Origin of the sequence: Psychrobacter sp. 1Y11 (assembly GCF_052259045.1) — a bacterium.
In the GTDB taxonomy this organism is placed as follows: domain Bacteria; phylum Pseudomonadota; class Gammaproteobacteria; order Pseudomonadales; family Moraxellaceae; genus Psychrobacter.
Genome location: NZ_JBQQER010000014.1, coordinates 1 through 57,671 on the forward strand (window position 1 = coordinate 1; position 57,671 = coordinate 57,671).

Below are 57,671 nucleotides of genomic sequence, written 5' to 3' on the forward strand. Positions count from 1 at the left end.
ATTGAATAAGTCATCGTTTATTTCATTAAATGCAATTGTTAATAGGATTGTATCGGTTTTATTTGGATTAGACTATAGATTGTTATAAGGTTCAGAAAGTTAACTAAGTTGCTTATAAAGATGGTTTAACTTTTTTGAAGATAAATGGACGTGGTGCAGATGGTGAGCAAATGTACGACTTCTTTGAAATGATAAGTCCGCTTTCCCATAATTATAGTCCTATAAGTAAATACTGGTCTCCAGCTGAAGCTTATGCAGTCTTAAAAAGACGTGGTGATTTCTCTCACATTAAAAGAGAAGGCATTAATAGAGAAAATAATAATCTATTTGAATAAACTGTCCTTTGAAGGAATATTAAAGTATTGATGTTCAGCGGATAGCTTATGTCGTATTGTAAATTTACTAGATAAATTACTCAAGATTCATCATTAATCCAAACATCATTTTTTTATAAAAATCTCGAAATAACTTACCAACTTTAGCCACATTTTCAAATTTAAACCCCAGTCGTTTTGCTTTAAGTAGTCTTATCTGTACAATACGATGCTTACATCCTGCAATTAGCTTTATTATTCTACGATTTTGTTCAGTGTTTATATAATGTCATAATTGACACTTAGAACTACTCCGCTAACAACCAAAGCAGTATTTTCCCCATAAAAAAGCCCGTATTAGCGAACTAATACGGGCTTTAATATTCAATAAATTATCTAACAAACTAGCCTAACCACTAAGCCCCTTCACCAAATTTACCACTTTGAAAATCATTAACCGCTTGCATGATTTCTTGCTGACTGTTCATCACAAAGGGACCGTATTGCACAATCGGCTCACGTAGTGGGCGACCAGTGATTAAAATTACTTTGGTATCCTCACTACTATCCGCGGTAATGGTAACGCCATCAGCACTGTCGTTGTTTTCCAGAATAGCCATAGTCTTAGTCGGCACTTCTCTACCTTCAATATCCACTTTACCGCGATACACAAAGGCAAAGGCATTGTGATCGGCTGGAATGGCCTGACTAAAACTAGACCCTGCTGGTAGATGGATATCCAAATACGTCGGCTCAGTGATGTCACGTGTGACTGCACCTTCTACGCCGTGCGATGTACCTGCAATGACAGTGACATCAACGCCATCTTCAGTCGTGTATTTAGGCAAGTCCTCACTTTGGAAGTCTTTATACCAAGGGTCATTCATTTTATCTTTGGCCGGTAGATTGAGCCAAAGCTGGAAGCCTTCCATCGCGCCGTCTTCTTGTTCAGGCAGTTCTGAATGGATAACACCTCTAGCCGCCGTCATCCACTGTACGCCACCGTTTTGTAATAACCCCTCGTTACCCGCGCTGTCACGATGGCGCATACGGCCAGTAATCATATAGGTAATGGTTTCAAAACCGCGATGTGGGTGGTTGGGGAACCCAGCGACATAATCATCTGGATTGTCGCTTTTGAAGTTGTCTAGCATCAGATAAGGGTCGAGGCGCTGTTGCAGCTGCTGCGTGAGCACGCGAGTGAGTTTGACCCCAGCACCATCTTGGGTATCTACCCCAGCAAAGAGCTGTTCGATTTGGCGAGATTGGGTGACGGTATCTTTTACATTATTCACTATAATATTACTCATTATTCTCTCCTGCTTTTTTAATAACCGTTGATAATCATTAAGTTTTACCAATCTATAGGTATATATTTGAGGTCGAGGGGAGAAATTTCAATAGGATTATGTAGTTGATATTAATTTATAATATTAATAGTTAAGTATTAATTAAATAAATGTCGGTATAGAAAGTGATTACTCCTAGATGATAGTCAATAATAAAAATCTTACGTACGTATTGAGGTTTAATTGCTAAACTAAATGCCAATTATAAATCACCATACCTATGATAGAGAATGAGTAAAATGGCAGTCGATTTAACGAATACTTTAATAGTGGCTATATCAGCAACCGCATTATTTGATTTAACAGAGTCTGAGAACCATCTTTTGCAGCTGCTACAGCAGCGCCCTGATCAAGCGGTAAAGGAGTTTCGCGATTATATGGCGAAGCGTGAAGATCAGCCACTCGATAGTGGTGCAGGGTATCCGTTAATTAAAGCGCTGCTAAATCTTAATAATTACTGTAACGACTGCTTATCAGCGGATTCAACGACTGAGTCACCACTCGTTGAAGTGGTCATTGTCTCAAAGAGCAGTCCTGATACGGGTATTCAAGTGCTTAACGCTATTCGTGAGAATGGATTGAATATTTCACGCTCCGCATTCGTATCTGGAAGCCCGGTCGCTCCATATATCGAAGACTTTAACGTAGATCTGTTTTTGACGACCAATCGAGAGGATGCACAACAAGTAGCCGATGCTAATAGTTGCGCTTGTGCGATATTGGACGCTACTCCCGTCAACACTTATGAGCTTGATACCGATCAGCTACGTATTGCCTTCGACGGGGATGCGGTATTGTTCGATGATTCAGGAGAGCTGCTATATAAACAAAAGGGCCTACAAGCTTTTCATGATAGAGAGGCTGAGATGATCGATTTACCGATCGAAAAGGGCCCTTATGCGGAGTTATTAATTAAGCTGTCGAAATTGCAGCAGCGCTTACCTGCCAAGGTGCATCATTGTCCGATAAAGATTGCCTTAGTGACTGCCCGCAATGCTCCTGCAGACCTACGAGCGATAAAAACCTTGCGAGCTTGGGGCGTAGATGTAGATATGGCTTTCTTTTTGGGAGGGCTTGAAAAAACATCGGTGCTCAAAACTTTTGCCCCGCATATCTTCTTTGACGATTCTATCAAGCACATAGATGCCGCGCGTCGCTTTATGCCGACCGCTCTAGTCCCTTATCATTCTACATCGCTGCTATATGATAATAGTTATCTGAACAGCAATGAGCTCCTCGATTCATCTTTGACCTTTGAGCCGACCGTGCAGCCAGTTTTTGCGCCTAAGGTTTGAGTTGATTTCAGATGAAAAAGATATAAGGTATTCTTACTGACGTTAGCACTGTTTTGAGGGGTTATGAGTCAAATAATAAGAGGCAATCGATGAATGGACAAGCCATACTATCCTTGACTATGAGGCGCTTAAAGCAAGTCATAGGCTTATACGCATTCGTATTAATACCTATGTGGGGCATGTTTATTATTAATAATACTGTTATGTTTGGCTTGTGGAATATCTTTGGTATTGCTCCGCGTACGCTTGACTTGCGCAGTCTGATTGGCGTCTTTGCGTCATGGACGATGCACGGTAATCTCTCGCACATTATAGGTAATACGTTAGTATTATTGCAGATACTGTTCTTGTTTGGCTTATTTGAAAACAATGCTTATCGCACGACTTTGCAGCTTATTATTGCCTCTGGAATAATGACTTGGCTGATAGGCTCACCACTCTCTATCCACATTGGCGCTTCAGGACTTTGTTTTGCTATGCTCGGATTTATGATAGGCGGGGCTGTATTTGGAAGGCGCTGGGGCTATTTGCTTGCTTGTATTATTATGGGAGCAGGGTATTGGCTGACCATTAAACAAGGTCTAATGCCACAGCCAGGCGTTTCTTTTGCAGCGCATTTTGGTGGTCTATGCGCCGGATTGTTGATAGGGGCAAATTCAAAGCACGCTTATAAAATGGCTAAGTAGCCCTAAGCGAACTGGTTTGAAACAGCTAATTCTGCTTTTACTGATTAGCCTCTTATCTCTGATCTGTGCAGACATTTATATATAACGGGTCCTCTTTTTCTAACTCGCGCCACTTAGTCGTCTGCTTGACATGTTCCTCTATATTCAGCTCACTTCCTTTGTCTTGTAAGACATAATCTGCACGTGCAGGTGCTGCACAATCAATGACTTGTGGTATCTGCTGAACACTCAAACGTCTCTCAAATAGATATAAATTAACCAAATGAATATTCGGATTGTCTATTTGTGTACGAGCACCAACACTATCTACTGCTATAAAACGAAAAGTCTGTGGCTTAACATAAGACCACGGACGAAACCAAGTGCTACTCTGAGCCGTCTTAACAACGTTCACTCCCTCTGGTAGTTCAGCGACTTGTTGAGGGTACCAGTTGTATTCTTGATGAATTTGAAAGCCAAAAATACCAATAGCAGCAAACAAGGGAATAAGCCATCTTGGGGCGCGCTTACCTGCCAGTTTAGTGAGGTGAGTTATAACAAGGGCTAAACCTGCCATGCCAAAAGCCGCGGCTATGGTAGCAATAAACTCAAAAAGCATAAAACTTTCCTTAATGCGATCAGCACCGATTCTGACAGAACCAACTTATACAATTGAAGATTATGTCAGTGCTAGTATAGTTATGAGCGAATAAAAAATCACTCACAAGCAGTTTTTGCCTGTGAGTGATAAATGGAATGAACAGAACAATACACGTAAACCTATTAATCTATAGCTTAGTGATCGATAGCACCGCCAGCTCCACGTGGAGAGCGTACGCTTTCAACTAACTCTTGGATATGTGGTGGTGGTGGTGCAGTAGCATAAGAAACCACAAACGCTACAACAAAGTTGATTAAAGCACCAACGGCACCAAATGACAATGGTGAGATGCCGAATAACCAGTACTCTTCAGTATCAGGGAAGTTCGCCGTACCACTGATAAAGAACCAACCTTTGAACACAAAGATGTATACCAAGATAACGATCAAGCCTGAGAGCATACCGCAGATAGCGCCTAAGTTGTTAATACGCTTAGAGAAGATACCCATCATTAGTACTGGGAATAGCGAAGCTCCCGCAATACCAAAGGCTAATGCTACTACCTGTGCGGCAAACCCTGGTGGATTAATACCTAAGTATGTAGCGATGACGATAGCGATACCCATAGTGATACGAGCATATTTCAACTCTTGCTTATCAGTAATATTTGGATTCAGGTTACGTTTGATCAAGTCATGGCTGATCGCTGATGAGATAGCCAGTAGTAGACCGGCTGCTGTAGATAGAGCAGCAGCTAGACCACCTGCAGCGATAAGACCGATAACCCAAGGTGGAAGCTGGGCAATCTCTGGGTTTGCTAGTACCATGATATCAGCGTTAACGTCTAACTCATTACCAGCCCAACCACGAGCAGCAAGTTCGCCATCTAATACTTCACTGTTTTTGACACGGGCTTCATCGACAGCTGCAGTTGCTGCTGCGACATCGCCGCCATCAGTGGTAGCAGTAGCTAGAGCGGCTTCAGCGGCACCTAGACCACCGTCGTTATAGAACTGAATACGACCATCGTTATTTAAATCGTTGTACTTAATAAGACCTGTATCTTCCCATGTTCTCATCCAGTCTGGACGCTGATCGTAGTTGATCGGCTCAGCCTCAACACCTTGTGGATAGACAGTATCAATTAAGTTTAAACGTGCCATAGCGCCGACTGCAGGAGCCGTAAAGTACAATAGTGAGATAAACACTAGTGTCCAACCCGCTGTCCAACGTGCATCAGCCACTTTAGGTACGGTGAAGAAGCGAATAATAACGTGTGGTAAGCCTGCTGTACCTATCATTAGAGATAAAGTAAACAGTACCATATTGAGCTTATTAGGAACATCAGCGGTATAAGAGGCAAAGCCAAGATCAGTAACGACTTGGTTAAGCTTAGTCAAAATAGGTACACCTGATTCAACGTGGTTCGAGAACAAGCCTAAACCTGGAATTGGGTTACCTGTTAGCTCAAGTGAGATAAAGACTGCTGGGATAGTATAAGCAATCATTAGTACCACATACTGTGCAACCTGGGTGTAGGTAATCCCTTTCATACCACCTAGCACGGCGTAGAAGAAGACGACAATAGCAGCAATGATAAGACCTGTAGTATTTTCAACCTCTAAAAAGCGTGAGAAAGCAACACCAGCACCTGTCATCTGACCGATAACATAAGTGGTAGAGGCGACAATCAAACACACCACCGCAATCATAGCAGCAGTCTTAGAGTAAAAACGGTCACCGATGAAATCAGGGACCGTGAATTTACCGAACTTGCGTAAGTATGGGGCTAGTAGCATCGCTAGTAGGACGTAACCACCCGTCCAACCCATTAGATAAGTAGAAGCGCCATAACCACTAGCTGCAATCAAGCCTGCCATAGAGATAAAGGACGCCGCACTCATCCAGTCAGCTGCAGTTGCCATACCGTTGACTACGGGATGGACACCACCACCTGCGACATAAAATTCACTAGTAGAACCAGCACGAGCCCAAATGGCAATGCCGAAATAGAGCGCAAAGGAGGCCCCTACAAAAATAATATTAATTATAAATTGACTCATAGGTCTATTCCTCGTCTACGCCATATTGTTTATCTAACTTATTCATACGCCAAGCGTAGAAAAAAATTAAGATGATAAATACGCCAATGGACCCTTGCTGAGCGAACCAAAAGCCTAAATCGGTACCACCAATTTTGATACCTGCTAATAATGGACGTAATAGAATTGCAAACCCATATGAGCATAATGCCCAAATGATAAGGCTACCTATAATAAGACGAATATTGGCGCGCCAATAGCCGGATGGATCGTTGTGGTTCTCCATAGGACAACTCCTTTTGCCTAACAATAAAACAAGATGGTTGAGCCGTTGCTAATGAGTCATATTTACTTAACGATTAAGAGTTAACAATCGTGGCTTAACGTCTATCGCATCACAACTCAGTGCTATCTATATATAGCTGCAATCATATCGGCTCTAAAGACTTATATAGATGGTTCAAGCATAACGGCTAATTGCTTACTTAACCAGTTTTATCAAACATTAATTGATATGTGACAGTGTCATCATATATAACTAACGTCAAATCGAAATAAAATCTGCAAATTTAAGTATTCGTTATTGTCTTGCCTGTCGATGACTATACTGCACAGTCATAAACTTATTAGGAATATATACAAAATTGAGTCAATTAACAATAAGTAATTTAAAATTACTTTGTGGTAACGGAGCGTCTAAACTGTAAATAAATACATTTTATGAGCTGAGTTAAGGGCGCAAAGACAGGTATACTGTACCATTGACAAGACGGGTTTGAACGATAACTCAAAAAAGGCAATAAAAATCAAAGTAATCAGGAATCATTTATTTAGTGAATACTTATATAAAAGCTATCTTCTGGCGTGATTATTATAGCCAACTTTTATTCACTAAAGCTGTTCCAAGTGTCTAGACATTAAATGATTTTTATGGTAAAGAAAATTTGATACATAGTAGTTTTATGAATAAGTAGTAGTATCGATAATAAAGAGAAGAGGTAACACCATGGGTGAGAATATTGCAGAGTGGTTCAACAGTATCGTGAACTACGGTGTGAGTATTATTTGGGGTAATAATGATTGGTTGATCGCTAGCAATCCATGGTATGGCTTGTTGATGTTTGTACTGATTGGTGCGGGTCTCTATTTTACGGTCGTGACGCGCTTTATGCAGTTTCGGCACTTTGGGCATATGTGGAAACTGTTATGGGTGTCTAACCAAGGGCGCAAAGATGGTGGTATCAGCTCTTTTGAAGCCTTGATGACCTCTTTGGCCGCGCGCGTCGGCACAGGTAACTTGGCAGGGGTGGCGATTGCTATCTATTTGGGCGGTCCTGGTGCTATATTCTGGATGTGGATGACTGCAATAGTCGGCATGTCGACTAGCTTTATCGAATCGACTTTGGCGCAGGCTTACAAAGTACCACACACCGATAATGTCTATCGTGGCGGTCCTGCTTATTACATCGAAAAAGGTCTGGGCAAGCGCTGGATGGCGGTGTTTTTCTCCGTTTGTCTGCTAGTCGCTTTTGGCTTGGCATTCAATGGCGTACAGTCTAATACGATCGCGCAAGCGACGAATGAAGCCTTTGGAATTCCTACCTGGATGACTGGCTTGATTTTGGTAGTGTTAGTCGCACCAGTGGTATTTGGAGGTCTGCGCTCAGTGGCGCGTATAGCGGGTAAAATCGTACCGATAATGGCGATTTTATATATCTTATTAGCATTGTTTATTATCATAACCAACTTTAGCCAATTTCCAGCCGCCATTGCCTTAATTGTCAAATCAGCTTTTGGTTTTGAGCAAGCCGCGGGTGGGGTACTAGGTTACGGTATCGCCCAAGCTATCATTAATGGGGTTAAGCGCGGTCTCTTCTCTAACGAAGCCGGTATGGGGTCAGCACCAAATGCGGCTGCTACCGCCAAAACCAATCCTAATCATCCAGCGGTGCAAGGATTTATGCAGATGCTTGGGGTATTTATGGATACGCTAGTCATCTGTACGGCAACTGCTTCGATTATTATCTTATCAGGTGTGGTTGACCCGAATGTTGAGCAAGAGGGTATTCAGCTCACGCAGTTGGCTTTATCCCAATATGTCGGCGATTGGGGCGTTATCTTCGTTGCCATTGCGATTTTCTTCTTCTCCTTTACTTCTATCATCGCCAATTATAGCTATGGTGAGTCTAACCTTGAGTTTATCTCTGGTAGTAAGAATGCCAAAGTGATGATTATGATCTTTCGCTTTATGGTATTAGCGATGGTGTTTGTCGGTGCCATTGCCAGCTTGCCGGCGATATGGAACTTTGCTGATCTATCAATGGGACTCATGGCATTGACCAACTTAATCGCTATTATGTTGTTATCGCCAGTGGCACTCAGAATACTTCGTGACTATGAGCGTCAGATAAAAGCGGGTAAGACCGGGGATCAAATCAAATTTAATCCGGATGATTTTGTTAAATTAAGAGACGAGGCCAATCGTGATGCTTGGATTGATTAAACCTGATCAAACTAAGCTGATGAGCTAAAAGCTCATAAAGTATAAAAAAACCGCCCTTATTTTAGAGCGGTTTTTTAGTATCGTTTAGCTTAAAGCTACTGCTTACAGGTTTAGCTAGCGCTTACATGTTTGGATAGTTAGGACCACCGCCGCCCTCTGGCGTCACCCAAGTGATGTTTTGCGAAGGATCTTTGATATCGCAAGTTTTGCAATGGACACAGTTTTGCGCATTGATAACGAACTTAGCCCCTTCTGCATCTTTAACTACTTCATAAACACCGGCTGGGCAGTATAAACGTGCAGGCTCGGCATATAAGGGTAAGTTAATAGCGATAGGTACCGTTGGATCGGTTAGCTTTAAGTGTACCGGTTGATCTTCTGCATGGTTAGTATTTGAGATAAACACTGAAGAGAGTTTATCAAAAATAAGCTTGCCATCCGGCTTAGGATAAGTAGGCTGATAAGCATGAGCCGCACGCTCTAAGTGGTGATAGTCATGCGAGTTATCATGAATAGTCAAAGGCATCTTACCGCCAAGCAAGTTTTGCTCGATGAAGTTGAACGCGCCGCCCATCCATTGGCCCATGCGGTGCATAGCCGGCGAAAAGTTACGAGCTTCATAGTTATCTTGATATAACCAAGATTCTTTATACATAGTACTATAAGCGACTACTTCATCGTGCTGACGCCCGGCTTGTAGCGCCTCAAAGATAGCTTCTGCGGCAAGCATACCGGACTTCATAGAAGTATGCGTCCCTTTGATTTTGGCTGGGTTTAAGAAACCAGCGTCATCACCTGCTAGCACGCCACCTGGGAAGGTGAATTTAGGTAAAGAGTTGAGGCCACCTTTGGTCAGTGCTCGTGCTCCATACGAGATACGCTCGCCGCCTTCTAAGATATTGCGAATAAGTGGATGCAGCTTTAAGCGCTGCATCTCATCGAACGGTGACATATAAGGGTTGGAATAAGATAAGTCGATGACCATACCGAAGCTGACTTGATTGTTTTCAGCATGATACAACCACCAACCACCAGAAGATCCGGTATCACTCAACGGCCAACCAGAGCCATGCAGTACTACGCCTTCTTCATGCTTAGCAGGATCGATATCCCAAAGCTCTTTTAGGCCTATACCATAATGTTGTGGGTCAGAGTCGTTATCGAGACCAAAACGGCTAATCAAGCGTTTGCCAAGATGGCCACGGCTGCCCTCTGCAAAGATAGTGTACTTAGCGAGGAGCTCATAGCCAGGTTCAAAGCTTGGTTTTTCCTCACCGGTTGCCGCAACCCCCATATCTCCAGTCAAGATACCTTTGACCGAACCATCATCATTATAGAGAATATCAGCGGCAGGGAAGCCTGGGAACATCATCACTTCCAGCTCTTCAGCTTGCTCAGCGAGCCAACGTACCACGTTAGCCAACGAGACGATATAATTCCCATCGTTATGCATGAGGGCCGGAACCACTGAATCCATAAGCTTCGTGGATTTGGTCGCAGAACCAAGCATATAGACGCGATCTTCAATCGCCGGTACATTTAGCGGTGCGCCTTTCTCTTTCCAATCTGGAATCAGCTCATCTAGGGCGCGCGGCTCGATAACCGCGCCTGATAAGATATGAGCGCCAAACTCAGAACCTTTTTCGACCACACAAACCATAAACTCATCGTTACCTGCGGCGATAGCCTGTTGACGCAGACGGATAGCAGCAGATAGACCAGCAGGTCCACCACCGACGACAATAACGTCAAACTCCATCGATTCGCGTTCAACCTCTGGTTCTGGTTCAGGCGCCTCTATAACCGCTTCTTCGATAACTGGCTCTTCTTCGACCACTGGTTCTTCAGCAACGGGTTCTTCTTCGACAACTGGCTCTTCAGCAATGGGCTCTTCTACAACCGCTTCTTCGGTGACTGGCTCTTCGGCTACTATAGGTTCCTCAACAACCACTTCTTCAGCGACTGGCTCTTCCACTACTTCTGCTTTATCCACCGAATTCGCTTCTACTTCAGTAGCTTCTGTCGTTACCACCTCATTAGTGATATCAGATTCTGCATCTAAAACTGGCGCTTGCTTGTCTTGCTCTTGCATACCTACTCCTAAATTCTTAGTGGCTTATCTCAGGACAGTATTCGCATCGTCACTTAATAAGGCTTGCTCTATTCACTGCCTAAGATATTGGGCTACTCGATAAAGCTGTCTTTGTGATCGTAATTGAATGGACGCTCACACAACCGGTTCAAAAAAATCGTTACTCATTATAAAAGAAAAACACCACAAACACGATACGCATTTATGGACATCAATGTTAAGGTGAGGCTTAAACCCTATCATGAATATAAAGACGTTAAGTTGCTTGACCTAAAACTAAAATGAATCACTCAATTATACACAGCAAACTTTAACTAATAATATATCGCTAACAAGGAAACTGCCTTATGGATAGTCGTCATAAATCCGATGAAAAAAATGCTATCGATACCGCTAAGGCTATGCAGGATATGCCATCAGACTTAAGTAATATGGAGGCGCTTAGCCACTATTTAAAGTCATCAGCAGGAACACGTCAAGGTCGTAGCATACCGCCGTTAGAAAAATGGCATCCTGAACAAGTCATGGATATGGATCTTGTCATAAAAGCTAATGGTGAATGGTGGCACGAGGGGACACATATGACGCGTGAGTCATTAGTCAGTCTATTCGCAACCATTTTATGGAAAGAAGACCAAGACGGCAAGACGGAGTATTTTTTAAAAACACCAGTACAGAAATTGCGTATTGCAGTCGAAGATGCGCCGCTGCTCATCAACGATGTCGGTATCGTCAACGAGGAAGGGGTAAGCTGGCTTGAATTTAGTACCTTAACCGGTGATATCGTTCGACTAGATCCGCAGCATCCTATAGCGCTCCGGGCTTTTCACGCTGATAGCAAAGACAACTCTCACACCCATAATAATGCCGATGGACAAGTTCGGCCTTATATGATGGTCCGTAATGGTTTAGAGGCGCTTATCGGTCGCAATGCTTTTTATCATTTAACCGAAATTGGTACGCTGAGCGAGCAAGCAGGAATGACTATTTTGACATTACAAAGTGGCGGCCAAGAGTATCAGCTCTCCATGCCTGATAATGAATAGTTAAGTAGATAGCTTCTGTATATAGCTCCTAAACTATAGCCCCTAAACTATAGCGGCTAATTTTAGTTCATTTCCAGCTTTCAAAGTTTTTTAGTGATATTTGCCAGACCTAAAAATCATTTCATCCTCTATTAGCTATATTTTGTCGAGATTGAACATAAAGTATTGGCATCTAGTATATACTCATAAACTTATCAGTGTATTCACGCGTTATAGTCAATTCGAAAGAAAATCGATACGCTACTATTGTCGTGCTACTGGTACAAATTTTCCTTGCTTGTTGTGCGCTTCGCACTGTTCGATGCTGAGCAAAATCCACTGCAGTAGCACTGTATAGGTTTTGAAGTGAATCAGCTATAAGATACAGATAAGCGATGGCAGTTAAGCTATGAGTCAACTTGAGCCTATAAATGGCGAGCTATAGCTATCGGTCTAAAGCTCATTATCAATGATACTATTTATAAAAATGATATGTCCAAAAATAACCACCAATCAGTAGTTGATAGCGAGCAGAGCGATGTTTGCACTATAGACAATGCGCCAAACGCGACCTTAAATCACGCGCCAGATCGCACCTTAAGTCATGATCTAAGTGAAGCACCAATAGGCGTCTTTGATTCAGGCATAGGTGGCTTGTCAGTGTATCTACACTTAGCTCAGCAGCTACCTGCCGAGCGTTATTTGTATTATGCAGATACCAAGCACGTCCCGTACGGCAATCGCGACAGCCAAGATATCAAAGATTTGACGCTAACGGCAGTGCAGTGGCTATATGAGCAAGGCTGCAAACTTATCGTCATCGCTTGCAACAGCGCTTCTGCGCACGCGCTAACGATAGCCCGCGAATGCTATCCGCAGATACCTATCGTAGGGTTAGTACCAGCGCTCAAGCCTGCGGTATTAGGCAGTCGTAGCGGCCGAGTCGCTGTTATGGCAACCAAAGCGACCCTTGAGGGCACTTTACTCAATCAAGTCATCGCTGAGATAGCCGAGCCTAACCATATAGCAGTGAGTAAATATTTCAATCCAGAATTAGTACCATGGGTAGAGGCAGGGATGCCAATTATCTCGCCAACGGCTATTCGCTTGCGGCAAAAGCTCCAGCAGTTGGCCGATGACGATATCGACTATTTAGTACTGGGCTGTACGCATTATCCTTTTTTTAAGGAATTTTTGTTGCAAGAGATTCGTGAGCAAAAGCTGCCAATAACGGTTGTAGACTCAGGGCAAGCAATCGCTGCTCGAGTGCGCTCTTTATTAATAGAAAAGCGCATGCTGGCGGCATCAGACAAGACAGGGATGGATAATCCATTGCGGCTTTATACTAGTAAATATGACGATAATTTGGGTCAGGTTATTGAGCGGCTGCTGGGTAAGCAGGTCAATATTCAATACGTCGCTTAACGCTAGAGCCATTATCTGCAAACCCGCTTCAGTATTTTAAAAACGCTTAACAGTATTGTGTTAGGATAAATCAATAATAATAACAAAGCCATGTTTTAGACAAAATACGAGCATGAGCATAGCCAGATACTGTAGAGGTCACTTTGCCAAACCGTCGATATCACATTCATGTTATCTGCGTTGCCCATAGTCAGCCACTGATTTTGGACAGTTTGGCGGTATTTTTTCAATCGCGCGCGTTTTTGACTTACGATCTCTCAACCCATTTATCACAATCGGCTTTATACGGTCGACAATGCGTTGATGCTTGTGATTATGTGCTGATGGTGATTGGCGATAGTTACGGAGCAGTGCAGAATACGGGGTTTAGTCAAATGCATCTGAGTTATTTCAATGCTAAGGCTCGAGTCAAGCCTATGATGACGCTCATAAAAAGACATTACGATCCTGACGAGCTCAGTGAGTCGCTCAAAGCCTTTATTCGTATAGTAGAACAAAAAAAGAATGAAGTGCACTATTATGATGATAATACTGATATTAAGCAGCTATTAAGCAGCATGCACGCTAATATGATAGAAAAGTCGAATTTAGCGGCAGAGTGGATAAATGCTAGAGACCTTGTCAGCAAAACGGCGGTGAACACCCACGGAAATTTAAATCCTCAAGCGAGTCGTCTAGCAAATGCTCGCCATCAGACTAATAACAGTTATGAAGCTAGCGATAGTGTCACTACAACGATTGATCTAAACGAGTCCCTTGATATCGAGTACAGTGCTCAGGCCTACGAGGATGGTAACTTAACGGATGTGATAATGACTATGTCAATCACTTGGCAAAACGTTTTATTTGCTTTAGGAGGGATGCCAGATTTTTTTTCAAGTTATGGTCTGCAAAGTCAATTCAACCGGTTGATTGCGCCTAAGGCTGAGGGTGATATCAAACAGCTCATGCCTAAAGTTCATGCTGTTGCTCGCTGTCAAATTATAAAAAGTGATTTAGATAAGCTACAAAGACTACTGATAGCCGCCAACTGGATTCAGATAAAGAGCTCTGGTTCTGAGATACGCTCTACCAAAGAGCTTTGGAGTTTGACTTTTTATGCCAAAAAATTACTAGTAGAAAATAAAACTAGCAACAACAATGGACAGCAATCCTCTGCTCAAGATTAGTACGCGCAGTTTATAGGCGTAAGCTTAAAACCCTACTTTCTATTAAAAACCTCTATCCCTATAAAAAAACCCTTTAGCTTTTAAGGAGTCGAGCAGGACTACGTTTCGTAATACAAAGCATACGTGTCAACGCTTGTTAAACTTGCTTATATTCATAATAATAGAAAGTACTAGCAGACGAAATAACTACTATTAACCAATGACTGTTAATACATGACTACCATGAATGAATAAGAAAAATAAAATTAGGTCTGATTGCTGTTTAATGGAACTTAGTCTTATAGAGCATATTTTGTAAATTATTCACTCGATTAAGGAGAGCGTAATGAGTAACTCTAAAAATGATGAACTAAAACATGAAATTGATGGGTTAGAAAAAGCCATGTATGATGCCGATCAGTTTCGCACCCTAGAAGAGCAAGTGGCTGATATGAAGCGCCGCGGTATCGATCCAAGCCAAGCCTATAAAGATCTAGATAGAAAAGAAGAAGACGAGGATTGGGGCGATGACACCTGGAAAGAAAACGGCAAGTGGGAGCCAAAAACGCCCGCTGATCTCGATGACAAAGCCCGCGAAAACTGGAATGGTGATAATGGTGAACCTAATCCACCGCCTATTGTATAAACCAAAATATGTATAAAGCAAAATAACTAATAGCTAAAACAAAAACCACATCAACTTGATGTGGTTTTTTGATGTAATTTCTAAAGTCTAGTATGACTTAGTTGATGCGCTCAAGGCGTACGCTACCATCGCTATTGGTCACTCGGCGATAGCGGATATTTCCAGAATCGGCCGGTTGAATAGAGCGCTGCACAGAGGGCTGCGAAGAATAAACATTAGGCGTGGCCGTTTGCTGTTGAATCAGTTGCCCCATACGATCGGCAGGTGCCGGATTTAGAGGCTGGCTATTGTTTGACTGATTATTTACTGGCTGGCTGTATTGGTTGCTATACTGATTTTGGTTAGGGGCAGCATTACCAATAATGGTACGATAAAACTTCTGACCGGCGCGGCCATCGGCAGGAAAGACACCGCGGCTGGTTTGATACTGCTGAATGGCGGTGCGGGTATTGTCGCCGATAATGCCGTCAACTCCGCCAATATCAAAGCCTGCGTCTAATAAGGCTTGCTGAATATCTTTTGCTTGCTGACGGCTGATACCCGGATCATCGGTCGGCCAAGCGGTGATAAAGTCAGTTTTGTTACTGTCCTCACGGGTAATCAAATCAGATAAATGCGCAATTGCTAAGGCATAGTTTTCTGAAGCATTGTACGAGTAGAAAGTATCGAAATTTTTACCGACTAAAAAAGCAGGACCGTCGATGCCTGCGGGTAATAATAAGCCGGCGCTATCTAAATCATAAGGTAGCGGGCTGCCGTTTGCGAGCGTCAGCCCTTGATTACGCCAATGGCTTATCGATTTTTTATTTTTACGGTCTGATGCTGCCCAGTAACCATCAGGAAGTTTGACTTCATAACCCCAAGGCTCGCCTGTGCGATAACCACGGTTGTCTAAAAAGTTAGCTGTTGAAGCTAGCGCATCGGGGACACTATTGACGAGGTCGCGACGACCATCACCGTCAAAATCGACCGCCAATTCTAAAAAGGTGCTCGGCATAAACTGCGTCTGCCCAAACGCCCCCGCCCATGAGCCCGTCATATCACTTGGTGCGATATCACCGCGTTGGACGATTTTGAGCGCATTGGCAAACTCACCTTGGAAGTAGCTTTGGCGACGATCAAAACAGGATAGCGTCGCTAAAGACTCAAACAAAGGCTTTTTGCCTAAAGTCTGGCCAAAGTTGGACTCAACACCCCATACCCCCAATACATGCTCAGGCTTGACGCCATAACGCGACTCGATTTGGCGCAAGGTGTCGCCCCATTGGCGCTTGGCGCGAATACCGTCCTCGACCCGCTCACGATCCACTAGCGCGGATAAATAATCCCAAACATCTTTTTGAAATTCAGGCTGATAGTTCAGCGATTGAATCACACTCGGATCAGGCTGAGTCGGACGATAGTTATTAAAGGTGAAGCTGTCTACACTGCGAAATTTACTAGAGTTTTTGAGACCATCTAGGCACTGCTGAAATTCGCTATTAGATAGGTCGGGAGCCGGTGGCTTAGCGGCTTGCGCGGTGCTGGCAAGACTGAGGCTGATAGCAGCGGTCAACAGGGAGAGGGTAGAGAGCTTATTCAAACGCATGGAGATATCCTGTAAAGGTGAAAAGCAGAGCATAAAATCAAAGATTCAGTTAGAGTAACTAATATCGATAATAAAGAAAAGCACTAGCATGGCCTGGTTACGATAAGCTGACAGGAGGGTGAGGATGCAGGAGAGGTTGGCATTGAATTCGGCTAAGAATAATGGTCATTCGTATGACGCTAATGGTTAGCATAATCGCTTTATTACCATTACAAACCTATATTCGCTATGACTAAAGTTAACCGACCTACTACTGACTCAAAACGATATCCAATTCCTGAATAAAGTTGCCAATACGCTCGGCATTCTTACCCAAATCACTTTTGCCCATTCTTGATTTACTGCGAATATCGACTAAGCGCTCATCACCAGTATCTTGCACACGCACCACGATATCATCCTTGAACCCAAACCATAATGTCGCATCGGTCGCTTCAATCAGCCCGTCTTTTTCATCACTATTGACTAAATTCCAGCCTAGATTATTAGAGGCCTGCTCAACAGCGGCTACTAGCTCTGCTTTGGACTGTGAATACTGCAAAGTTTGCAGCTCAGGATAAGCTTCGCGTTGTTTTTTGGCAGTCTCAATACCCGCATATGCTGCTGGATTAGGAGCATCAGCACGTAGCGGCGCAATCGCTACAAACTCAGGTGGCGTCGTTATGTCGGTTGAAATATCGTGGATAGCAGGCACATTATTGGCCGTACTCATCATCCACAAAGGCATAATGATAGCGACTAGAGAGAAGATTATCGCGACCGCCGCACTAGTAAAAGTCACCGTTTTTCGCTTAAATAGCATCTGCATGATAAGTAATACCAACGCCGCTATACCAGCGATAACTGCATACTTAAAACCCGCAAAAGCAGTCCCCAACTCAACAATGCCAGATTTATAAAGGGGGCCAGGTAGCGTCACTAGTAAAAATGCCGCCAAGCTCATTAGTAACACGATGATTTTCATATCACGACTCTATTTTAAGGCCTATTATCCATTAACGGTAGGCGTTAATAACCAAACATGCTCAGTGACGCTCAGTGCGGCATTAGCATTTAAGGTTGAAGGGTTATGCTCAAGCTCAGTGAGCTGATAAGTATCGCTATAGTAGTGCTGCAATTGCTCAGCGCTAATTGAGAACGGTGGACCGTCCCTTTGACTTTGATCATAATTAAGCGTAATAAGTAATTGTGGGGCGTTTTTATTATCAACACTGACGCTCAGTTTACGTATCTGCTCGCTATATTTTGGGCGCATATCTGGCGGTAGGGCAATCAGGGCGGCTCTATCATACACTGCATCAACTTGACCTATGTTGTCAGCCGTTAGTGCGAAGATATCTGCTACCCATAGCTCAATCGTCCGCCCTGATAGCTGACCTTGATAGCATTTAATAGTGTCATTATCGGTAGGCCGGCTAATTTTCGGAGTCATACCTTGCTCAGCGAAAAACTCTTCTACTGCAGATTCGACCAGCTCAATACCAATGACATCATACCCTTGCTGTGCCAGCCAAGCCATGTCTATCGATTTACCACTTAACGGTACGAGTAGGCGACTGGCTTTTGCGAGATTTAGAGCCGGAAAGTGCTTGAGCAACAAGGGGTTGACCTCAGACTTATGAAAGCCAATACGACCCTCGATCCAGCGCGATTGCCAAAAATCAGCTTGCATATTCTATTTCCTTAACCTGTTTACTAATATGATGGGGTTAGAGGTCGTTATCATTGTCATTATGATAACGCTAAATAGCACAAAAAAGCCAAGCGTAATCACACTTGGCTTTAGCACCTACAAAAATAACGTCGACTGTCTAAGCGACCATGTACTCTTTAAACTCTTGACGTAGCTTAGCAAGCTTTGGGGGGATAGCAAAGTTACAATAAGCTTGACTAGGGTTTCTATTAAAGAAGTCTTGATGATCTTCTTCTGCACGATAGAATTCAACCGCAGGATGTACTTCGGTGACGACGTTGACGCCCATATCACGCAGTTTGTTAATCGTACGATCAACGGTTGGTTTTTGTGCTTCATCCGTATAGTAGACTATGCTGCGATACTGGCTACCGACATCATTGCCTTGACGGTCTTTAGTCGTTGGATCGTGAGTCGCGAAAAACACATCGAGCAGCACTTCTAGCGGCAATACTGAGTCATCAAACTCTATTTTTATGACTTCCACATGACCACTATTACCGCCGCAGACGGCTCCGTAGTTGGCAGTTGCCGCCTCACCGCCCATATAGCCTGAAACCACAGACTGGACGCCTTTTACGGATAAAAATACCGATTCGGTGCACCAAAAGCAGCCACCACCTAAGATAATTGTTTGCATAATATTTCCTATTATTAATGATTTAAACTAAGCCTATTTTGCGACTTTCACTATGTGCTTACAAAGCTTAGTTTTACCTATTTAGGATAACAAGCAGGCTTTGAGCTATGAGTAACAAACAGTAATGTTATAATGGGCTTTTGCTAAATGTCTTACTATACAAACTGTTTGCTAAATGAGCCGTTCCATGAGTCAATCTAATCCCTCTCCAAAAACTGATATCGAAGCTAATGTTAAGCCTGATACCTTATTTGATAGGCCCTTTACCACGCCACTAGATAAAGTCGCACGCTTCTCCTTTGATGAGCAAGTGGTCGCCTGTTTCCCTGACATGATTCGCCGTAGTGTGCCCGGTTATGGTCAAGTACTCGCTATGCTGCCACTCTTTGCGCGGCGTCATTGCAAGTATCGTCAGCAGAACAGTGACGGTCAAAAGGTGAGCCGTATTTATGATTTGGGCTGCTCGCTTGGCGGGGCAACGATGGCGCTAGCGGGCGGGTTTGAGTCACAAGACCTACAGATTAAAGCGATTGATATCTCACCGGCGATGACGACTGAAGCGACCACCTTACTGAGTGATAATTATCCAGAGCATGATATTGAAGTTATTACTGCGGATATTCGCGATGTGGAGCTAGAATCGTGTGATATGGTAATTTTGAACTTAACGTTACAGTTTTTACCTGCTGCCGATAGAGTTGCAGTATTAGAGAAAATTTATGCCGCATTAAGTGAAGGTGGCATACTAGTACTAACTGAGAAAACCCATGCGTTTGATGAGCAGTATGATGCATGGTTGGTTGAGCGTTATTATGACTTTAAACGCGCTAATGGTTATAGCGAGATGGAGATCAGCGGTAAGCGTAACGCGCTGGAAAATGTGCTGATTACCGATACTCTAGATCAGCACCATCAGCGTTTAAGCGAAGTAGGGTTTGCAAGGCATTTGACTTGGTTTCAGTTTTTGAACTTTGTGTCGATTGTGGCGTTTAAGTAGTTTTTGAATAAACCCTTAAAAATAAATCACCCATGCCCCGCAGATTTCACGACTATGAAAGAACGCTAAGCTTGAGGCCAATCTTTTTATCTTTGTTCTTCCTTTTATAACTATTATCTAGCCACTTATAATCTAACGAAAACTGAAATTTCTATGACCAACAACACTATTGTCAACGCTGAACGTGAACTGTATTTAACCTTGTTGACCATCGCTGAGACGCAGCCGGTGGCTTACGAATGGTTGGCGCTACTGCCTAAGTGGCTAACGGCTATCAAGGATAAGCGTAGTTACGCGCATGCGCCAGCTTATCAGTCTTCCGTGACGCGTTTGCCGACTATTGATGCTGATAGCGTTGATTTGAATAGTTCAGCTATTACGGTGAATAGCGAGCTTAGTGACTCCGAACATAAACAAATTACCGCGTTACTCAAGCAATTGATGCCTTGGCGAAAAGGGCCTTTTTATATTGGCGGTCAAATTGGTAACGATGAAGCAGGCATTCGGATAGATACCGAATGGCATAGCGATTGGAAATGGGATCGGGTAGCTCCGCATTTGAGTCCTTTGAAAGGCAGGCGTGTCCTTGATGTCGGTGGCGGCTCTGGTTATCACGGTTGGCGTATGGCAGGGGCGGGCGCAGAGACGGTTATCATCGTCGATCCATCGTGTTTGTTTTATCATCAGTTTATGGCGATTCGGCATTTTGTGGGGAATGCTGACAATTACCGAACTCATTATATTCCAGTGCCACTAGAGGCGTTGCCTGCCAGTGGCGACCAAGGCAGTCAACTGTTTGATACCGTGTTCAGCATGGGGGTGCTTTATCATCGCCAGTCACCGTTTGAGCATTTGCAGCAGTTGCGCGGACAGTTGGTGAAAGGTGGCGAGTTAGTACTTGAGACTTTAGTGATCGATGGTGATGCCAATACGGTACTAGTGCCACATGATCGTTATGCACAGATGAATAATGTTTACTTTCTGCCGTCGGTTGAAGCGCTAATAGGCTGGCTAGAAAAGGTTGGCTTTAATGAAGTGCGCTGCGTGGATGTCGATGTGACTACAATAGAGGAACAGCGAGCAACCGAGTGGATGACTTATCAATCGCTCACGGATTTCCTTGACCCCAATGATCCTAGCAAAACGGTTGAAGGTTATCCGGCGCCGAAGCGCGCGACGATCATAGCTAGAAGGTAATCTTATCATTTTGCAAAGGCTCGAAGCGTAGGGTGCTTTTTAAATACCAGTCAAACTATGAGGACGCATGCAATGCAGCCTACAAAGATAGGGGTGATATATTGTGAAAATAGCGATAGCTGTGATGACGGCCAGTTTTTTCTCCTTTCCCGCTCTAGCTGCAGACGCTTATGGCGACCCATTCCATGGCAGCGGTTTTGTAAGTGATGACTGGCATGTGGTCTGTGACAATACTTTGACTTGCCGTGCTGCCGGCTATACTGATGAGAGTGCTGAATGGCGCGGTAGTATTTTGATGACCGTAGCGGCAGGTGATAAAATACCAAGTACACAAGTGGTATTAAACTATTTGGAGTCATCAGACGAGATAATCGCTCAAATTGAAGGTAAGAATAATTCTATTGAGCTATGGCTAAATGATAAGTTTTATGGAGCCATTAAGCCGCCAGTAGATGGGAGTAGCGCTAGGGGGTTGACCGATGCGCAAACGGCCCAACTTATCAAACAGGCGCGAAAAAATAGCAAAGTAGTATTTAAAAAAGGCGCGTATCAATGGCAAATATCTGATCAGGGTATGGCGGCTGTGTTATTAAAACTAGATGATGTTCAGGGCCGGGTAGGAACGTCTTCAGCTTTAGTCAGTAAAACTAATCCCAATCGGCAAATTCCTAAATCTGCTAAAGCAAAACCTATTATCAGAAAAGCATTTGCTTATTCTGACGAAGATAACAAACCACTTACCCCATCAACACTGAGCTATTTTCAAGAGAATATTGATAAGTGGGCAATAGCGACTCTTGATAACGAAGCGCGCACCGATTGTAACGTGCTGACCTCAGATCAAAGCTGGTTCGATAAAAACAATAAAGTTTGGCAGTTTATAGCTATTGATAGGAATTACACCTTGGCTCGCCACCCATGCTGGACGGGCGCTTACAACTTTGGTCATGGTTATTGGTTGCTAGATAACGACAAACCGAGTAAACCTGAATTAATTACTCTATCTGGTTCAGAGTATAGTGAAGGTGAGATATTTTCCGCGCATAAAGGTCGTGGATTAGGCGACTGTTGGTCAATGTCTAACTGGGTTTGGGATGGCAAAAGTTTTGTGCTGTCTAGTGAATTGACTACTGGTATGTGTCGCTTAATAGAAGCTGGTGGGGCTTGGAGCATGCCCACTTATGTCAGTGAAGTGGTTGAGCCTAACCAATAAACCATTTTTCAAAAGCAACTTCGACTAAAACTTTGATAATAAACCCTATAAAACCTGCGCCTAAAGCTAAAAACATCCAAAAGGTTCCCGCGCGCCCTGCGTCAGATTTTTTAGAAAGGTCCCAAATAATAAAAAATAAGAAAGCGATAAATACAGGCAATAATATATACAGTCCCCAGTTGGTAACCGTACTAGCAGCAATGGCGAACATACTTTTTTCCTTAAGTGCAATTTAAGTGCAATAAAAATAAAAGCCATATTATAACGTGGAACGGTTTTGATATGAACTTTTGCGGTTGGCAATATGACAGTATTACTACATTCAACACGCCCTAGTCCTTAGATGCCATAAATTGTGGCTGTTTAGCGCTATTTTTATCAATAATGATGCAATAACCTGCAAAGATTGTTATATTTACGGGTTATCACTTTTTCGTCATATTTATCTGAGTTTATACCCTTATGTCACAAGCCCAAATTGATACTTTAGCAGCCCTGTTTGAGGATGCTGTCCAAACTCTAAAAGAAGGCGGCGTATTGCCTGCTGATTGGCAGAATAATAGCCAAATTACCCGTACTAAAGACCTTAGTCACGGCGATTTTGCCAGCAACATTGCGATGACCGCTGCCAAGGCCGCTAGAAGTAATCCGCGCGCTTTAGCAGAGCAAATCGTTAACGCGCTACCCGAAAACCAAGATATCCGCCAAGTCGATATCGCCGGGCCTGGCTTCATTAATGTATTTCTAAATAGCGATGCTAAGTTTGCAGTTTTAGAAGATATTTTTACGCTGCAAGATCGTTTTGGTCTCAGTGATCAGTTTGCAGGGCAAAAGGTGCAAGTGGAGTTTGTCTCCGCTAACCCAACCTCAAGCTTACACGTTGGTCATGGTCGCGGTGCGGCCTTTGGCATGAGTGTTTCGAATTTGCTCGAAGCAGTGGGTTATGACGTCACCCGTGAATACTATGTCAATGACGCCGGTCGGCAGATGGATATCTTGGCGACGAGTACTTATTTGCGCTATCTAGAAGCGAACGGCGAGAGTGTGGCTTTCCCGTCTAACGCTTATAAAGGCGACTATGTCCGTGATATCGCCGAAACTGTAAAGACGCAGCACGGCGCTAGTTACGTGCATTCTTTTGCAGAGGTCGCTAAAGACGTTACTGCAGATGCTAAGTACGATATCAATGCTACCGGTGAAAAAGAGCTGATCTCAGGCGACAAAGAGGCGCATATTGATGGGCTGATTGCTAATAGCAAACGCTTATTGGGTGAGAATTATGAGCTGTTTCTTAATGCCGCGCTGACTGGCATTTTGGCTGATATCAAAGACGATTTGAACGATTTTGGCGTGCGTTATGAGCGCTGGTTTAGCGAGAGATCGATCACTGATGAGATCGAGCCGGCACTGCAAGTGTTACAGGAAAAAGGCCATCTATTTGAGCAAGACGGCAATATCTGGTTTAGGTCGACAGACTTTGGCGATGAAAAAGATAGAGTCGTGCGCCGTGCTAATGGCCAAACCACCTATTTTGCCTCTGATATCGCCTATCATAAGAATAAATTCGATCGCGGTTTTGATAAAGTGATTGATGTATTGGGCGCGGATCATCATGGCTACGTACCGCGAGTACGAGCCGCACTATTAGCGCTTGGTATAGATGCTGAGCGCTTGGATGTAGTATTAGTACAGTTTGTTGCCCTATGGCGTGGCAGTGAAAAAGTGCAGATGTCTTCGCGCTCTGGTGAGTTTGTGACGCTGCGTGAGCTACGCGAAGAGGTTGGCAATGATGCGGCGCGTTTTTATTATGTGGCGCGTAAGCCTGAGGTGCACGTAGATTTTGATTTAGAGCTGGCCAAATCACAAAGCAAAGACAACCAAGTGTATTACATTCAGTATGCGCACGCTCGCGTTTGCCGCGTATTAGAAAAACTACAGACTAGCGGGCTGAGCGTCGATGACAGCGTTGGCGCAGCACAGCAAAACTTGCTTAGCGCGCCAAGTGAAGAAGCGCTTATTAAGCTATTAGCCGCTTATCCTGCGACTTTATTACGTGCAGCGACGGGTTATGAGCCGCACATCTTGACCAACTACTTAAAAGAATTAGCAGCGCTGTTCCACGGCTGGTATGACACCAATCGTATCTTGCCTATGAGCCTGACTTCAGGGGCGACACCAAGTGCCGATGAGCTAAATATGATGCAGGCACGCCTGCGCTTGTCTAAAGCAGTTCGGCAAGTACTGGCTAATGGCCTAAATCTTTTAGGGCTGACTGCACCTTCTAGCATGTAAGCGAATACGTTATACTGATATCAATGTAGTCTTATATCAACTCAGTAGGGAGAAACCAATCCATGTTAGCCAAAAAACCTAGAGGCGCCACTGAAAAACGTAAGTCAAGTAGCGTATCAGGCTTATTGTGGATGTTCGTTGGCGCGATATTGACGCTTATGATAGGGGTGTTTTTGTACCTCTCGCCATTGTTTAATTTTAGTCCTGCCGAGAGTGAAACCGCGGCTGATTCTGATCGGCAGATACAGCAGCGAGTGGAGACGGACACTGACAATGCAGATTATGAGTTTTATGACATTCTGCCTAACCAAGAGATGGCGACCATTCCTGATGAAGATATCGGCGGAGTAGAGAATGATCGTTTAGGTGCTACGGATGACTTCGAGGCTGACGTTGTAGTGACTCAGCCTGAGGCTAGTGCTGATAATAATAGCAATTTGGGTATCTCTGAAAACACAACGATTGAACCGAGTGGCAGCTCAGCAGCTAATAACAGCGATGCCGATAATGAGATTACGATAGTAGAAGAAAATGCGACTTACGACGGTACCGCGCCTACATCTCCTAATAGCAACAGAGCAAACAATGCGAATATAGCGGCTGGCAGTGGCACAGCGACAGTACAAAAAGCGCCAGCCTCCACTTACATTCTACAAATCAATAGCTTTGGCGATGCTGATGAGGCGGATCGCCGCCGCGCGCAAGTGTTGATGGCAGGGGTGGATGCTAGAGTCGTCAAAAACACGACCGGCAATGGCTTACCTATTTATCAGGTGATTTCACGTCCAATGAATAATCGTCAGGCGGTCACTAGTGCACAGCAGCGCTTACAAAACAACGGTATCGACTCTATTATCGTTGAGCAGCGTCGATAGTTGCGAGAATTCTTTATTATTAAGGAAAAGCGTCACATTGACGCTTTTTTTGTGCTATTTTTTTGAGGAATGAACTAAGCAAGAGGTATTTTGCAAGAAATATTTTAGTCATGGATTATCTGAGCTGATGGCAATCAGCAAGACTACCTCCCTTTATCAATTGACAGTGAGAGCTTAACAATGAATTCAGCTGAGACGACGACAGCGTCAAATGGCATGATCAAATCATTCTTTCAAAAATACTTTATCGATGCTTTTACTGGTATGGCCTTGGGGCTGTTTGTTACCTTAATCGCTGGACTTATCATCTCGCAAATCGGCGGCTGGTTACAGATTCCAGCACTGATGGCTATCGGCAAACTCGCCTCTGTGTTGATGGGCGCAGGGATAGGCGTAGGTATTGCTTACTATCTCAAAGCGCCGACGCTAGTAATGCTCAGCTGCTTAGTCGCCGGTATGCTTGGCGCGCATACCGAAGCCTTTATGTCAGGGACGTTGTTTACCGCACAAGAGTCAGGTCCCGCGACCTTTTTAGCTCTACCCGGCAATCCTATTGGTGCTTATTTGGCCTCAGTGTTTGCATATCGAGCGGGTACTTGGGTCTCTGGTAAGACTAAACTAGATATCTTGCTTGTACCCTTAGCGGTCTGTACTGTTGCTTGGGCAGTTTGCGCTTTTTTAAATCCGCCAGTAGTTGTCGCGGTGAATGCGGTCGGTCAAGGCATACAGGCTGCGACTGAGCTTCAACCCTTTTTAATGGGTATCGTCATTGCGGTCATTGTCGGTATTTTGCTGACGCTACCAACCTCTAGCGCGGCGATCTGTATCGCGATTGGTCTTGGCGGGCTCGCCGGCGGCGCGGCAGTGGTCGGCTGTGCGGCGCATATGATTGGCTTTGCGGTCGCAAGCTTTAAGGACAATGGCTTTAGCGGTGTCATCTCGCAAGGCCTTGGTACTAGTATGCTGCAAATTCCAAATGTATTGAAAAAACCCATTATTCTATTGCCGGCCATCGTGGCTAGTGCCGTTGTTGGTCCTATCGCCACTGTGGTGTTTGAGCTGGCTTGTACGGCGACGGGCGCGGGTATGGGCACGGCAGGACTGGTTGGGGTGTTTGGCGTGATTGAGGCTTCACAGGCGCTGATGAGCACCACACAGTTATGGACAGCGATTATCTTATTGATGTTTGTATTACCCGCTATTATTGCAGGACTAGTGGCTTGGCTGATGAGAAAGTCAGGCTGGCTAGTCGCGGGTGACATGAGGTTGCCTTAAGCTCAAATATCATAAGTAGCGTTTATACACAAACCTCTCACCTACAAAAAACGCCTAAGCTTTAAAGTTTAGGCGTTTTTTTGACTCTGTGATAAATGGAGGACTAAACAAACAAGCGGACTAAGAACTGCTGGATTTTAATGAGTTACGTTTTTTCATCTTACGACTCACCTTATTAACGTCATTAAGTATCTTGCTATAACGATTTGGGAATACCCGCTGCACGGCATCTATCATTTTAGCATCGTTACCAATCAAGCGGCGTGGCTGATTGGTGGCGGCTGCTTCCAGAATAACCCAAGCCGCGGCGTTGGCATCAAATTTTAGGAATTTGTTAAAGCTTCTAATAGCGCTTGGACCAGAGCGCATCCCAAGCTCGCTGATGCTATCGTTACCGCGCGCGCTATTGGCGATATTAGTACGGATACCGCCCGGATGAATGCAAGTAGCCGAGACACCGCAGCGCTGAATATCTAGCTCTTGACGCAAGCTCTCGGTGAAGCCGCGTACCGCAAATTTGCTGGCGTTATAAGCGGACTGTGAAGGCTGAGCGGTAAGGCCAAATAGGCTTGAGATATTAATGATATGACCGTGTTCATTGAATTGGCGTAATTTATTATCATCCTTTTTAGTACTAGCTTCGGTTTCGCTAAGCTTGACGCTGTTTTTAATTAGTGGCAAAAAAGCCTTAGTACCATAAACCACGCCCCAAAAGTTGATATCCATCACCCATTCTAGCTCCTCTAAACTACTACCTTCTACGGTAGAGTAGAGCGCTACGCCAGCATTATTAAAGACAAAATTTACTTTACCATGGTCTGCTACGACGCTATCCGCCCAGTCATAAACGGCATCTTTGTCAGCGACATCAAGGACGGCAATAGTGCTTTTGACATCAAAACCTTCGAGCAATTTTTGCGTTTCAGCTAGCGGCTCTGCGCCGATATCTGAGAGCGCCACCTCACAGCCCATTTTGGCCAAGTGGATGGCAAGCGCTCGGCCCATACCCGATCCTGCACCAGTAATAGCGGCGACATGACCTTTATAGAAGTCGCTAATATCTTCACTTTGAGCGCTATTTGATGCATGCGGTTTTAACGAATCGGGTAAATGCTGACGTAGAGCAGAGGTCATAGCAGTCATGGAATTCAACATGATTAACAATCCTTTGTAATAATGAGAGTGATGATAAGGTATAAAGCACGAGTGTTAAATGAATAAAATAATACGGTAAACATAATAATTTATTATATGAGCTTATCACGGCTTAGGCTTACAGCCGAAACACATTGGTATACGCAGCTGTCATTTTTTAGCATAAAAAAAGGTGTCTAGCATACATAATGCCAGACACCTTTAGGATAACCGATGACCAATTAAGCAATTTTGGGGATTTTGCCTTCATTGATGACGGTATCATCTACAGTGACCGATTTAGCATTTTCCATCGATGGTAGCTCGTACATAGTCTCAAGTAAGGCATTTTCGACGATAGAGCGTAGACCGCGTGCCCCTGTCTTGCGCTCCATGGCTTTTTTGGCAATGGCATCAAGCGCCTTTTGGGTAAAGGTAATTTTAGCGCCTTCCATATCGAATAGATACTCGTACTGCTTAACTAAAGCGTTCTTAGGCTCAGTCAATATCTGTATGAGCGCTTTTTCGTCTAGCTCTTCTAAAGCTGCCAAAACCGGCAAACGACCGATCAGCTCTGGGATAAGGCCGAACTTGATTAAATCCTCCGGTTCTACTAGCTGTAATAGATCTGAGCTACGGCGGCTATCGTCTTTTGAGCTGACATCAGCATTAAAGCCAATACCCCCTTTTTCAGTACGCTGCTGAATGACTTTATCAAGTCCAGCAAAAGCGCCACCAACGATAATTAAGATATTACTAGTATCGACTTGGATCAGCTCTTGTTGTGGGTGCTTGCGACCACCGTGCGGTGGAATAGCGGCAACCGTGCCCTCGATCAGTTTGAGCAGCGCTTGTTGAACGCCTTCGCCTGAGACGTCACGAGTGATCGATAGGTTCTCGCCTTTTTTGCTGATTTTATCGATCTCATCGATATAGATGATGCCTTGTTCCGCTTTACTAACGTCATAGTCAGAAGCTTGCAGAAGCTTTTGGACGATGTTTTCGACGTCTTCACCGACATAACCGGCTTCAGTTAGCGTTGTCGCATCCGCCATAGCGAAAGGGACATCTAATAACCGCGCTAAAGTCTGCGCTAACAAGGTTTTACCTGAACCGGTTGGACCGATTAGCAAGATATTACTCTTCGCCAATTCAACCATCGCATCATCCGCGCCGATCTTAGCTTTTTTCTTATCGCTAGCTAAGGTTTGGCTCACTTTGAGACGTTTATAGTGGTTATAAACCGCGACTGCCAGAGCTTTTTTGGCCGCGTCTTGACCGATAACATAATCATCAAGCTTCGCGCGCAGCTCCTTAGGAGTCGGTAGCTTTTTATTGACCCATGAGGTATCTAGCTCGCCATCTGTTTCTTCTTCGTCAACGCTGTCTACGATAAGGTCTGTACAAAGCTCGATACATTCATTACAGATATTGGCATCATCAGCGGCAATTAACTGTTTCACTTCATTTTTGGCTTTACCGCAAAATGAACACTGCGGGGTCTTGTCTTTTGCCATGTAGAGGCACTCCTAAAATCTTACTTTTCTGGTTTAAAACTTAGCGATAAACGAAGTTTGGCGATTTCTTTGGTTTAATAGCTGTCTAGACAACAGACTATTTTTTTAGGTCCGCTGGGCGACGCTCTAATACTTCATCGACTAAGCCATATTCTTTGGCTTCCTTGGCATCTAACCAGTAGTCACGCTCAACGTCTTTCTCGATTTTCTCTACAGGCTGGCCCGTACGTTCAGCCAAAATCTCGTTTAGACGCGCACGCGTTTTGATGATTTCACGCGCATTAATCTCGATATCAGTCGCCTGACCTTGAGCGCCGCCTGATGGTTGATGAATCATCACCCGTGAATTGGCTAGGGCGTAGCGTTTGCCGCGTTCGCCCGCTGCCAGTAAGAATGAGCCCATGCTATAAGCGCCGCCCATACAGATAGTGGAGACTTCCGGCTTGATGAAGTTCATGGTATCAAAAATAGCGAGACCTGCGCTCACAGAACCGCCTGGAGAGTTGATATATAAGTGGATATCTTTATCCGGGTTTTCCGCTTCTAGAAATAGCAACTGGGCGACGATAAGGTTGGCCATGTGATCTTCGACTTGACCAGTCAAAAAGATAACGCGCTCACGTAATAGACGCGAGAAAATATCGAACGAACGCTCGCCGCGAGCGGACTGCTCAACCACCATAGGAACGAGTGCGCCTTGTGCCGCTTGGCCTGCACTTTGTACCTGATCGTGGGCGCTCATCAGCATATCGAAATGAGGATTGGCTGTAATGCGATCATAATCTGTCATAGGGAAGTCCTAGTATTGGAATATAAGTATTAAAAGGTAGAGACAAAATAACTGTTTTTATAAAAAGAGCTGTTTTTAGAATAGAGTGAATATAGTCAGTTCAAAATAAAGTTGTTATAAATTTGAACGCGCTACTGGTATAAATTTTACTTGCGTGCTGTTATCACAGAGGCTGCGTAAAATTCATCCCAGCAGCGCTATGACACTTTTAAAGTAATTCGACTATAGTCTATAAAGTGTTTAGTCTATAAAGCAACTGGGCTATTCAGTAAAAAGTGCAGCAATAGTAACTTTTTTAGTGAGTAATAGTAAATGCCTAGCGTCACAAATGATAAATTGTCCCCTATTAATAAGGCGTCAGTAGTCATTTATCAAGGGCAGCGCGGCAAAGATAGTAAAAAACTAGCTATTCATCACTGTCTAAAACAAACGGTACTGACAAAAATGCCCCAACAGAGGTGTTGAGGCAGTTTATATTATCCCGTTATCAGTCAATGCCATAATGATAAATCATTGATACGCAAAGACCGCAATTCTCACTCATTACATTGCTTGCTGCTGTTGTTGCTGAGCAGCTAGCAAGTCTTGATAGCTGACTTCTTTATCAGTGACTTTACCTTGCTCGATGAGATAATCAACGACTTGATCTTCTAAGACTACTGATTCGATATTAGCGCGTTGCTGCTTATCGTTAGTGTAGTATTCGATAACTTCCGCTGGATCTTCGTAGTTTTCAGCCGCTTCTTTGATGAAAGTCTCGACGCGATCTTGATCGACTTCGATGTTTTTGGTATCGATGACGCGAGCGACGATGATACCAAGGCGAGCGGCACGTAGCGCTTGCTCTTCAAACAGCTCATTTGGCAGCATATCTTTATCGAAGCTATCAGCGCTAGAGCCGAACTGCTGAGCGAAACGCTGCATCATCATGCTACGCTGACGGTCGATTTCTTGCTCAAGCATCGCGTTTGGTACATCAAACTCGTTCTTCTCTAGTAGTGCATCAAAAGTCGCTTGCTTGACTTGGCTACGAGCCGCGTTCTTGATTTCGCGTTCCATATTTTTGCGCACGTCTTCTTTTAACTTATCGATGCCACCCTCTTTTACGCCAAATAGCTCAAGGAACTCATCGTCAATCTCAGGTAGCTTAGGTTTTTCAACCAGTTTGACGTTGATTTTGAACTGAGCTTCTTTACCCGCTAAATTTTCAGCTTGATAATCTTCTGGGAAAGTCACATCGATGACTTTTTCTTCGCCAGCTTTCATGCCTTTGATGCCATCTTCAAAGCCTGGAATCATCTGGTTACTACCGATAACTAATTTGAAATCTTCAGCACTACCGCCTTCAAATTTCTCGCCGTCGATGGAGCCTTCAAAGTCAAAAGTGACCTGAGTATCTTTGGTCGCTTTGCCTTTTTTCTCAACGAACTCTTGGCGCTGCTTTTGTAGGTTTTCGATCATGGTATCGACATCGGCATCATCTACAGAGGCGGTATGACGCTCTACTTCGATCTCATCGATACCTTGTACTTCCACTTCTGGGAAGATCTCAACGGTCGCTTGATAGACTAAGAAGTCATCTTCAAGTTTGACGTCATCGATATTTGGCATACCAACCGCGCGGATGTCCTCTTCTTTGATCGCTTCAAAGACAGTATCGCGAATAACGTCATTGATAACTTCTTGCTGAATGCCCGCGCCATACTGTGAGCGGATATGCGACATTGGCACATTGCCTTTACGGAAACCGTCAATTTTGGCGGTTTTCGCCACTTGGCGAATACGACCTTCGACTTTATTTTGGATTTTTTCAACAGGAACTTTAACGGTCAGTTGTGTTTCTTTGTTAGACAGCTTATTGGTTGTGACTTGTAAATCTGTAGCCATGTTAATTACACCTTAGATGATTTAAATAATAGTCAATCGCGCTTATATATGGATGAAGATAAACGAATTATCGATTGTCGTTAGAATGAATAGGGTATCGCAGATATCAGCTTAAAATACTAAGCTTTAAATACTTAGCGCTGATAACCATTATCGCTGTCCGTAAACCCTGATTACTTTTTTAATCAGTCAGTTATCAAACAAAAGGGGCCAAAGTCGAGCAGCAATAAAATTTAAAAGTAGAACAGTATAATCTATCTGCTAATTAAAGTAAAAGCTATCTGTTACCTGATAGTATATTTGCTCTAAATTCCTTCCTAAAAGCAATAAATGAATGTCAAAAACCTCATAATTGCTGCAATAATTGCTTAATCGCTTGCCCACGATGACTGATTTGGTTTTTATGAGCGCTGTCCAAACTCGCCGCCGTTGCTTCTAGTTCAGGTAACCAAAACAGCGGATCATAACCAAAACCACCCTGACCGTGAGGCGCTTCCAATATCTCGCCTTGCCATAGACCTTGAGCGATAATAGGTAGCGGATCATCAGAGTGACGGACCAGCGCTAGGACACAGACAAACAGTCCTTTGATCGGCGTGTCTTTATTATTAGTGCGATTTTGCGCACGAATAGGCTGCAAGTCAGTGATGAGCTTGGCGTTGTTCTTAGCTTCATTGCCATGCTCGCCTGCATAGCGGGCAGAGTAGATGCCGGGTGCGTTGCCCAATACTGGCACACATAAGCCTGAGTCATCAGCAATCGCCGGCAAACCGCTAATGCGGCTAGCGTGACGCGCTTTGATAATCGCGTTTTCAATGAAGCTTAAACCGTCCTCTATCGCATCTTCTATCTCTAGCCGACCCTGCGGAATAATAGTGACATCTAAATTCGCTGCTGTAAATAAGCGCTCAAACTCTGCTAATTTACCTTTATTATTACTGGCAAGCACCCATTGATTCTGTGCTGAAAATTCGCTGAACTGATCCTTTGCTAAGCTCTGTGTATGCGTTTGAGAAGTCGTTGTACTCATAAAATATATCCAAGAATTGAGAATTTATGCTGCGTAATCAGTCAGCCTATAATGATTAGTAAACGCTCTATAACATTCAGTAACGGATATCATCCGCGACTGTTGTTATACTAGGTCACAAGCTACAGTGAATTATAGCTTACAGCTTATGCCTTCTGAGTTCATCTCTTGTCGATTTAAAATCTATAAAACGGATTTAAAATGGACAGACAGTAACTCGGAGTCATTTAAGCTCGTTTTAGGGTTATAACTTTTAGATTTATAACAAGGTGCATAAGTACTTTAAGCACCATTGCATATTCACTAATAATAAACTCAGCCAACTTAGTCTACTCTTTTATAGCGAGTTCTATAATTAAAACTATGTAGAGTCTAATGCTATAAATCGTTGGCTAAAACAGCAAGGATAAAATAACTATGTCAAATATTAAATTACCAGATCTCCCTTATGCCAAAGACGCACTAGAGCCACATATCAGTGCCGAGACGCTAGAGTATCATCATGATAAGCATCATGCTGCTTATGTGAATAAGCTAAATGACTTGCTACCTGGTTCTGGCTATGAAGGCAAAACCCTACCAGAAATCATCGAAGGCACGTCAAAAGACGATAGCAAACAAACGATGTTTAACCAAGCGGCACAAGTTTGGAACCATACTTTCTACTGGAACTGCATGACGCCAGAAAACGGTGGCGGCGAACCTACTGGTGATCTAAAAGGCAAAATCGAAGAAGATTTCGGTAGCTATGATAAGTTCCGTGAAGAGTTCAAAAACGCAGCCACTTCACAGTTCGGTTCAGGTTGGGCATGGCTAGTTGCTGATAAAGTTGGCGGTAAACTATCTATTGCTAAGACGGGTAACGCTGATAACCCATTGGCGCATGATCAAGTAGCAGTATTGACTTGTGATGTGTGGGAACATGCTTACTACATCGATTATCGTAACCGTCGTCCTGACTATGTTGACACGTTCCTAGACAAGCTAGTGAACTGGGACTACGCCAACGCAAAATATAAAGGTCAAGATGCTGGTGTTGAAGAGTAATCTTTAACTCAAGTATTTGATTAATAAAAAAGGACGCTGAGAGGCGTCTTTTTTTTGGTTTGATTTTGGAGGTGAAATGAGGATTAGTGTAGTGTCCTCCATTACTAATATAAGCGGCTAGGACAATACTATACTGTCAGTAAGACTTTGATAAAACTAACCAAACCCTACAACACCTCAAACCCAAACTTACCCAACGCCTTTCTAAGCATCGCAATATTATAATACGCATGCGCATTCACCGTATTTTGAAAGAAGATATATAGCGTATCGAAATGCTGACGTTGATTGGCAATCGCTTGTGCCCAATCCTGCATTTCCACCTCAGAGTAGCGATAATCATGGCGATCGGCGGCGCTCATCGCATCCCACCAGTTTAGATTATTGCCATGCATTCTTAGATAGCCCGTGCGTTCGGTAAATATTAATCTAGATGGCGGTAAGCCGCTGACTTTAGGATAATCAACGCTACACCAAATCAAACCTTGCTGTTTAAAGCTATCGACCACTTGCGGCGTATGCCATGCGTTATGACGAAACTCGACGGCTAGTGGATAGTCGCCAAACCAGCTGACCAAGTTAGCTAAATATAGCCTGTGCTCGCGAGTCCGATCAAAACCATGCGGAAACTGGAGTAATAATGGCGCTAAGCAATCCGCTTCTATTAGTGGCGTCAAAGCATTCAGAAAAGCTTGCGCGTGCTCCGCTGACCCTTTGCGCGCATGAGTGAAATCTTGATGCAGTTTGACCGCAAACTTCAATTCGCTGTCGGCTTGTACGTAGGCTTTATCCATCATACCGGCAAAAGCTTTTTGACCGATAGGCGCGTAGAAGGTGCTGTTAATCTCGACCGCGCCGTATTGACGGGCGTACTCACGTAAGAAATCGGTCTTTTTGGTGCCTTGAGGATACAGCGTACCCAGCAAGTCGGTATCGCTATAACCGCCAGTGCCTAGATATATAGTAGGAGTAGAATTATTATTCATAATGACTACTTATTAAAACTCTTTATTAGTTCTCACGATGATGAGTTTGGCCTTACTTTTTCCGCTGCCAAAGCCATTCAATAACGGCTAACACCGCATTGTTGTTACCTAATTCACGAGGTATTGCACTGCGGCCTTGCGCAAACAGCGACTGCGCGTAGTCTTTGGCCGCGTCGACGCCCATGAGCTTGACATAGGTTGATTTGTCTAGTTTTTCATCGCTGCCAGCCGGTTTACCTAGATCATCGGTATTACCAGTCACATCTAAGATATCGTCTTGTACTTGAAAGGCCAGACCAATATACTGAGCGCAGTCTTGCAGTGCTATACGTTGCGGCGCCGTAGCACCCGCACAAATCCCGCCCATCAGCATAGCCGCTTCTATTAACGCGCCGGTCTTATCACGGTGAATAGCTTCCAAATCCATTTGCGATATGCCTGTACTCGCTTCTGCATTGAGATCTAGCATTTGCCCTGCCACCATCCGCCGCGCTCGCGGTGCAAATACGGCCAAAAGCTTACTGGCTATCAAGTCATTAAAAGGCGCAAAGGTGTCGATCTCGGCGCTCAGTACTTCAAAAGCCAGCGTCTGCAAAACATCACCTGCTAGCAAAGCGGTCGCCTCGGTAAAGACGATATGAGCGGTGGGCTGACCACGGCGCAGCTCATCATCATCCATGCAAGGCAAATCATCGTGCACTAGCGAATAAGTGTGCAATAGCTCCACTGCTAGTGCTGCTCTTCGGCACATATCATAATGAGTTTCATGGCGCAAAAGAGCAGCCAAACCTGTTGGTTTATCTTCTATTACGCTTGTAGTTTCGGCTTGTTCATCAGCCAAGGCGGTATCATTAGAGGTCGCGATCACACTAGCAAAAGCACTGGCGACTAATAAAGGCCGTACCAGCTTACCTTCACCTGTCATCACATAGCGACAAGCTTCATCTAAAGGACTTGGCAAATCAGCATAGATAAATAGCGCTTCAATATCTGCGGCTAATTGCACGCGTAACGAGCTAGATAGCTGCTCAAAAGAGTCAAAAGGAACGAAATGCGGAGTGGAGGGGAGAGACATAAAGCTACCAATGACTAAGTGAAATAACAAGAGTGAAAATGGCCTTAGTTTAGCATGATAGTGATAGCGGCTTATATAGCAGCTGCGCAAGATTGGCTAAGCTTTCGTTACGTATTGATGATTTAACTCGTAGCGCTAATATGTTTTTATAATATAACCCTTAAACGCTCAATAACGATGAGCTATAAAACCGCTCCTTCTAAGGTGCTGCTATACAAATAAAGCATATTAAGGGAGAGGTAAATGGCCATTAGAGATTTAAGAGTGACTTACGAGTCCGGCTTTAGCTTGTGACAGTCGCGGTTATAATCCCTAAACTGATTGTCGATACAGGCTAAAGGGCGCTGATAGCAGTACACATTGCTGTACGCTCTAACAGATCACCTTAAATAGCTGATCTTTCATTTTATTGGTCTTTTACTAATTATTGGTTTTTACTAATAACTATCAACGATAATTTTAATTCAAAAACGTACCAATTCAAAAAAGTAATCATTCAAAAACGTGACTTTTAATAAGCTTTGATTGTATCAATCAGCTTTTGTAGCCCTATAAATCATATAACCCAGCAAGGAGTTTCAAATGGTATATCAAGGAAATCGCATTACCGTGAGCATGCTAGAGGATGGCATTGCTAATATGCATTTTAATGCTGAAGGTGAGAGCGTTAATAAATTTGACATGGAAACCAACAAACAGCTTAGCGAAGCGGTCACTGCTTTAGAAAAAGCCGACGATGTTAAAGGCCTTATCGTCACTTCAAGCAAAGGCGTATTTATCGCCGGCGCTGACATCACAGAATTTGTCGCTTCATTCCAAAAACCTGAAGATGAGATCAAAGACTGGGGCGTCAAAGTCAATGACAATTTCAATCGCTTTGAAGACTTGCCATTCCCGAAAGTTGCCGCTATCAACGGCGCAGCGTTAGGCGGTGGTTGTGAAATGACTTTAGTATGTGAATACCGTGTGATGAGCGAAAAAGCTATCATCGGCCTGCCTGAGACGCAACTTGGTATTTTCCCAGGCTTCGGTGGTACGGTGCGTAGTACTCGCGTCATCGGTATTGATAATGCCTTAGAGCTTATTGCTACAGGTAAACCCAAAAAACCACTCGAAGCGCTAAAGCTTGGTTTAGTTGACGCTACTGTCGCCGCTGATGACTTGCAAGATGCTGCTGTCGATTTGGTCAAAAAATGCATCTCAGGCGAGCTTGATTGGCAGGCCAAACGTGAAGAGAAGCTCAATCCTGTTAAATTAAATCAGCTTGAGCAAGCGATGGCGTTCAATAGCGCTAAAGGCATGATTTTCTCAAAAGCCAATCCAAAGCAGTATCCAGCGCCAGCGCTCGCTATCGAAGCGATCGAAAAGCACGTGAATCTGCCACGTGACAAAGCGATCGAAGTAGAAGCCACTTACTTTGCTAAAGCCGCGAAAACGCCGCAAGCTGAGAGCTTAGTCGGTCTGTTCTTAAATGATCAACTAGTCAAAAAGCTTGCTAAAAAGCACAGCAAACAAGCGCACGAAATCAATGAAGCTGCTGTACTAGGTGCAGGTATTATGGGCGGCGGTATCGCTTATCAAGCCGCTAGCAAAGGCTTGCCTATCATCATGAAAGATATCAAATCTGAGCAATTAGATTTGGGTATGGGTGAAGCGAGCAAGCTATTAGGCAAAATGGTCGAACGCAAAAAAATGACCCCAGCGAAAATGGGCGAAACCTTAAGCCGCATCCGTCCAACGCTAAATTACGGCGACTTTAGCGAGACCGACATCGTTATCGAAGCAGTAGTAGAGAACCCTAAAGTGAAGCACGCGGTACTCAAAGAAGTCGAAGGCTTAGTCAAAAAAGATGCTATTTTGGCTTCTAATACCTCAACCATCTCCATCACCCATTTGGCAGAAGTGCTTGAACGTCCAGAGAACTTCGTCGGTATGCATTTCTTTAACCCTGTACACCGTATGCCGCTAGTAGAAGTGATCCGCGGTGAGAAGTCTTCAGAAGAAGCGATTGCTACGACTGTAGCACTAGCGACCAAGATGGGTAAAGTGCCCGTAGTCGTAAATGACTGCCCAGGCTTCTTAGTGAATCGTGTCCTATTCCCGTACTTTGGCGCTTTTGACTTACTGCTCAAGCAAGGTGCTGACTTTGTCCATGTCGATAAAGTCATGGAAAAGTTCGGCTGGCCTATGGGTCCGGCTTACCTGATCGACGTGGTTGGTCTAGATACTGGTGTACATGGCGCAGAGGTCATGGCAGAAGGTTTCCCTGATCGCATGAACCCTGATTATAAAGGTGCGATTGAGCATCTATATGAGAATGAGCGTCTCGGTCAGAAAAACGGCGTTGGCTTTTATAAGTACGAAACCGATAAGCGCGGTAAGCCAAAGAAAGTCGCTGACGAAGCCACTTATAAGCTGTTAGAAACGACAACCGATAGCGACAAGCAAGAGTTTGACGATCAAGCGATCATCGACCGTACTATGCTAGCTTTCTGTAACGAGACCGTACGCTGCTTAGAAGATAATATCGTCAGTACGCCTGCTGAGGCTGATATGGCAATGATTATGGGTGTCGGTTTCCCGCCATTCCGTGGTGGTCCATGCCGTTACATCGATCAATTGGGTCTAGATAACTATCTAGCGCTGTGTGAAAAATATGCGCACCTTGGTAAAGCTTATGAAGCGCCGCAAAAGATCCGCGATATGGCCGCGGCTGGTGAGAGATTCTACCCTGTTGCATAACTGAGTCTTAAAAGCATATAGACAACAACGTATAGATACCCTATTAGGATAAGTGCCGTAAGCTTGCTGACTATTTAAGATGAATAATAATCTATCAAGCTAAGCATTACGGCGCTGACAACAAATTGAAAAGGAATACAGTATGACAACTTTAAGTCCAACAGACGTAGTCATCGTCGACGGTGTACGTTCAGCGATGGGAAGAACCAAAAACGGTATGTTCCGTCATGTGCGTGCCGATAGCCTATCAGCTGAGCTGGTTCGCGCTTTAGTTGAGCGTAATGACTTTGATACCAATGATGTCGAAGATATCATTTGGGGCTGTGTCAACCAAACCTTAGAGCAAGGTATGAATATCGGTCGCAATATCGGCCTGCTGGCTGATATCCCTAAGACCACGGGCGGCCAAACGGTCAACCGTCTATGCGGCTCATCGATGCAAGCTCTGCACACGGCAGCGGCGCAAATTATGACCAATCAAGGCGATACCTTCATCATTGGTGGGGTTGAGCATATGGGTCACGTCGGTATGATGCACGGTATCGATCTAAACCCAGCAGCCTCTAAGCACTATGCCAAAGCCTCTAATATGATGGGCTTGACCGCTGAGATGCTAGGGCGCATGAATAATGTGAGCCGCGAAGAGCAAGATGCTTTCGGTCTTGAGTCGCATCGCCGCGCTTGGGAAGCGACTACTGAGGGTCGTTTCGATAACGAAATCATCGGTATCGAAGGCCATGATGAACAAGGTCGTCTGCAACTGTGCACGGTCGATGAAGTGATTCGCCCTGATGCGACGATGGAGCAAATGCAAAAGCTACGTCCTGCCTTTGATCCAAAGGGTACAGTGACGGCGGCTACTTCGTCAGCCTTATCTGACGGTGCGTCCGCTATGCTAGTCATGAGTGCGCAAAAAGCCAAAGACTTAGGTCTTAAGCCGCGTGCTCGTATTCGTAGCATGGGTATCGCCGGTTGTGACGCTGCTATCATGGGCTATGGCCCTGTACCGGCTTCGCAAAAAGCACTGAAACGTGCCGGTCTAAGTCTAGAAGATATACAAACCATCGAGCTCAACGAAGCCTTTGCGGCGCAGAGCTTAGCTGTTATTAAGTCTATGGGCCTAGAAGATAAGCAAGACATCATCAACATCAACGGCGGCGCGATCGCTTTGGGCCATCCACTCGGCTGCTCAGGCGCACGTATCACCGTGACTTTGCTCAACGCTATGGAGCAGATGGATACTGAGATTGGCCTTGCGACTATGTGTATCGGTCTAGGTCAAGGTATCGCTACCGTTATTGAGCGCGTATAAGAGTACGAACTGACTTTTATTAAGCAATAATCTTAGTGATATAGCAAAGCCCTTAGCGAAATAGCTAAGGGCTTTTTTATGGTTGACTCTTATCTTTCACAAGGGAGAGGGCATATTTGAGCTTATCTCATTGACGCCCTAGCTAAACTATGACTAAATAAGAGATAGCATAAATTAATATTATAGGATTCTGTAGTACACGACTACAGTCGTACAAGGAGTGTAATATGCCTACTATGATTACTGATCGGACTTACCGTATCGCCCGCGAAAATACCCAAGCTATGGTTGTCGACGTACAAGAACGCCTGACGCCGCATATCTTAGATCACGAAAAGATCACTAAAAAGATAGTGACTTTGATCAAAGGTCTACAAGCGCTCGATATCCCCATTATGCTCAATGAGCAGTATAAAAAAGGACTAGGCGAAACCTTGCCTGAGATTACCGATGTGTTAGAAGGCAGTAACGCCAAAGGCTTTGAAAAGGTCACTTTTAGTGCTTGTGACAATGATGACTCTTGGCATCACTTAGCGCAGCAAAACCGCAGCATCGTTATCTTATGCGGGGTTGAGACTCATGTTTGTGTAATGCAAACTGCGCTTGATCTACTAGACAATGGCATGCAGCCGGTAATCATCGGCGACGCTGTGGGCTCGCGCTTTCCTTATGACAAAAAGCAAGCTATTCGCCGTATTCGCCGCGCAGGTGGGGTCATTACTACCGTTGAATCTATCTTGTTTGAGCTATGCCGCAGTAGTAAAGATCCTGCTTTTAAGACGATTAGTAATTTGATCAAATAAAGGTCGAGTGTTATAAAACAGTCGTTTCTATAGTATATCTTTAATAAGTGACGTTAATAAATGCGATGCTGCCGCGTAGCATACAGCAGCATCCATGAAAGCATTATCGTTACTAGCACTCAAAACTAACGCTTCAACTCAACGAGTTTTTATGTCTTTGTATCAAACCGCTACATCCACTGCTAAGGCTTCTGTGTATGCTAGCCCGTCCGCTAACCTTCAAGATCGCCTTCAGTCTAATGACAGTCATCCTGCCAGAGACATGGACGATATCACTCATTTTTTGTTAGAGCTTGATGCGCTCAAGCACGTCAACCGCCGTAATTACATTACCCAAAATGACGTTGCCAGTGAATTCAGAATAGAGAACTCTGCTGAGCACTCATGGCACTTAGCGATGGCATGTTGGTCCATCGCTGAAGCGTTTGAGTTGAAGGTCAATCATGAGAAGTTACTGAAGATGGCGCTCATTCATGATTTAGGCGAAATTGATGCAGGTGATACCTTTTTGTATGCTAATACTCGTAAAGATGCGCATATCAAAGAGCGCGATGGTATAGCCCGTCTGCAAAGCGAGCGCGGTAATGGTATAGCAGAACTAAGCAAGATTTGGGAAGAGCAAGAAACTGGAAACAGTGCCGAGACTCAGTTGCTTAAGGTTGTCGACCGCTTACTGCCTTTTTTATTAAATATAAAGACGCAAGGTAGGACATGGATTGAGCTTGGCGTAAAACGGTCGCAAGTGGCAGCCGCTCATGTTTTTATCAAAGATAGCTTTCCCACTATTCATCAATGGATGACCGCACAGCTAGACTATGCAGCTGAGCAGGGCTGGCTAATAACAGGCTAACGCCTTTGTATCAGGCTTTAGCCGTTCCTAAGAGCTGACCCATTTGCACCACCGAGTTAGCGCTCATACTCTGTTGCCAATCTGCCTTTGCCGCTTTTGGCAGTACCACAATCGCCGTCGATCCGAGATAGAAACGGCCAAGCTCATCGCCTTTCGCCAGCGCCATATTATGCGCCTCTTCCTGCATATCATCTGTACGCGTGATTTTACCTGTTGCGACCGATTCAATACCTGCGACAATCATAGCGCCGACCAGTACCACTGCCGCCTTACCGTATTCGGTATCAAACATACAAACCAGACGCTCATTACGCGCAAATAAATCGGGAATATTGGCCGCTGTGACCGTATTTACCGAAAATAGCGTGCCCGGCACGTAACGAGTATTCGTTAAAGTACCCGCAAAAGGCATATGTACTCGGTGATAATTACTGGGCGCTAGATAGACGGTTGCAAAGCTGCCATCCGCAAAATAATCACCATCAGCGCTATTGGCAAGCAGTTGACCGATATCATAGTCACGGCCTTTGGCTTGCAGGACTTTATGATCTTTGATTTGCCCAAGCTGTGATATTATCCCATCAGCAGGACTAACGATACCACCCACAGTGCTATCGATAGCGCGAGCATCGTCTTTTAACTCGCGGGTAAAAAAGTCATTAAAGCTCTCATAAGCGTTGAAGCTATCACGCTCATACTCCTCTAGTGTCACATTGTAGGCTTTGGCAAAGCTACGAATAAAGGCGCGTTTGACTAGCGGATGACGGCTAGCAGCCAAGCGTCCGGCGGCTTTGCTTAATTTCTGCTGCGGTAGAAACTGCTGCAGGGTGGTAAATAGAGTCATAAGAGCTACCTAAAAATAAATTGAAAATAACAGCTAAAAATAATGATAACAATACCCTTATTTTATCATGATCCGCTTTTATCTGTGTGTGGATAAGTTATCTTTGCATGTTTATCTTAGGGCGTGTTGAACATTCGATCATGGCACTGACAGAGACTATTTTTTAGGCGATTCAAGGGTAAAAATATCTAGCTTAGTCATTCTAAGGGGATATTTTTAGCAAAGGAGCGGCAAAAAAGAGTCCTGTCCTTGCAGGCTGATGCTAAAATTGCCCCATACGGTGTTGCAAGTCTAGCTAAGGTATTAACATTATCTTCGACTTGCGCCTAGTCTGGAACGATTTTAGCGATCAGCAGTGCCTATTTATAAATGTTCAACACGCCCTAGTCTTCGCATACTTAATCTATCAGCAATAATAGCCATAAAGGAGTGGTCAATGAAAGCGCTTATTCAGCGAGTAAAGCAGGCGAGTGTCGAGGTCGATGGTCAAAGCGTTGGCGCAATCGAGCAAGGGATATTAACTTATATTGGTCTTGGTCCTGATGATGACTTACACACGGCGAAGCGTATGATCGATAAGATACTCACCTATCGTATCTTTGAAAATGAGAGTGATCCTGCGAAAGCTGGCAAGCTTGATCAGAATGTACAGCAGGTCGGTGGCGGTTTATTATTGGTTTCGCAGTTTACTTTGATGGCGAAGACCGACAAAGGTCGTCGTCCTGACTTTGGTGGGGCGATGGGTCCTGAGGCGGCAAAGTCTCTATTTACAGAGCTAGTCGCTTATGCCAAGACTCAATATCCCAAAGTGTCGACGGGTGAATTTGGCGCGAATATGCAAGTGATGAGTATCAATGACGGACCGCTCAATTTTAATTTAAAAATGAGCTAATTTAGCAGTTTCTAATTTTTTACTAATAAAGGATAAGGGTTGACCGCGCTACCTTTGATATAAATCCCGTAGTGCACATGCGGCGGCGTGCCTTTGGCATTGCCGCTATCACCCACGTAGCCAATAGTGTCGCCGCTCTCGATCCAATCATTGACCTCAATATCGCCGTACTCTTCTAAATGCGCATAATAATGTCCTGCGCCGCCTGGACCAACAATAACCACAACGCGCCCGCCTAAGTTGTTTTCGCCCACTTTACTGACGATACCATGTGTAGTCGCTTGCACAGGGGTGTTACGCTCGGCAAAGATATCGATGCCTTCGTGCGAGCGACCTGCACTGCGAGCAGCGCCCCAAGTATCAGTCAAATGCTGGCCGGGTAGCGGGCTTGGTAAGCTATTATCACTAGGCAATGCTTCTTGTAGTAGATTAACTTGCTGCCACTTGGCAACGATAAAGTTTTGTGTTTGCCAGCGCAGATTCGGTAGCACCTTATCTACGACGAACAGTAGCGCAAAGAGTAAAGCCGCTCTGAGTAATAGACTGAATATACGCCCAATAAGCGAAGGCTTAGGCGCTTTTGCATTAGAAGGTTTTGGTAGAGGTGGAGGCTTAGTGGCTGGCATCGCGCGCTCTTGTAATTTGGTTAATAGGTATAATATACCTTTATAACATATTGTTTTTAATATTATGATTGTCGCAAGACTGTTTAACACCTTAGGGACTGTTGAGCATTCGACCTTGACACTGACAGACCTTAATAATCACAATGTTTTTAGCTACATTTACATTTGCAGCTACTACTAGCTGAATTAACTTATGATTAATCTAAATACTGCCCTTATCATCGATACTGAAACCGATCAAGGCCGTGATCCGCGTCCTATTCAAGTGGCGACTATCAATGTCGCCACGGGTTTTGAGTGGATGAAGTATTTTAATAGTGGGCGTACGATATCGCCGGTAGTCATCAAGATTCATGGTATCACCGATGATGATGTCGCAGGGTGTGAGCGTTTTGAGTCAGATAAGTTTGAGCTGCCAGAGTATCTGATAGGACATAACGTACGCTTTGATTGGCGCGTGATAGGGAGTCCTTCGGCCAAGCTGATTTGTACGGTAAGACTGGCGCGAGTCGCTTTTCCTGAATGGAGGGGTTATAGTCAGTCCAAGTGCATCGAGCAGTTGCTAGGTAAAGACGAGGCGAAGCAAATGACTATCGCCGCTCACGATGCACTAGGCGACGCGCGAATGTGTTATTTGCTTTATAAAGCCTGTTGCGAGCGCCTAGAGATTGAGCCAACCGACTTTGCCGCTGCGCATAAGGTATCTAATACCGCCAGCCCCGCTAGTAGGATGCCTTTTGGTAAGCACAAAGGCAAGCTGATAAAAGAGGTACCTATCAGCTACATAAAGTGGATGCTGGGGAATATTCACAATATGCAGCCGACGCTGTATTCGGCGCTAACGAAGCGAGTAGAAGCAGAAAAAACCAAAGAGTGATGAGAGAAGTCAGTTTGTCACACCATAAATATCTGCTTTTAACCAACGATGCTGCTTAAATTTTGTTAAGGCTTATGACTGTTTATTTAACCAATCTACCGCCATCTGCCAGAGCTGCGGCGCTTTGCTATAAGTACTACGACTAAAGTAACGCATGTGCCCGATGTGACTCACGCCTAAATCTTTAGGGTCTAGATAGTGCTTTTCTACGGGCATATTTGGGAATACTCTAATCATATCGTCCATATTTTCACTATTGGCAATATCATCATCACTAAAGCCGAGCCAGGATGAGGGCATAGTCAGATCATCATAGTAGTGATTGTGAATAGTTTTGCCTAGAGCCGTTTTTATATAACCGGCGCCATTACACCACTCACGCCACTGACGCGCGACCCCGCGAGGTAGCGGCTCACCCATGCCAATTTTATCGGCAGGCGTATAACCTAAGACTAAATTAGTTAGTGGAATAAACGCGTCCATAAAGCCCATGGCTTTGAGTTTATACGGCATGTCTAAGTTTTTGATGCGTCCTGATGAGCACGCAACGTTAAATACTGAGCTCAAAGCGGCATAGTTCGGCATCATCCCGATGAGCTGACCCCCAGCGCTATGTCCGATGAGATGATAACTGGCCTCTGGGAATTCGTACTGCAAAGCATCAAGTACCGCTGGCATGTCATGGCGACCCCAACTAATGAGAGAAGCATCAGACTTAGCTAGAGTAGTCGATAGAGACTGACCGATGCCTTCATTATCAAAGGTGATAACTCCAAAGCCTTGCTCCGCTAAGAAAGTGGCAAAATTAAGATAAAACTGACGCTTGATACCTGTCGCTGGCGCTATCATTACCGCTGTTTTTATCGCAAGGGTTGTCTCAGAATTGCTGTCGGTTTGCGGGCGATAGACAGTCGCCGCTAACGGCTGGTTACGCTCAGTCATAATGGTCAAGGGATAACTATCGATAGCGCTATTTTCAGTATTATTTGTATAATTATTGACATCATTGGCCGATGAATGAGTTGTTGCAGTTATTGCAAGAGTATCGTTATCGAGCATAATCATATCCTGATGGCTTAAAAGTGTCGTTGTTGAGTAGTAAGAAGTCGTTGAGGACATCTGACGATAAGGCTTATGGTAAAATACATAGTAGGTTAGGCTAATTAGCTAGTAGACTAAGCGAATTAAGCAGAAATAATTTAAACAAGATAAGCATGAACTATAAGCCAATATTTACCAACTTGCGTAGGAAAACACTAGCATAAAAATAACAGTTAAATAAAATATAGGACATATTATGATGCAAATGAAGATTAACAATGAAAACTATGAAGTCATTACCAGTAATGATATCTCAAACATAGAGCAAGCGGTCGATAAATCTAGCTTAAGTATGCCTCTAGTGGCGGTCTACTGCGGCTCGCGCTTAGGTAATAATGAGATATACGAGCAGGCTGCACGTGAGCTTGGCAGAGCTTTAGCCTGTAACGGTCTAGGCTTAGTCTATGGCGGCGCCAGCATCGGACTGATGGGCGCAGTCGCGGATGAAGTCATCAAGGGTGATGCACAAGCGGTTGGAGTGATTCCAACCTTTATGCTCAAGCACGAAATCGCCCATCAAGGTCTGACTCGTTTGCATCTCACCGATACTATGCACACGCGTAAGACGGTGATGGCAGAGTATGCCGATGCCTTTATTACCTTACCTGGTGGCCTTGGCACGCTTGAGGAGATTATGGAAATCGCCACGTGGCGTCAGCTCTATCAGCACGAAAAACCGATGATTATCCTAAATATAAATGGCTTTTATGATCGTATGATTGAGCATCTCAAATTCACTACTGAGCAAGGCTTTATGAAGCAACAAGATCTAGAGCGCTTAGTCGTCTGTAACACTATTGACGAAGCTATAGAGCTGCTACAAACCATCGTTACTATCGAAGATGAGGTAGATACCAAAAAGATGGTCGGCAATTAGACTACCTTTACACTTAACCCTTTGCGCTCAATCAGCGACCGTTACATTAGCAACGGTCGCTTTGTTTATTATCGATACTATTCAACACGCTCTAATAAATGAGCAAAGCGGATCAATCTAAACCTCAGCAGTCGTCAGACTATCTAATGGCAACTCGCTAATACCATGGTTAACGCCTGCCATAGCTAAGGGGAAACCACGCTGTTTTGCAAGCTCTTGTGCGACTTCATGCACGGCTGCGCTGTTATTGCGCGCTAAATAAGCCCAGTCATGCGTATAGCGTTCTTTGTCAGCGGGCAAGTCTTTTACTAGCAGCCCTATATCTATCAGTTGCTTGACAATCTCATCAGCCGCCAATAACGTTGACGAGGCTTTGACATTCTCAGCACGAGCATAGTGTAGATGCTCATAAAGACTAACATCAGCTACTCGTAACGTATCGTCTTTGCCTGGGATTTGCTGACCACCGTATAGAGCATTACCTACTGTACGCGCACTATTAAAGGTTGGTACAAACTCTGCTATGTACTCAATCGCTTGCTGACTACGAGCTTGCAAAGGCGCTTTGTCCCAGCCATCTTCTATATAATGCAGATATTGGGAAGGTAGTTTTGGCTGCGCACTGTTTTCACTAGAAGCCACTAAACCATCATCGAACAAAGTGATAAATTTGCTCATACCATGAATCTGAAAATAACCGTCTGGATAAGGCGTTAGCTGTGCCATACCCTCTGGCGTACCGCGATCACCATAAACGATAATCTCTGGAATTTGACCCCCTGCATCCTCCCAGTGAGTAATATAAGAGGATTTGAACTCAACCATACGCTCAACATCTACCCCCACCATATCATCGATGACACCGGTGCGAAAACCACAAGCATTGATTAGATAATCGACTTCGATAGATTCGGTCTTGTCAGCGCTACCGCTGTCTTTACCCTCTTGCTGATAATCCACTCGCCATTTGCTGACATGATGATGAGCAGTCGTACAGTCGCTGCATTCAACAGCCGTCACTTGCTCAACTCGCGTATCGGTAAAGACATGGGCATTATCATAACCCTTTAGCGCTAACTGCGCTGAAGCGGCGAGGCGAAAGATATTCCAGCCGTACTCTTGTACCACAATCAGCGGAAACTTAACCTTATTTAAGTCCAAATACTTAGCAACAGGTATTACCCATTCATCCACCGTAGTTGGCACTGCCACTTGCTCACGCTCTGATAACTCAATCAAACGTTCATGGCTATAAAGTTGATAATAGTCCTCAGGATCGCCAAGTACTTTATTATTAGGATCTTGGGCAATAAGCTCACGATAAGCTTGGGTCAATATCTCAAGGCGCGGCAGTAAATCCTCGGGCATCCCCTCATCGCGATTAGGAACTGCAAAAACCGTTGGGCGCACGTCCATGGTATAAGGATAAAGACGTAAGATATCGATGCACTGTTTTAAGAGCGCTACGCAGTCCTCATCTGGGATTTCGCGATATAAGTTGCCACCGGCATGTAGATGACACATGGGCGGACCATCGATTAAGGAGGCTTTTTTCTCAAACAAATAAGTCTCAAGGCCTAGAGCAGCCAAACGAATAGCAATAGTAGCACCAGCAGTACCGCCGCCTAAGATACCAACGCGCTTAGGATTGTTATTTTTGTTCATCACAGGCTTACTAGTAAAACGGCTCGTAAGTATTTGGGATGGTGTTGTTGCTTTTTTATCATGGGATTGAGTCATTATTTTGCTCTTATTGTTTTGGCGTCTTTAACGGCTACAGGTATTAATATTTTCTTATTAACGTTTGAGAAGCAACTGTAGCTCACTACTTTTGATTACCAAGTATTTGAAGCTCATAGACGCAATTGGTTAAGAATAGTCGTATAAGGTACTTTGTAAATGATATGCGTGCGCAATAGGTTAAGTTCAATACGAAATACCAACCGTATGCATTATTAATCAATTAGAGCTGTAAATAAAAATTGTGAAGTTGTACTTATCATTTAGACTGGTATTTTATAAAAAACTAAAGAGGCTGTCAGAGTAAATACGTAAGAATATGCATTAGTTTTGTCAGTGAAAACCAAAAAGAGGCACGAAGACTAGATCAATTTTAGCTATCAGCAGTGCTCATTTATGAATGCTCAACAGACCCTAATGACTTGCAAAAATTTCAAACCTTTCCTATTTTGAACAGACTACATTCATATCTTGAACAGTAGTCTCAAAGTATGTGTGATCAATTTCTAAGCTTTTAATTATCGCTATAACAGTAGGTCGGCGTGGATGTTAAGGGACGCTAACGGAGACATTACTTGCATCAGGACCTAAAAACCGTTAAAATCGCGGTTCAATTTTCCCGCTGGGGAAAGGCTAAGAGAGCAAAGGTGTGGTGTTGGGTGCTGGAATAAGCCAGTGATGCAATTGCTAGACTTATAGATGTGCTTAGTGCCTCAGTTACGTATGCTTAAAGCTTCAATAAACAGGCATACATCGGACTTAAGAGAGTTTATTATGCGTAAAGATATCCATCCTAATTATCAAGAAGTTCTATTCCATGACACTAACGCTGACGTGTACTTTTTGACGCGCTCTACCGTTAATACAAAAGCCACTCGCGAGTACGAAGGTACAGAATATCCATACTATCCACTGGATATCTCAAGTGCATCACACCCGTTCTACACAGGCGAGCAGCGTAAGAGCTCTACCGAAGGCCGTGTGGCAAGCTTCAACAAACGCTTTGGCGCGTTTGGTGGTCGTAGCAAGAAAGCGACTAACGCTGAGTAAGCAATACGATCCTAATAGGCTTATCGATAAGATAAGGTTAAGCCAAAAAAAACCGCTAATGATTTAGCGGTTTTTTTATGCAAAGAAGCAAAAATAACAGTTCTTATTTTCTATACAGTGACTGAGCTGATAGCTCAGGTGTCAAACAATTCGGCTATAAGCTCCGCCAATTGCTGCGCCCAATACCCATACATGAGGCTACTGGGATGAAAGCCATCATCAGCAAACATGACCGAGATATCAATAGGCGCACCGTTTGCATGCTCGTCTAACATCCGCGAAAAATCGGTTGCCATGTAAGTCACACCCTGATGAGCGCTACAGACTCGCTGCAATATGTCATCGAGCTTTGTGGCTCTAGCTGCCACAAAATGATTTAAAGGCGCAGGCAATGCTGGCATTTGTTCCATCTGTGGCAATCTTGCAAAAATCAGCTGCCGCACTGCGAATTTACGCTGGGCAATAGTAATAATCGCTTCGAGTCGCTGTTGCCACTCAGCCGCTGCGACTTGTGTAGTCGTATCATTAACCCCAACACTGATAACCATGACATCAAGCGGCTGACTAGGTTTAGAGATGACATACAAGCGGCGTAAAATGTCAAAACTCGTATGCCCCGTTGTCGCCTGTACTGACCAGCTCAGCGTATCAAACTGCTGACCAAAGGCTTGATTATCTAGCGCTTGTTGCTGTAGGGCGGGTATCAGTTGACCTGCTAGCGCATCTTGTTGGGTTTGACTGCCAACTCCAGCCGCTGCCGAATCACCAACGACCATAACGCTTAAGGTATGGTCGTTGTCGTTTGTTATTTGCTGGACGGCGTCAGTAAGTCTAACTCGTCCATGACGCTCACCTTCAGGCTCAGGCAAACGCACGGTGTCGCGTTTGACCTTGTAGCCTTGATATAGATAGATAGGCGCTAGCAGCACCTCTTTTGCAGCGCCAGCTATTTTAGTCGTCGCTACCATCCTGTACGCTCCCGAATCGTAGTTAAAGTATCATCGATAAGTAGTTTGCCATCGACATAGACATCGCGTAGTAAGCCTTGAGCGCTGTTATCAAGCTCATCTACTTTAATGGTTTTTAGCTGACCGCTGCTGTCTTTTATTAAGGCCAGTCGTCCTTTTTTTGAGCGTTTGGAGTGACTAGTGACAGGGTCTTTATAGATATCTATCCATTCGCCATCGATACAGATAGCGCTGGCTTTCATCGCCCAGCTCATCGTGTCGCGGTTGACTTGTTGTAGTAAGCCGCCGCCCATACCAAAGGTAATATTCTCCGCGCTAAAACCGGCATCCATCACCGCATCGATGATTTTGCCTAAGCTTTGCGCGTTAATGCCATCGCCTTGAATAATGCGTACACAATCTGGCAACACTTTATAGCCTTTGCTATTGATAGTGGTACCAAATTTTATCGCTAAGCGCTCTAAAGCTTCACGCACTACCTTCGTCGGCTCACCGCTATCGGGACGAATGACTAAAGTACCGCCCATGTTTTCGACCGCTTCTTTTAGCTCATCACCCCAGATATTGTCGATGGCATTCCACAAGTCGTAACTGTCAGAGACCACTGAAAAGGCTTTATCTTTGCCACCAAATTGCTCAATCATATTGGCAAAAGCAGCCGTTTCACCATCGCGGCCCCAAGCGGTCATCGTGCTATGCTCAGCGGCAGGAATAGAAAAAGCTGCCATCTCCTTATCCATACCGTACCAACGACTAGCAGCGACCAAAGCCGTCATCGAGTCGGTACCTGAGAAATTCACTAAGTTCGCCAAACTGCCTAGCGCCACTGACTCAAAGCTAGAAGCCCCGCGAGCGCCAAAATCATGCAAGCGAAAGGGTAGTGAATCCGTATTATCGGCGGACTTCTCTAGTGCCTTACGGATAATACCCTTACAGTAATAAGAGACGCTAGCCACCGTTGAGGGATACCAAATAGCGCGCAGTAGCGCGGTTTCGATATAGCTTGGCAGCCAATAAAAATCAGGGTCGGTATTGATGACCTGGCAGACGACATTGGAAACAGGGACGATACTACCTTCGGGAACGGCTTCGATACGTAGCGGTAGATAGCCGTTATGTCTCTCTAATAATAGCTCCCATCCCGTGCGATTAAAGGTCAAGCCGTGTGCCTCAATAACGAGCTCGGCTTCATCGATATCTTGCTGAGTGATGGGCTTGCTAAGGTACTCTTTGATAAAAGCTTGCAGACCAAAGAACACCACATCGTAGTCGCCTTTTCGCGCTTCGACATAGCTTGACATATACTCGCTACCCGCTGGATATTGCACCCAGTGCGAGGTCTTGTAGCTGTCGGAATTTAAGATAAGATTGTTGAAATTGCTAGTGTACATCACAGAACTCCTCTGCTTTGAATTAAATGGATCACTTGCGTTACGTCTGAGCTATAGAGTGACTTGAAGTACTAGAGGTACATCTGCTTCCTTCTATAATCCAGACGTTTAACAATTTATCCATTAACATCGTTTTATTTAGAATAATAAACGATGTATAAAAACCCTTGCCGTCTATCGGCTTAGGCAGTGAAACTGAATAATTAACTAAAGCCCGACCATCTTAGTGATAATCGCATAATGATCTTCGAACATCATCTTCGCGTCTAGCTCAGCTAGCGGTAACCAAAAAGCATTGGCAGCGTCATCACCACCTTTCACTTTCGGTAGACCTTTTGCATCATTCTTTAATTGTAAATAAAAGGCTTGCGTAAGGGTACGACCGCGCGCGGAGCGATATGGATCATCAAAGGTATGCTGGCTGTGAAACGAACCACGTAATACAGGCTCCGGCACCTTTAGACGCGTCTCTTCGCGTAGCTCACGGATACAAGCATCAAATAAGGTCTCTTTTGGATTGAGAAAACCGCCTGGCAAAGCCCAAAGTCCGCGTCCCGGCATACTGCGGCGCTCAACCAGTAAGATATGTCCGGATTGCACTACAAGTGCATCGGCAGTCATGAATGTCGGCGGGTAAGGTGCAGACTCCCATTGTTTTTTGTATTTATCAATAAACCCTGCCTCTTCGTGCAGCCGCTGGTACTCGTCCGTTTTATTGAACGCTTTTAACACTTGGCGGGTGGACTCAGGCGTACGTTCAGGGGTCGGCATCGCACCCATCAGATAGCTATCGCGAATAGGCGTTGCCGACAAGTTTTGATAATTAGGTACAGAGACCGAAGCCCAGTTCGGAAAAAGCGAGAGGTAGTATGAAGAGCTGTCTTTTGAATGACCAATCAAGCCAATATCTGCGCTCAAATTATCGGTGACCGATCTGACGCCCGCTTGTACATACTTTAGCCAGCGCGTGTCGTTGTAGAGCGCATCATCGAGCGCCACACAGTAAATACGCGCGGCTTCTTCATCGCTATATGCGCCTTTGATCATCGCAGTACGCTCGGCGACCGAAAATGGATTGCGTAGGCTACGTGGCAAGTTAGCAGAACCTATCAGCATAATGACATTATCTGCGCGCTGCAAAGCCTCATCGATAACCGCTTTATGTCCACAGTGAAAGGGCTGAAAACGCCCGATAAAAACCAGATATTTATAGTGTTTATGGTTGTTATTATTAGCTGCTGCTGATGCGCTCATAAACCTTTTTCCCTACGACAAGCTTATTTGTTATTACTCAAAAAATGTATAATGACGCTAATATTGACACAAGCGCTTAGCGGCTGACAAGTGTAAAGATGTTTTGCGCCAAAACTAGGGTCTGTTGAAGCTAAGCTCATGTAAAAGACCCTTCTACTCTTGCATGAATAGAAGGGTCTCAAGCAGTTCTTTTAGATAACTAAATTAATCTGACAGCGATTCAATCTTCTCTAAACCTTGCTGCTTAATAACTGCGCTGACACCCTCATCAGCTTCCATACGCTTGATAAAACCGTTTAAATTATTGTATTTAGACAAATCAATGTCAAACTTTTTTGCCCACGTTAACGTCACATAAAGATAAACGTCAGCGGTAGTTTTCGTACCTGTTAGATAGTCATGTTTACTTAACTGCTCGTTTGGCAATCTGATTAAGTGGGCGATTTTTTCTTTAGCTTTTTGCTTTAAGCTCTCTTGTGCTTTATCACCTTCAACGAAACCATCAGGGCCAAACAGTGGCGCAAAGGCTTTATGTAGATCAGCATTAACGAACGCTAGCCAATGCATCACTTGTGCTTTGCCCGCAGGGGAAGTGTCTGTGCCAAATATATTGGCATCAGGATAATTGGCATCGATATAGACTTGGGTGGCAATATTTTGGGTAACAATATTTTTAGAACCATCAGTCTCGCCATCGACGATTGCTGGTACCGCACCTTGTGGATTAATTTTTAGATACTCTTCTGATTTGACTGAATCATGGTCTAATAACTCAAGCTCATAATCAGCACCAGTCCATTCTAAGGCGGTATGGGGAACGATAGCACAAGTTCCTGGGATGACGTATAATTTCATAACTTACTCCTGTTAGTTATTGTTTGCATTGAAAGTTTTTTATTAGTTATTCTTACCGAGTCTAACGAGGGTGAGCGCTTAAGTTAGTTATCTTCTGTGACATTGGTTTAATACTTGTAGTCTTAGTTTGCTCTAGCTGGCATATTTTTCGATCCAGGCGGCTACTGTTGGCCAGATCTCTTTTGCGGCGTTGCGGCTCATAAGTACTCGTGTATGATCGTAATCCTCTAAATGCCCGCTGGATTTTGCGTACTCACAAAAAACATTATCAGCATGGCTAAACTCATCAAAAAACAGCTTGCAGCCTTGAGCTGGGGAGATAAATAGATCGCCTCTACCACTGATGGCGTAGATAGGCGTAGTAATATTTGCCATACCTTGCCGATAATCAAAACGCTCATTTGCGGGCTTCAGCTGTTTATCGATATCTTTATTTTTTATAAAGCTGCTTTTAAAGTTTTTTTGTAGATTCCAGTCATACCACTGGGTCATCGTGTAGTAGCTTTCATTAAAAGGGCCGAGACCGAGCTTTTTGGCAGGTATATAGCCAAGCAGCTTAGTAAAGATTTTTGCTGCAAGGATTTTGGCGTAACTGATCGGGTTTAGGACAGCGCCGTAGGCTTGACAAGCAAAAGTGCTGATACTATTAATCTTAGTGATATAACTAGGATTCTGCACTAAAAACATCACTAGGCCAACACCGCCGCCGCTATGAGTGACGCAGTGCAAGTTATCAAGCTTGAGATCGTCAAATAAGTAGCGAAAAGCAGCCTCATAGTCATGAGTAGCCACGCTCTCAAAGTTAAATCTACTCTCAGGGATCGAGCTGCTCCCATGTCCGCGCCACTCCATGATATAGCAAGTATGGCCAAGGCCTGCTAGATAACTGGCGATACCTAAGCAGACTTTTTTGTCCGAAAAAGTACCGTGAGTCAAAAAGATATTTTGTCTCTTTATCGCCTTTTGCGATGGTTTATTAACAGTCTCATCAGTAACTTCCCAAACGGCGATTTTTTCGCCATCTCTGGTGGTTATTAAGGTTAAGTCTTCAGAAATCATAAAATAGTGGCTTGTAAAGGGAAGGAGAAAACATAGGCGCAGTGGCTAGTAGCTTGATACTGGTATTGTGCTACTTAAATAAAGAGTCGTCATATCCTATAACGATAGTGGCTTGATAATCAATATTATCGCCTTAATATAAAGGAAGTAGTGATGACGATTAAATCACAGTAGCGAGGTCGGAATTAAAACCTATTTGGGTTATAATAGCGCTCAAAGGCTTTATTCAGTGAAAAAATAGTTCGCAAAAATGCTATGGCTTAAAATCATAATATACACTGGTATTTTTGAACAAAATTAACTTTTACTTTAACAGGTTAAGTTTTTTTAAATAATAGCCATTAAATTAAAATCGTTTTAATGATAGGTATGTAAACTGACGACACAACGGTGCTAGCAATCAGGCGTCGGTGTCATAACGTACAGGAAATACTATGAGTAATCAAAACCCAACTGCAAGTGCTCCTACTAGCAATGAAGCAGAGTTTGAGTCTGCGCTTGATACCGAGCAAACTGAAGCTAAAAGTAATATTACTATAACTGAGTCAGCGCAAGGCTATTTGGCTGATTTATTATCCAAGCAAGATACTGACGGTATCGGTGTCCGGATCTTTGTGGAGCATCCAGGTACGCCACGTGCTGAGTGCTGTATGGCCTATAATCAGCCCGGCGAAGAAGATAGCGCCGATCTAAAATTCAGCTATGATAATTTTGCTGCCTTTATCGATGCCGCTTCTGTACCTTACTTAGAAGACGCGGTGATTGATTATAATAAAGACCGCTTCGGTGGCCAGCTGACCTTCCGTGCTCCTAACTCAAAAGTGCCGAAAGTAGGCGCTGATGCCAGTATTGAAGAGCGTATCAACTATGTGCTTCAGTCAGAGATTAATCCAAGTCTTGCCGCGCATGGTGGTGATGTGCAACTGCTTGAACTCATCGAAGAAGAAGGTGTTGGCCTGACTGCAGTGCTGAAGTTCGGTGGCGGTTGTCAGGGCTGCTCAGCAGTTGATATGACTCTGCGTCAAGGCGTTGAAGTACAGCTTAAGCAACAAATTCCAGAGTTGACGCAAGTCGTTGATGATACCGATCATACCCGCACTGAAAACGCTTATTATAAATAAGCTCTGTATAAAGATGGGTTGTTAATTCTCTTTGCTTATGATATTTATTCATTAAGTAATAAAAAATTCGCTATTCTTTTCATAAGGAAGCTGGGTTATGATTAACTCAGCTTTTTTTATGCCTAACATTTGATTATCATTGAATAAGCTTTCAATCCGATGATTTTTTAGAGATTAAACTACAGTTAGTTCACTTTAAAACCGATATAGTGCTACCAGTAGCACGATGATATTAAAGTAGCGATTTTATTTCGAATTGGCTATAACTTAGAAATCGCAATTAATAAGGAGTACATTATGAGCGAGGAAAATGCAGAAAACGGTAACCATAATCAGCGTTTAGAGACGTTAGCGATTCATGCTGGCTATAGCGTTGAGCAGACCACAAAAGCCGTTGCCGTACCGATTTATCACACGAGCTCCTATGCTTTTGACGATACTCAACACGGCGCTGATCTGTTTGATTTAAAGGTCGCGGGCAACATTTATACCCGTATCATGAATCCGACCAATGCGGTACTAGAGGAGCGAGTGGCCGCGCTTGAAGGGGGTATCGGCGCTCTAGCCGTTGCCTCTGGTATGGCAGCGATTACTTATGCGGTGCAGACCATCTGCGAGATGGGCGACAATATCGTTGCGGTATCGACCTTGTACGGCGGCACTTATAACTTCTTTGCTCATACGCTGCCGCGTCAAGGCGTCGAGGTACGTTTCTTCGATCATAAAAATCCCGAATCGATTCGCGATCTAATCGATGATAAAACCAAGATGGTGTTTGCTGAGAGTATCGGTAATCCGCTAGGTAATATCATCGATATCCAAGCGGTAAGTGACATCGCGCATGAGTATGGCGTGCCAGTAGTGATAGATAATACGGTTGCTACGCCTGCGCTCTGTCGTCCGTTTGAATACGGCGCTGATATCGTTATTCACTCACTCACCAAATATATGAGCGGCACAGGAACTTC

Annotated in this window: 50 protein-coding genes (1 of these 50 running past the window's edge); 24 read left to right on the forward strand and 26 right to left on the reverse strand. The window is 44.2% G+C overall.

Features of this window, described 5'->3' with window-relative positions; translation table 11 throughout:
• Positions 1–730 precede the first annotated feature (730 nt).
• Positions 731–1,624: a pirin family protein gene (locus ACTXGJ_RS11190; RefSeq protein ID WP_443566002.1), complete on the reverse strand. Its 894-nt coding sequence runs from the start codon at positions 1,622–1,624 to the stop codon at positions 731–733.
• Between the two features lie 278 nt (positions 1,625–1,902).
• On the opposite strand from ACTXGJ_RS11190, the gene ACTXGJ_RS11195 reads away from it, so the two are divergent.
• Both ACTXGJ_RS11195 and ACTXGJ_RS11200 read left to right on the forward strand, forming a co-directional pair.
• Complete coding sequence (locus tag ACTXGJ_RS11195) at positions 1,903–2,958, forward strand: 5'-nucleotidase (protein WP_439244275.1); 1,056 nt, start codon at positions 1,903–1,905, stop codon at positions 2,956–2,958.
• A 179-nt stretch (positions 2,959–3,137) separates the two neighbouring features.
• Complete coding sequence (locus ACTXGJ_RS11200) at positions 3,138–3,644, forward strand: rhomboid family intramembrane serine protease (RefSeq protein ID WP_443566003.1); 507 nt, start codon at positions 3,138–3,140, stop codon at positions 3,642–3,644.
• A 52-nt stretch (positions 3,645–3,696) separates the two neighbouring features.
• Here ACTXGJ_RS11200 and ACTXGJ_RS11205 read toward each other — a convergent pair whose 3' ends face one another.
• The 3 genes from ACTXGJ_RS11205 to ACTXGJ_RS11215 form a co-directional block, all read right to left on the reverse strand.
• Positions 3,697–4,242, reverse strand: coding sequence for a hypothetical protein (locus ACTXGJ_RS11205; protein ID WP_439244184.1), 546 nt, complete (start codon positions 4,240–4,242; stop codon positions 3,697–3,699).
• Between the two features lie 176 nt (positions 4,243–4,418).
• The gene (locus ACTXGJ_RS11210; protein ID WP_443566004.1) at positions 4,419–6,287 is read right to left on the reverse strand and encodes a sodium:solute symporter family protein; all 1,869 of its coding nucleotides are present in this window, start codon (positions 6,285–6,287) and stop codon (positions 4,419–4,421) included.
• Positions 6,288–6,291: 4 nt separating this feature from the next.
• On the reverse strand, positions 6,292–6,552 hold the full coding sequence (locus ACTXGJ_RS11215; RefSeq protein ID WP_439244188.1) for a DUF4212 domain-containing protein: 261 nt from the start codon (positions 6,550–6,552) through the stop codon (positions 6,292–6,294).
• A 720-nt stretch (positions 6,553–7,272) separates the two neighbouring features.
• On the opposite strand from ACTXGJ_RS11215, the gene ACTXGJ_RS11220 reads away from it, so the two are divergent.
• Positions 7,273–8,769 (forward strand): alanine/glycine:cation symporter family protein, encoded by a 1,497-nt coding sequence (locus tag ACTXGJ_RS11220; RefSeq protein ID WP_439244190.1) that lies wholly within the window; start codon positions 7,273–7,275, stop codon positions 8,767–8,769.
• Between the two features lie 121 nt (positions 8,770–8,890).
• Here ACTXGJ_RS11220 and ACTXGJ_RS11225 read toward each other — a convergent pair whose 3' ends face one another.
• Positions 8,891–10,528, reverse strand: a complete 1,638-nt coding sequence (locus tag ACTXGJ_RS11225) for an electron transfer flavoprotein-ubiquinone oxidoreductase (RefSeq protein ID WP_439244277.1) — start codon at positions 10,526–10,528, stop codon at positions 8,891–8,893.
• 734 nt (positions 10,529–11,262) lie between these two features.
• Between ACTXGJ_RS11225 and ACTXGJ_RS11230 the strand changes: the two genes are divergently transcribed.
• From ACTXGJ_RS11230 to ACTXGJ_RS11245, 4 genes are all read left to right on the forward strand, one after another.
• The gene (locus ACTXGJ_RS11230) at positions 11,263–11,907 is read left to right on the forward strand and encodes a DUF1285 domain-containing protein (RefSeq protein ID WP_443566032.1); all 645 of its coding nucleotides are present in this window, start codon (positions 11,263–11,265) and stop codon (positions 11,905–11,907) included.
• Between the two features lie 471 nt (positions 11,908–12,378).
• A complete protein-coding gene (gene murI / locus ACTXGJ_RS11235) occupies positions 12,379–13,311 on the forward strand; it encodes a glutamate racemase (RefSeq protein ID WP_443566005.1) in 933 nt (310 codons plus the stop codon).
• A 143-nt stretch (positions 13,312–13,454) separates the two neighbouring features.
• On the forward strand, positions 13,455–14,480 hold the full coding sequence (locus ACTXGJ_RS11240) for a DUF4062 domain-containing protein (protein WP_439244193.1): 1,026 nt from the start codon (positions 13,455–13,457) through the stop codon (positions 14,478–14,480).
• Between the two features lie 325 nt (positions 14,481–14,805).
• Positions 14,806–15,105 carry a hypothetical protein gene (locus ACTXGJ_RS11245; protein ID WP_439244195.1) on the forward strand — a complete coding sequence of 100 codons (300 nt, stop codon included), beginning with the start codon at positions 14,806–14,808 and terminating at the stop codon, positions 15,103–15,105.
• 97 nt (positions 15,106–15,202) lie between these two features.
• Here ACTXGJ_RS11245 and ACTXGJ_RS11250 read toward each other — a convergent pair whose 3' ends face one another.
• The 4 genes from ACTXGJ_RS11250 to msrA form a co-directional block, all read right to left on the reverse strand.
• The gene (locus ACTXGJ_RS11250; RefSeq protein WP_443566006.1) at positions 15,203–16,693 is read right to left on the reverse strand and encodes a lytic murein transglycosylase; all 1,491 of its coding nucleotides are present in this window, start codon (positions 16,691–16,693) and stop codon (positions 15,203–15,205) included.
• Positions 16,694–16,943: 250 nt separating this feature from the next.
• Positions 16,944–17,657 (reverse strand): DUF1499 domain-containing protein, encoded by a 714-nt coding sequence (locus tag ACTXGJ_RS11255; RefSeq protein WP_439244199.1) that lies wholly within the window; start codon positions 17,655–17,657, stop codon positions 16,944–16,946.
• Between the two features lie 24 nt (positions 17,658–17,681).
• Positions 17,682–18,365 (reverse strand): thiopurine S-methyltransferase, encoded by a 684-nt coding sequence (tmpT, locus tag ACTXGJ_RS11260; RefSeq protein WP_443566007.1) that lies wholly within the window; start codon positions 18,363–18,365, stop codon positions 17,682–17,684.
• 139 nt (positions 18,366–18,504) lie between these two features.
• On the reverse strand, positions 18,505–19,026 hold the full coding sequence (msrA, locus tag ACTXGJ_RS11265; protein ID WP_439244202.1) for a peptide-methionine (S)-S-oxide reductase MsrA: 522 nt from the start codon (positions 19,024–19,026) through the stop codon (positions 18,505–18,507).
• Between the two features lie 175 nt (positions 19,027–19,201).
• Here msrA and cmoA point away from each other — a divergent pair, with 175 nt between their 5' ends.
• The 3 genes from cmoA (at position 19,202) to ACTXGJ_RS11280 (ending at position 22,433) form a co-directional block, all read left to right on the forward strand.
• A complete protein-coding gene (cmoA, locus tag ACTXGJ_RS11270) occupies positions 19,202–20,023 on the forward strand; it encodes a carboxy-S-adenosyl-L-methionine synthase CmoA (RefSeq protein ID WP_443566008.1) in 822 nt (273 codons plus the stop codon).
• Positions 20,024–20,176: 153 nt separating this feature from the next.
• Positions 20,177–21,220 carry a tRNA 5-methoxyuridine(34)/uridine 5-oxyacetic acid(34) synthase CmoB gene (gene cmoB, locus ACTXGJ_RS11275; RefSeq protein ID WP_443566009.1) on the forward strand — a complete coding sequence of 348 codons (1,044 nt, stop codon included), beginning with the start codon at positions 20,177–20,179 and terminating at the stop codon, positions 21,218–21,220.
• A gap of 124 nt (positions 21,221–21,344) precedes the next feature.
• On the forward strand, positions 21,345–22,433 hold the full coding sequence (locus ACTXGJ_RS11280; RefSeq protein ID WP_443566033.1) for a DUF1176 domain-containing protein: 1,089 nt from the start codon (positions 21,345–21,347) through the stop codon (positions 22,431–22,433).
• Here ACTXGJ_RS11280 and ACTXGJ_RS11285 read toward each other — a convergent pair.
• Complete coding sequence (locus ACTXGJ_RS11285; RefSeq protein WP_439244207.1) at positions 22,423–22,644, reverse strand: DUF2788 domain-containing protein; 222 nt, start codon at positions 22,642–22,644, stop codon at positions 22,423–22,425. The genes ACTXGJ_RS11280 and ACTXGJ_RS11285 overlap by 11 nt on opposite strands.
• 251 nt (positions 22,645–22,895) lie before the next feature.
• Here ACTXGJ_RS11285 and argS point away from each other — a divergent pair, with 251 nt between their 5' ends.
• The 3 genes from argS to ACTXGJ_RS11300 all read left to right on the forward strand — a co-directional run bounded on the left by argS (position 22,896) and on the right by ACTXGJ_RS11300 (position 26,875).
• Positions 22,896–24,725 carry an arginine--tRNA ligase gene (gene argS / locus ACTXGJ_RS11290; protein WP_443566010.1) on the forward strand — a complete coding sequence of 610 codons (1,830 nt, stop codon included), beginning with the start codon at positions 22,896–22,898 and terminating at the stop codon, positions 24,723–24,725.
• Between the two features lie 62 nt (positions 24,726–24,787).
• Positions 24,788–25,600 (forward strand): SPOR domain-containing protein, encoded by an 813-nt coding sequence (locus ACTXGJ_RS11295; RefSeq protein ID WP_443566011.1) that lies wholly within the window; start codon positions 24,788–24,790, stop codon positions 25,598–25,600.
• A gap of 180 nt (positions 25,601–25,780) precedes the next feature.
• Positions 25,781–26,875 (forward strand): PTS transporter subunit IIC, encoded by a 1,095-nt coding sequence (locus ACTXGJ_RS11300; RefSeq protein ID WP_443566012.1) that lies wholly within the window; start codon positions 25,781–25,783, stop codon positions 26,873–26,875.
• A 120-nt stretch (positions 26,876–26,995) separates the two neighbouring features.
• Here the strand turns inward: ACTXGJ_RS11300 and ACTXGJ_RS11305 are convergent, their stop codons facing one another.
• From ACTXGJ_RS11305 to rdgB, 5 genes are all read right to left on the reverse strand, one after another.
• Positions 26,996–28,030 (reverse strand): SDR family NAD(P)-dependent oxidoreductase, encoded by a 1,035-nt coding sequence (locus ACTXGJ_RS11305; RefSeq protein WP_443566013.1) that lies wholly within the window; start codon positions 28,028–28,030, stop codon positions 26,996–26,998.
• Between the two features lie 221 nt (positions 28,031–28,251).
• A complete protein-coding gene (clpX, locus tag ACTXGJ_RS11310) occupies positions 28,252–29,526 on the reverse strand; it encodes an ATP-dependent protease ATP-binding subunit ClpX (protein ID WP_439244216.1) in 1,275 nt (424 codons plus the stop codon).
• A gap of 97 nt (positions 29,527–29,623) precedes the next feature.
• A complete protein-coding gene (gene clpP, locus ACTXGJ_RS11315) occupies positions 29,624–30,268 on the reverse strand; it encodes an ATP-dependent Clp endopeptidase proteolytic subunit ClpP (RefSeq protein WP_439244282.1) in 645 nt (214 codons plus the stop codon).
• A 591-nt stretch (positions 30,269–30,859) separates the two neighbouring features.
• Positions 30,860–32,203, reverse strand: coding sequence for a trigger factor (tig, locus tag ACTXGJ_RS11320; RefSeq protein WP_439244217.1), 1,344 nt, complete (start codon positions 32,201–32,203; stop codon positions 30,860–30,862).
• A gap of 346 nt (positions 32,204–32,549) precedes the next feature.
• On the reverse strand, positions 32,550–33,233 hold the full coding sequence (gene rdgB, locus ACTXGJ_RS11325; protein ID WP_443566014.1) for an RdgB/HAM1 family non-canonical purine NTP pyrophosphatase: 684 nt from the start codon (positions 33,231–33,233) through the stop codon (positions 32,550–32,552).
• Positions 33,234–33,650: 417 nt separating this feature from the next.
• Here rdgB and ACTXGJ_RS11330 point away from each other — a divergent pair, with 417 nt between their 5' ends.
• Positions 33,651–34,280, forward strand: a complete 630-nt coding sequence (locus ACTXGJ_RS11330; protein ID WP_439244221.1) for a superoxide dismutase — start codon at positions 33,651–33,653, stop codon at positions 34,278–34,280.
• 167 nt (positions 34,281–34,447) lie between these two features.
• Here ACTXGJ_RS11330 and ACTXGJ_RS11335 read toward each other — a convergent pair whose 3' ends face one another.
• A complete protein-coding gene (locus ACTXGJ_RS11335) occupies positions 34,448–35,266 on the reverse strand; it encodes a DUF72 domain-containing protein (RefSeq protein ID WP_443566015.1) in 819 nt (272 codons plus the stop codon).
• Positions 35,267–35,318: 52 nt separating this feature from the next.
• On the reverse strand, positions 35,319–36,341 hold the full coding sequence (locus tag ACTXGJ_RS11340) for a polyprenyl synthetase family protein (protein WP_443566016.1): 1,023 nt from the start codon (positions 36,339–36,341) through the stop codon (positions 35,319–35,321).
• A 582-nt stretch (positions 36,342–36,923) separates the two neighbouring features.
• Here ACTXGJ_RS11340 and fadB point away from each other — a divergent pair.
• From fadB to ACTXGJ_RS11360, 4 genes are all read left to right on the forward strand, one after another.
• Positions 36,924–39,083, forward strand: a complete 2,160-nt coding sequence (fadB, locus tag ACTXGJ_RS11345) for a fatty acid oxidation complex subunit alpha FadB (protein ID WP_439244224.1) — start codon at positions 36,924–36,926, stop codon at positions 39,081–39,083.
• A gap of 142 nt (positions 39,084–39,225) precedes the next feature.
• Positions 39,226–40,395, forward strand: a complete 1,170-nt coding sequence (gene fadA, locus ACTXGJ_RS11350; RefSeq protein WP_443566017.1) for an acetyl-CoA C-acyltransferase FadA — start codon at positions 39,226–39,228, stop codon at positions 40,393–40,395.
• Positions 40,396–40,622: 227 nt separating this feature from the next.
• Entirely contained in the window at positions 40,623–41,198 is a 576-nt protein-coding gene (locus ACTXGJ_RS11355; RefSeq protein ID WP_439244227.1) for an isochorismatase family protein, read from the forward strand.
• 151 nt (positions 41,199–41,349) lie between these two features.
• Positions 41,350–42,048: an HD domain-containing protein gene (locus ACTXGJ_RS11360; RefSeq protein WP_443566018.1), complete on the forward strand. Its 699-nt coding sequence runs from the start codon at positions 41,350–41,352 to the stop codon at positions 42,046–42,048.
• Between the two features lie 10 nt (positions 42,049–42,058).
• On the opposite strand, the gene asd is transcribed toward ACTXGJ_RS11360, so the two are convergent.
• Positions 42,059–42,892, reverse strand: coding sequence for an archaetidylserine decarboxylase (gene asd, locus ACTXGJ_RS11365; RefSeq protein ID WP_443566019.1), 834 nt, complete (start codon positions 42,890–42,892; stop codon positions 42,059–42,061).
• Between the two features lie 436 nt (positions 42,893–43,328).
• Between asd and dtd the strand changes: the two genes are divergently transcribed.
• Entirely contained in the window at positions 43,329–43,784 is a 456-nt protein-coding gene (dtd, locus tag ACTXGJ_RS11370; protein WP_443566020.1) for a D-aminoacyl-tRNA deacylase, read from the forward strand.
• A gap of 11 nt (positions 43,785–43,795) precedes the next feature.
• Here dtd and ACTXGJ_RS11375 read toward each other — a convergent pair whose 3' ends face one another.
• Positions 43,796–44,410, reverse strand: a complete 615-nt coding sequence (locus tag ACTXGJ_RS11375; RefSeq protein WP_443566021.1) for a M23 family metallopeptidase — start codon at positions 44,408–44,410, stop codon at positions 43,796–43,798.
• Positions 44,411–44,603: 193 nt separating this feature from the next.
• Here ACTXGJ_RS11375 and ACTXGJ_RS11380 point away from each other — a divergent pair, with 193 nt between their 5' ends.
• Positions 44,604–45,287 carry a 3'-5' exonuclease gene (locus ACTXGJ_RS11380; RefSeq protein ID WP_443566022.1) on the forward strand — a complete coding sequence of 228 codons (684 nt, stop codon included), beginning with the start codon at positions 44,604–44,606 and terminating at the stop codon, positions 45,285–45,287.
• A gap of 72 nt (positions 45,288–45,359) precedes the next feature.
• On the opposite strand, the gene ACTXGJ_RS11385 is transcribed toward ACTXGJ_RS11380, so the two are convergent.
• Entirely contained in the window at positions 45,360–46,346 is a 987-nt protein-coding gene (locus ACTXGJ_RS11385; protein ID WP_443566023.1) for an alpha/beta hydrolase family protein, read from the reverse strand.
• Between the two features lie 241 nt (positions 46,347–46,587).
• On the opposite strand from ACTXGJ_RS11385, the gene ACTXGJ_RS11390 reads away from it, so the two are divergent.
• Positions 46,588–47,265: an LOG family protein gene (locus ACTXGJ_RS11390; RefSeq protein WP_443566034.1), complete on the forward strand. Its 678-nt coding sequence runs from the start codon at positions 46,588–46,590 to the stop codon at positions 47,263–47,265.
• Positions 47,266–47,382: 117 nt separating this feature from the next.
• On the opposite strand, the gene ACTXGJ_RS11395 is transcribed toward ACTXGJ_RS11390, so the two are convergent.
• Complete coding sequence (locus ACTXGJ_RS11395; RefSeq protein WP_439244285.1) at positions 47,383–48,930, reverse strand: FAD-dependent oxidoreductase; 1,548 nt, start codon at positions 48,928–48,930, stop codon at positions 47,383–47,385.
• Between the two features lie 849 nt (positions 48,931–49,779).
• On the opposite strand from ACTXGJ_RS11395, the gene ACTXGJ_RS11400 reads away from it, so the two are divergent.
• The gene (locus tag ACTXGJ_RS11400) at positions 49,780–50,055 is read left to right on the forward strand and encodes a type B 50S ribosomal protein L31 (RefSeq protein WP_439244238.1); all 276 of its coding nucleotides are present in this window, start codon (positions 49,780–49,782) and stop codon (positions 50,053–50,055) included.
• 134 nt (positions 50,056–50,189) lie between these two features.
• Here ACTXGJ_RS11400 and ACTXGJ_RS11405 read toward each other — a convergent pair whose 3' ends face one another.
• The 5 genes from ACTXGJ_RS11405 to ACTXGJ_RS11425 form a co-directional block, all read right to left on the reverse strand.
• Positions 50,190–51,023: an SGNH/GDSL hydrolase family protein gene (locus ACTXGJ_RS11405; protein ID WP_439244240.1), complete on the reverse strand. Its 834-nt coding sequence runs from the start codon at positions 51,021–51,023 to the stop codon at positions 50,190–50,192.
• On the reverse strand, positions 51,017–52,414 hold the full coding sequence (locus ACTXGJ_RS11410; RefSeq protein WP_439244242.1) for a nicotinate phosphoribosyltransferase: 1,398 nt from the start codon (positions 52,412–52,414) through the stop codon (positions 51,017–51,019). Before ACTXGJ_RS11410 ends, ACTXGJ_RS11405 begins: the two co-directional genes overlap by 7 nt.
• Before the next feature lie 207 nt (positions 52,415–52,621).
• Positions 52,622–53,668 (reverse strand): bifunctional nicotinamide-nucleotide adenylyltransferase/Nudix hydroxylase, encoded by a 1,047-nt coding sequence (locus ACTXGJ_RS11415; RefSeq protein WP_443566024.1) that lies wholly within the window; start codon positions 53,666–53,668, stop codon positions 52,622–52,624.
• A 204-nt stretch (positions 53,669–53,872) separates the two neighbouring features.
• On the reverse strand, positions 53,873–54,523 hold the full coding sequence (locus ACTXGJ_RS11420; RefSeq protein ID WP_439244246.1) for a glutathione S-transferase family protein: 651 nt from the start codon (positions 54,521–54,523) through the stop codon (positions 53,873–53,875).
• 132 nt (positions 54,524–54,655) lie between these two features.
• Positions 54,656–55,582 (reverse strand): alpha/beta fold hydrolase, encoded by a 927-nt coding sequence (locus ACTXGJ_RS11425; protein WP_443566025.1) that lies wholly within the window; start codon positions 55,580–55,582, stop codon positions 54,656–54,658.
• A 434-nt stretch (positions 55,583–56,016) separates the two neighbouring features.
• Here ACTXGJ_RS11425 and nfuA point away from each other — a divergent pair, with 434 nt between their 5' ends.
• Together nfuA and ACTXGJ_RS11435 are read left to right on the forward strand one after the other, a co-directional pair.
• Positions 56,017–56,703, forward strand: a complete 687-nt coding sequence (gene nfuA, locus ACTXGJ_RS11430; protein ID WP_443566026.1) for a Fe-S biogenesis protein NfuA — start codon at positions 56,017–56,019, stop codon at positions 56,701–56,703.
• Between the two features lie 297 nt (positions 56,704–57,000).
• Positions 57,001–57,671 carry the 5' portion of an O-acetylhomoserine aminocarboxypropyltransferase/cysteine synthase family protein gene (locus ACTXGJ_RS11435; protein ID WP_439244251.1) on the forward strand. Its footprint extends 637 nt past the window's final position, so 671 of the gene's 1,308 nt are visible here — the first part of the coding sequence; its start codon is at positions 57,001–57,003; its stop codon lies beyond the right edge, outside the window.

What these genes read in the sequence shown, in the direction of transcription:
- ACTXGJ_RS11190 (WP_443566002.1), bottom strand. Translation starts at nt 1,624, where the DNA reads ATGAGTAATATTATAGTGAATAATGTAAAAGATACCGTCACCCAATCT.
- ACTXGJ_RS11195 (WP_439244275.1), top strand. Translation starts at nt 1,903, where the DNA reads ATGGCAGTCGATTTAACGAATACTTTAATAGTGGCTATATCAGCAACC.
- ACTXGJ_RS11200 (WP_443566003.1), top strand. Translation starts at nt 3,138, where the DNA reads ATGTTTATTATTAATAATACTGTTATGTTTGGCTTGTGGAATATCTTT.
- ACTXGJ_RS11205 (WP_439244184.1), bottom strand. Translation starts at nt 4,242, where the DNA reads ATGCTTTTTGAGTTTATTGCTACCATAGCCGCGGCTTTTGGCATGGCA.
- ACTXGJ_RS11210 (WP_443566004.1), bottom strand. Translation starts at nt 6,287, where the DNA reads ATGAGTCAATTTATAATTAATATTATTTTTGTAGGGGCCTCCTTTGCG.
- ACTXGJ_RS11215 (WP_439244188.1), bottom strand. Translation starts at nt 6,552, where the DNA reads ATGGAGAACCACAACGATCCATCCGGCTATTGGCGCGCCAATATTCGT.
- ACTXGJ_RS11220 (WP_439244190.1), top strand. Translation starts at nt 7,273, where the DNA reads ATGGGTGAGAATATTGCAGAGTGGTTCAACAGTATCGTGAACTACGGT.
- ACTXGJ_RS11225 (WP_439244277.1), bottom strand. Translation starts at nt 10,528, where the DNA reads ATGGAGTTTGACGTTATTGTCGTCGGTGGTGGACCTGCTGGTCTATCT.
- ACTXGJ_RS11230 (WP_443566032.1), top strand. Translation starts at nt 11,263, where the DNA reads ATGCAGGATATGCCATCAGACTTAAGTAATATGGAGGCGCTTAGCCAC.
- murI (WP_443566005.1), top strand. Translation starts at nt 12,379, where the DNA reads ATGTCCAAAAATAACCACCAATCAGTAGTTGATAGCGAGCAGAGCGAT.
- ACTXGJ_RS11245 (WP_439244195.1), top strand. Translation starts at nt 14,806, where the DNA reads ATGAGTAACTCTAAAAATGATGAACTAAAACATGAAATTGATGGGTTA.
- ACTXGJ_RS11250 (WP_443566006.1), bottom strand. Translation starts at nt 16,693, where the DNA reads ATGCGTTTGAATAAGCTCTCTACCCTCTCCCTGTTGACCGCTGCTATC.
- ACTXGJ_RS11255 (WP_439244199.1), bottom strand. Translation starts at nt 17,657, where the DNA reads ATGAAAATCATCGTGTTACTAATGAGCTTGGCGGCATTTTTACTAGTG.
- tmpT (WP_443566007.1), bottom strand. Translation starts at nt 18,365, where the DNA reads ATGCAAGCTGATTTTTGGCAATCGCGCTGGATCGAGGGTCGTATTGGC.
- msrA (WP_439244202.1), bottom strand. Translation starts at nt 19,026, where the DNA reads ATGCAAACAATTATCTTAGGTGGTGGCTGCTTTTGGTGCACCGAATCG.
- cmoA (WP_443566008.1), top strand. Translation starts at nt 19,202, where the DNA reads ATGAGCCGTTCCATGAGTCAATCTAATCCCTCTCCAAAAACTGATATC.
- cmoB (WP_443566009.1), top strand. Translation starts at nt 20,177, where the DNA reads ATGACCAACAACACTATTGTCAACGCTGAACGTGAACTGTATTTAACC.
- ACTXGJ_RS11280 (WP_443566033.1), top strand. Translation starts at nt 21,345, where the DNA reads ATGACGGCCAGTTTTTTCTCCTTTCCCGCTCTAGCTGCAGACGCTTAT.
- ACTXGJ_RS11285 (WP_439244207.1), bottom strand. Translation starts at nt 22,644, where the DNA reads ATGTTCGCCATTGCTGCTAGTACGGTTACCAACTGGGGACTGTATATA.
- argS (WP_443566010.1), top strand. Translation starts at nt 22,896, where the DNA reads ATGTCACAAGCCCAAATTGATACTTTAGCAGCCCTGTTTGAGGATGCT.
- ACTXGJ_RS11295 (WP_443566011.1), top strand. Translation starts at nt 24,788, where the DNA reads ATGTTAGCCAAAAAACCTAGAGGCGCCACTGAAAAACGTAAGTCAAGT.
- ACTXGJ_RS11300 (WP_443566012.1), top strand. Translation starts at nt 25,781, where the DNA reads ATGAATTCAGCTGAGACGACGACAGCGTCAAATGGCATGATCAAATCA.
- ACTXGJ_RS11305 (WP_443566013.1), bottom strand. Translation starts at nt 28,030, where the DNA reads ATGTTGAATTCCATGACTGCTATGACCTCTGCTCTACGTCAGCATTTA.
- clpX (WP_439244216.1), bottom strand. Translation starts at nt 29,526, where the DNA reads ATGGCAAAAGACAAGACCCCGCAGTGTTCATTTTGCGGTAAAGCCAAA.
- clpP (WP_439244282.1), bottom strand. Translation starts at nt 30,268, where the DNA reads ATGAGCGCCCACGATCAGGTACAAAGTGCAGGCCAAGCGGCACAAGGC.
- tig (WP_439244217.1), bottom strand. Translation starts at nt 32,203, where the DNA reads ATGGCTACAGATTTACAAGTCACAACCAATAAGCTGTCTAACAAAGAA.
- rdgB (WP_443566014.1), bottom strand. Translation starts at nt 33,233, where the DNA reads ATGAGTACAACGACTTCTCAAACGCATACACAGAGCTTAGCAAAGGAT.
- ACTXGJ_RS11330 (WP_439244221.1), top strand. Translation starts at nt 33,651, where the DNA reads ATGTCAAATATTAAATTACCAGATCTCCCTTATGCCAAAGACGCACTA.
- ACTXGJ_RS11335 (WP_443566015.1), bottom strand. Translation starts at nt 35,266, where the DNA reads ATGAATAATAATTCTACTCCTACTATATATCTAGGCACTGGCGGTTAT.
- ACTXGJ_RS11340 (WP_443566016.1), bottom strand. Translation starts at nt 36,341, where the DNA reads ATGTCTCTCCCCTCCACTCCGCATTTCGTTCCTTTTGACTCTTTTGAG.
- fadB (WP_439244224.1), top strand. Translation starts at nt 36,924, where the DNA reads ATGGTATATCAAGGAAATCGCATTACCGTGAGCATGCTAGAGGATGGC.
- fadA (WP_443566017.1), top strand. Translation starts at nt 39,226, where the DNA reads ATGACAACTTTAAGTCCAACAGACGTAGTCATCGTCGACGGTGTACGT.
- ACTXGJ_RS11355 (WP_439244227.1), top strand. Translation starts at nt 40,623, where the DNA reads ATGCCTACTATGATTACTGATCGGACTTACCGTATCGCCCGCGAAAAT.
- ACTXGJ_RS11360 (WP_443566018.1), top strand. Translation starts at nt 41,350, where the DNA reads ATGTCTTTGTATCAAACCGCTACATCCACTGCTAAGGCTTCTGTGTAT.
- asd (WP_443566019.1), bottom strand. Translation starts at nt 42,892, where the DNA reads ATGACTCTATTTACCACCCTGCAGCAGTTTCTACCGCAGCAGAAATTA.
- dtd (WP_443566020.1), top strand. Translation starts at nt 43,329, where the DNA reads ATGAAAGCGCTTATTCAGCGAGTAAAGCAGGCGAGTGTCGAGGTCGAT.
- ACTXGJ_RS11375 (WP_443566021.1), bottom strand. Translation starts at nt 44,410, where the DNA reads ATGCCAGCCACTAAGCCTCCACCTCTACCAAAACCTTCTAATGCAAAA.
- ACTXGJ_RS11380 (WP_443566022.1), top strand. Translation starts at nt 44,604, where the DNA reads ATGATTAATCTAAATACTGCCCTTATCATCGATACTGAAACCGATCAA.
- ACTXGJ_RS11385 (WP_443566023.1), bottom strand. Translation starts at nt 46,346, where the DNA reads ATGCTCGATAACGATACTCTTGCAATAACTGCAACAACTCATTCATCG.
- ACTXGJ_RS11390 (WP_443566034.1), top strand. Translation starts at nt 46,588, where the DNA reads ATGCAAATGAAGATTAACAATGAAAACTATGAAGTCATTACCAGTAAT.
- ACTXGJ_RS11395 (WP_439244285.1), bottom strand. Translation starts at nt 48,930, where the DNA reads ATGAACAAAAATAACAATCCTAAGCGCGTTGGTATCTTAGGCGGCGGT.
- ACTXGJ_RS11400 (WP_439244238.1), top strand. Translation starts at nt 49,780, where the DNA reads ATGCGTAAAGATATCCATCCTAATTATCAAGAAGTTCTATTCCATGAC.
- ACTXGJ_RS11405 (WP_439244240.1), bottom strand. Translation starts at nt 51,023, where the DNA reads ATGGTAGCGACGACTAAAATAGCTGGCGCTGCAAAAGAGGTGCTGCTA.
- ACTXGJ_RS11410 (WP_439244242.1), bottom strand. Translation starts at nt 52,414, where the DNA reads ATGTACACTAGCAATTTCAACAATCTTATCTTAAATTCCGACAGCTAC.
- ACTXGJ_RS11415 (WP_443566024.1), bottom strand. Translation starts at nt 53,668, where the DNA reads ATGAGCGCATCAGCAGCAGCTAATAATAACAACCATAAACACTATAAA.
- ACTXGJ_RS11420 (WP_439244246.1), bottom strand. Translation starts at nt 54,523, where the DNA reads ATGAAATTATACGTCATCCCAGGAACTTGTGCTATCGTTCCCCATACC.
- ACTXGJ_RS11425 (WP_443566025.1), bottom strand. Translation starts at nt 55,582, where the DNA reads ATGATTTCTGAAGACTTAACCTTAATAACCACCAGAGATGGCGAAAAA.
- nfuA (WP_443566026.1), top strand. Translation starts at nt 56,017, where the DNA reads ATGAGTAATCAAAACCCAACTGCAAGTGCTCCTACTAGCAATGAAGCA.